Consider the following 57,671-nt stretch of genomic DNA (forward strand, 5'->3'; position numbering starts at 1 on the left):
CCCCATCAGCCATCGCATCAAGAAATGCGCCTGGAACGATGACTATCTCATCAATGCCATCACTCATATGCGATAGCCCTGCCCTTGCGGGGGAGATGTCCGGCAGGACAGAGGGGGGTGCGAAGGATCTCGGCCTTTCCGCCATTGATCCAATCAACACGACAGGCGCGTCATGACGATCGCCGCGCTCAACTCCAGTCCCGCCCCCGCCATACTGCCGGGCAGCGGCGGCCTGCGCGGCGCCCTCTCGGACCTCTTCTGGCGCCGACCGCAACTCCTGCTGCTCCTGATGCTGCTGCCGCCGGTGCTGTGGCTCGGCATCGTCTATATCGGCTCGCTGTTCGCGCTGCTGCTGCAGAGCTTCTTTTCGATCGACGAGTTCTCCGGTCTCATCAACCGGCAGTTTACGCTGAAGACCTATGGCGACCTGCTGCAGGCCGCCAATCTCGACATCATCCTGCGCACGGTGACGATGGCGGCGCTGGTCACGCTCGCCTCGGCGATCATCGCCTTTCCCATCGCCTATTACGCGGCGCGCTATGCGCGCGGCCGCTGGAAGGCGCTGTTCTACCTCGGCGTCATGCTGCCGCTGTGGTCGAGCTATCTGGTCAAGATCTATGCCTGGAAGCTGATCCTCGCCAAGGAAGGCATCCTGACCTGGCTGCTCGCCAAATTGCATCTTCTGTGGCTGCTCGACGCTTGGCTGTCGCTGCCGGTCGTCGGCGGCAATTCGCTGTCGGTGTCGTCCACCGGCACCTTCATCGTCTTCGTCTATGTCTGGCTGCCGTTCATGATCCTGCCGGTGCAGGCGGCGCTGGAGCGCGTGCCGGGCAATCTGGTCGAGGCTTCTTCCGATCTCGGCGCCTCGCCCGGCCAGACCTTCCGCAACGTGCTGTTCCCGCTGGCATTGCCGGGCATCGTCGCCGGCTCGATCTTCACCTTTTCGCTGACGCTCGGCGACTACATCATCCCGCAGATCATCGGCACGTCGCGGCTGTTCATCGGCCAGGCCGTCTATTCGCAGCAAGGCACCGCCGGCAATATTCCGCTCGCCGCCGCCTTCACGGTGGTGCCCATCGTCACCATGGGCTTCTACCTCTGGGGCGCCAAGCGCATGGGGGCCTTCGATGCGCTCTGACCGTGGTCAATCCGCGCCTCTCGGCCTGAAGCTGGCCGCGACCGCCGGTCTGCTTTTCCTGCATTTGCCGATCCTGCTGATCTTCGTCTATGCCTTCACCACCGAGGAAAAGAGCTTCGTCTGGCCGCCGCCGGGGCTGACCACGCAGTGGTTCGCCGTCACCTGGAACCGGCCCGACGTATGGCAGGCGCTGTCGCTGTCGGTGCGGGTCGCGGCGATCTCGACGACCATGGCGCTGGTCCTCGGCACGCTGTGCGCGGCGGCCGTGTCGCGGACACGCTTCTTCGGCCGCGAAACCATCTCGCTGCTGGTCATCCTGCCGATCGCGCTGCCCGGCATCATCACCGGCATTGCGCTGCGCTCGGCCTTCGCGCTGGCCGAGATCCCGTTCTCGTTCTGGACGATCGTGCTCGGCCACGCCACCTTCTGCGTGGTCGTCGTCTACAACAACGCGGTCGCCAGGTTTCGCCGTACCTCCGGCTCGATGATCGAAGCGTCGATGGATCTCGGCGCTGACGGTTTCCAGACATTTCGGCATGTCGTGCTGCCCAACATCGCCACCGCGCTGCTTGCCGGCGGGATGCTTGCCTTCGCTTTGTCCTTCGACGAGGTCATCGTCACCACCTTCACCGCCGGCCAGCAGCAGACCGTGCCGATCTGGATGCTGGAGGAGCTGATCCGCCCGCGTCAGCGTCCGGTCACCAATGTCGTGGCGATGGTCGTCGTGCTGGTGACGCTGCTGCCCATCCTCGCTGCCTATTACCTGACCCGCGACGGCGACCAGATCGCCGGTTCGGGCAAATGACCTCACACGTTCATAAGGGAGAGACTTCCATGGACACGCAGATGCTGATCGGCTCGAAATTCGAGAAGGGCACAGAGACCGAGGAGCCGATCCTCAATCCGAAGACCGGGGCGACCATTCTCAACCTGCCCGAAGCCAGTCAGGCGCAAATCGAGGCCGCGGTGGCGGCGGCCGAAAAGGCCTTCGTCACCTGGTCGCGCACCACGCCGGCGCAGCGCTCCGGCTACCTGCTGAAGATCGCCGACCGCATCGAGGCGGCGGCGCAGGATTTCGCCGCACTTGAGGCACTGAACTGCGGCAAACCGATCAATGCCGTGCTCAACGATGAGATCCCGGCCATCGTCGATTGCTACCGCTTCTTTGCCGGCGCGGTCCGCTCCATGCCCGGCCAGGTCGCCGGCGAATACATTCCCGGCCACACCTCGATGATTCGCCGCGACGCCATCGGCATCGTCGCGTCGATCGCGCCATGGAACTATCCGCTGATGATGATGGCGTGGAAGCTGGCGCCGGCGATTGCCGGCGGCAACACCGTCGTCTTCAAGCCGTCGGAGCAGACGCCGCTGACCGCGCTCAAGCTGGCGACCGTCCTTGCCGAGATCCTGCCGGAAGGCGTGGTCAATGTCGTGCTCGGCCGCGGCGACAGCGTCGGCAACACGCTGATCAATCATCCGAAGGTCAATATGATCTCGATCACCGGCGATGTCGCCACCGGCAAGAAGGTGCTGCAGGCTGCCGCCAAGTCGGTCAAGCGCACGCATCTCGAACTCGGCGGCAAGGCGCCGGTCATCGTCTTCGACGACGCCGATCTCGGTGCGGTGGTCAACGGCCTGCGTGCCTTCGGCTATTACAATGCCGGCCAGGACTGCACCGCCGCCTGCCGTATCTATGCCGGCAAGAAAATATACGACAAGCTCGTCGCCGACCTCTCCTCCGCCGTCTCGACCATCAAGTATGATCGCCCCGACGATACCGAGAACGAGATCGGGCCGCTGATCTCGCGTCGCCAGCGCGACCGCGTCTCGAGCTTCGTCGAGCGCGCCTCGGAGCTGAAGCACATCGAGATCACCACCGGCGGCAAGCCGGGTGAGGGCTCCGGCTTCTTCTACCAGCCGACCGTCGTCGCCGGCGCGCTGCAGGAAGACGAGATCGTGCGCCGCGAAGTGTTCGGGCCGGTCGTTTCGGTCACCCGCTTTTCCGAAGTCGACGAGGCGGTGAACTGGGCCAATGACAGCGACTACGGCCTGGCGTCATCGGTGTGGACCAAGGATGTATCGCGCGCCATGGCGACAGCCGCCCGGCTGCAATATGGCTGCACCTGGATCAACACCCATTTCATGCTGACCAACGAGATGCCGCATGGCGGATTGAAACAGTCCGGCTACGGCAAGGACATGTCGCTCTACGCGCTGGAGGACTATACCGCCGTCCGCCACGTCATGGTTGCGCACGGATAGCGCCCTCGGGGAGACGGTGGCCTCAGGCCGAAGGCGCCACGCGATTATTCTTCCGCCTCCTCCGCCCCGCTCGCGGCCGGCGCAACCAGCAGCACAGCGGCGCCGAGGATCGCTGCGATGAAAGAGCCGGCGAGAATGCCGACCTTGACCGCGTCCTGCAGAGCGACGTCGCTGGCGAAGGCGAGCAGGCCGATGAACAGGCTCATGGTGAAGCCTATGCCGCAGAGCAGCGAAATGCCGATCATGTGCAGCCAGCCGGTATTGACCGGCAGATCAGCGAAGCCACGCCGGATGGCAAGCGCGGAAGACCCGAACACGCCGACCAGTTTGCCGGCGACGAGACCCGCGGCGACGCCGAGCGTCAGCGGCTCGACCAGGGCGGCAGCGCTGAGACCGCCGAGCGAAACGCCGGCGTTGGCAAAACCGAAGATCGGGATGACGAAAAAGGGTACGATTTTGTGCAGGCCGTGTTCGAGCCGGTGCAGCGGCGAATGGTCGAGATCGTGGCCGCTGCCCGACGAGATCTTCAGCGGTATGGTGAGAGCCAGCGCGACCCCGGCGAGCGTCGCATGGACGCCCGATTTCAAAACCAAAACCCACAGCACGACACCAAGCACGATATAAGGCAGCAGCGTCAGCACCCGCATGCGGTTGAGCACCACCAGCAGCGCGATGACGGCGAAGGCGGCGCCGAGATAGGCGAGCGACAGACCGCTGGTATAGAACACCGCGATGATGAGCACGGCGCCGAGATCGTCGATGATGGCGAGCGCGGTAAGGAATATCTTCAACGAGCCCGGCACGCGGCTGCCGAGCAGCGACAGCACGCCGAGCGCAAAGGCGATATCGGTGGCGGTCGGGATCGCCCAGCCGGACAGAGCGGCTGGATTGTTGCGGTTGATGGCGACGTAGACCAGTGCTGGCACCGCCATGCCACCGGCGGCGGCGATGCCGGGCAGCACGCGGCGCGGCCAGGTCGAGAGTTGGCCGTCGAGCATCTCGCGCTTGATCTCGAGGCCAACCAGCAGGAAGAACACCGCCATCAGGCCGTCATTGATCCAGTGCGAGACGCTGAGCGGTCCGAGATAGGCATGGAGGGCGGAGAAATAAGCTTCGGCCAGCGGCGAATTGGCGACGATCAGGGCCAGGGCCGCCGCAGCCATCAGGATGAGGCCGCCGGCCGCCTCGCTGTCGAGGAATTCGCGCAGCATGGAGACCAGCCGCTTTTCGTCCTGCATGTCGCCTCCGTCGTATCAGCGGCAAGATCCGACGCACCGCCCAGCGATGATGCGCAAACGGCGCTGGCCGGGCAAGCCTGCAGTCAGAACCTTTTAGCGCGGCGCGCGCTTGGCGAGGATGCGTTGCAGCGTGCGGCGATGCATGTTCAGGCGGCGTGCGGTTTCCGAGACATTGCGGTCGCACATTTCGTAGACGCGCTGGATGTGTTCCCAGCGCACGCGATCAGCCGACATTGGATTTTCCGGCGGCGCGGCACGTTCGCCCGCCGTGCGGGTCAGGGCTGCAAAGATGTCGTCGGCATCGGCCGGCTTCGATAGATAGTCGATGGCGCCGAGCTTTACCGCCGTCACCGCAGTGGCGATGTTGCCATAGCCTGTAAGGATTATGGCGCGAGCATCGTCGCGCTTCTCGCGAATGGCAGCGACGACGTCCAGGCCGTTGCCGTCGGCCAGCCGCATGTCGACCACCGCATAGGCCGGCGGATTGGCGCGCGCCTTGGCAACCGCCTCCTCGACGCTCTCCGCCGTCTCGACCACGAAACCCCTGGTTTCCATGGCGCGGGCAAGCCGCGTCAGGAACGGCTTGTCGTCGTCCACGATCAGCAGCGAGGTGTCCTCGCCTTCGACCATTGCGCCAATCGTTTCGTCAGTACTCATCGTGCTGAAAATCCTGCTGCCTGATTTTTACGCAAATATAGTTTCGCAACGCTATTGTCCAATTTAGGCCGTGTCGAACATGGTGGCCGAAGCCTGCTCGGGATTAAGGAAGACGCTGCGCGGCCACGATATCTGCACGATAGCGCCCTCGCCGGGCTCGCTCGAATTGCGGAAATCGAGCGTCGCGCCGGAGCGTTCGAGCAAGGTCTTGGCGATGAATAGGCCGAGGCCGAGGCCGCCGCCGGCTTCGGTGCCCTGGCGGGTCGACATATAGGGTTCGCCGATACGGTCGATGATCTCCGGTGGAAAGCCCGGCCCGTCGTCGATGATCGAGAAGCTGACGGCGGCCTCGTTCCACCTCCAGCGTATGGTGACGTTCTTGCGGGCGAAGTCGACGGCGTTCTCGACCAAATTGCCGAGCCCGTAAATGACGCCGGGATTGCGCCGGCCCACCGGTTCCGGGCCGATGCGCTCCCCCGGCCGAAGCTTGATCGAAATGCCGAAATCGCGGTGCGGTGCCGTCACTTCCTCGACCAGCGAGGTCAGCGGCAGGCGCGAGAGGTGCACTTCGCTTTCGGAGGAAAGGCTGGTCAGGCGCTTCAGGATTTCGCGGCAGCGCTCGCTCTGCGAACGCAGCAGCTTCACGTCCTCGCCGTATTTCGGATCTTCGCCAAGCGCCTTCTCCATCTCCTTGGCGACAAGCGTGATGGTGGCGAGCGGCGTGCCGAGCTCGTGCGCGGCGGCCGCGGCGAGGCCGTCGAGGGCCGAGAGATGCTGTTCTCGCTGCAGCACCAATTCCGTGGCGGCAAGCGCGTTGGCAAGCAGCCGCGCCTCCTCTGCCACCCGGAAGGCATAGATCGCGGTAAAGGCGATGGAGCAGAACACCGCCATCCACATGCCGGCGACATAGATGAACGGCATCGCCAATGGCGCCCCCTCATGCCAGGGCAGCGGCAGGTGGTAGAAGACCAGCAGCGTCGCCGCCACGATCACCAGCGCACCGAGCAGAGCCGTCAATCGCAGCGGCAGCGACGTCGCCGAGACGACGACGGGCACGGTCATCAGCAGCGAAAACGGATTGGTAAGGCCGCCGGTCATGTAGAGCAGGCCGGCAAGCTGCAGGCTGTCGAAGGTCAGGATGGCAAAGGCCGAGAACGGGGTAAGCCGATGCGCCGCCGGATAGCGGAAGGTCAGCAACAGGTTCATCCAGGCCGAACAAGCGATCAGCGCAAAACACATGCTGACCGGCAGCGGAAATTTCAGCCCGTAGGCGACGACAAGCACGGTCAGGCTCTGGCCGACAATGGCAAGCCAGCGCAGCCTGATCAGCGTGTTGAGGCGCAGCCGCTGGCTTTGCTGGAAGTCGGGCGCGTGCAGAATGTTTATCATGGCGGGATTATAGAGGGGAAACCGCTGGAGGTCTTTCCGAAAACCGGGACCACTTTCCCCTGACGCGGACCTTCGGGTTGTGATCATGGTCCGGGAAGCATCAGGTACCGCGCGGCTTCGCGCGGCTGGTGGCGGCGGCGAGAAGCGGGTTCTCCGGCCAGACATGCCTGGGATAGCGGCCACGCATCTCTGCCCGCACATCGGCCCAGGAGCCGCGCCAAAAGCCGGGCAGGTCGCGCGTCGTCTGGATCGGCCGGTGCGCCGGCGACAGCAATTCGAGGGTCAGCGGCACAGTGCCGTTGGCGACCGCCGGATGCCGGTCGAGGCCGAACAGCTCCTGCACGCGCGCCGCCAGCACCGGCCATTCGCCGTCATAGCGGATCGGTAGCCGGCTGCCCGACGGCGCGTCGAAATGGGTCGGCGCCAATGTGTCGATCTTGCGCTGCAATTCGTGCGGCACCAGCGTCATCAGGCCTTGCGAAAGCACGCTAGGATCAATCGCCGTAAAGGCTGTGGCACCGGAAAGGAATGGCAGCAGCCAGTCGTCGAGGCACTCGACGAGCGCGGCATCGGAGACATCGGGCCATGGCGCGCCGAGGCCGCGATGCAGCCAGCCGAGCCGCTGCCGCAACGTCTCCGCCTCCCTGTTCCACGGCAACAGGGACAGGCCGTGTTCGCGCAAGGCGTCGAGGATGGCGCGATCCGCGTCGGCACCGGTCGGCGCCGGCAGCATGCGTTCGGACAACGTGATGGCCCCGAGGCGAACCGTTTCGCGCACCCGCACCGCGCGCCTGTCGCGGTCGAAGCTGACCTCGCGGCGCGTCTCGATCCTTTCCGCCAGCGCGGCACGGATATCGGTCTCATCGATGGCTGCCGCCGCGGTGATGCGGGCGTTCTGCGCCTTGCCCTGCAGGTCGGCGACGACGAGCCATGTCTCGCCGGCCAGCGGATCGGAGGCGTCGAGCATGGCGCCCGAGCCGTTGGCAAGCACGAAGCGGCCACGCTCGCCGCGCGCTTTGGCGACCCGATCCGGCCAGGCATGGATGAGGAGCGAGCCGGCAGTGCTGCCCTCCTCCTTTAGGGGAGGGTTGATCCGCGTAGCGGATCGGGGCGGGGTCGGTTCGGGCACGCCATCGGCGGCCCCGCCCCGTCTCCCTCGTCTCGCTGCGCTCGGCTCGTTCGCCGACCCTCCCCTCGAGGGGGAGGGTGAAGCCTGCTTTGCCAACCTCTCGGCCAGTTGCCGGGCAGCGGTGGCACGCTGCGATCTTTCGGCGTGAAAGCGCATTAGCCGCCGTTCCAGATCGGCACCCTCGCCGCCAAGGCCACGCTCGGTCAATAGCACGGCGAGCATCGCCGCCTCGAGCCCCTGTCCGGTCCTTGCCGCCTCGGCGACCATGTGGGCGAGCCGCACCGGTAGCGCCAGCCTGCGCATCGCGGCACCGGCATCCGTCAGGCGTCCTGCCGCATCGACCGCATCGAGCGCACGCAGCAGCGCCCTCGCCTCGGTGAGCGCCGCAGCCGGCGGGGGATCGAGGAAGGACAGGCTGGTCGGATCGGCGACGCCGAACGCGGCGCAATCGAGCAACAGGCCGGAAAGATCGGCCTCGAGGATTTCCGGCGGCGTGAAGGCCGGCAGTGCCGTCGTCTGCTCGGCCCGCCACAACCGAATGGCGACGCCGGGCTGCGTGCGCCCGGCACGGCCGGCGCGCTGGTCGGCGGAAGCGCGGGAAGCACGTACCGTCTCCAGCCGCGTCAGGCCGCTCGCCGGCTCATAGCGCGGCAGCCGCGACAGGCCGGAATCGATGACGACGCGCACGCCGTCGATGGTGATGGAGGTTTCGGCGATCGACGTCGCCAGCACGACCTTGCGGCGGCCGGGCGGCGCAGGCTTGATCGCCGCGTCCTGCGTCTTGTTGTCGAGCATGCCGAAGAGCGGCACGATGTCCGTGTCGGCGCCGACCTTGCCGGCCAGCCGCTCCGCGGTGCGCTCGATCTCGCGCTGGCCGGGCAGGAAAGCGAGCACGCTGCCCACCTCCCCGGCAAGCGCCGAGCGGATCGCCCTGGCCATCGCGTCCTCGATGGCGATGCCGGCCGGCCGCTCGTCATAGCGGATGTCGACCGGGAAGGCGCGGCCTGCGCTCTCGATCACCGGCGCGCCGGACAGCAATTTTGCGACACGCGCGCCATCGAGCGTCGCCGACATCACCAGCAATCTGAGGTCGGGCCTCAGCGCACTTTGCACGTCGAGCGCCAGCGCCAGCCCGAAATCGCCGTCGAGCGAGCGCTCGTGGAACTCGTCGAACAACACCGCCGCGACACCGGGCAGTTCGGGATCGTCGAGGATCATGCGGGACAGCACGCCTTCGGTGACGACGAGAATCCTGGTCTTCGCGGACGTGCGGTTTTCCATGCGCATGGCATAGCCGACGGTTTCGCCGGGCTCTTGGCCAAGCAATTCGGCCATGCGGCGGGCAGCAGCGCGGGCGGCGAGGCGGCGAGGCTCGAGCAGAACGATTTTTCCGGCGCCGAGCCATTCAGCGTCGAGCAGCGCCAGTGGAACCAAAGTCGTCTTGCCGGCGCCGGGCGGCGCCACCAGCACGGCGCTGTTACCATGGCTCAGCGCTTCATCGAGCGCCGGCAAGACAGCGGAGACCGGCAGGTCCGGCAAGGGTTTTGTGGTCATTGTGCTATGCTGTGCAGCCAGTTGGCGCCGATCGCATATCAGCGGTGGCGGTCGCGGCGCAACCTCGGCGCCGATTCAAAGCCTGGTCCGCGAAAACGGGTTCCAGCGCACCGTGCCGAGCCGCACCTCCTCGCGCACCATTGTCAGCAGGCCGGAACCGCCGACCACGGCGAGCCCGACCAGCGACAGAAAATCGGGATATTCCCTGAAGAACAGCGCGCCCAGAAGCACCGCCCAGACGATCTGCGAGTAATGCGTAGGAGCGATGCTGTTGGCCGGTGCGTATTTGACCGCCAGCAGATGCAGCAGCTGGCCGCCGGCGGTGAAGGCGCCGGCCAGCACAAGCCACGCCCATTGCCTGCCATCCGGCAGCGAGAACGAGGTGGCCGCCGCACCGACGCCGTTGAAGAGCAGGCCGTAGCCGATCAGCACGCCGAGCATCGTCGTGCGTTTTTCCTGAGCGGCGAGCGAACGCATCAGGATGACATTGGTGGCGGCCAGGAAAGCGATGATGAACGCCGCCAGATGACCAAGATGCAACTCGCGAAAACCAGGCCTGACGACCAGCATGACCCCGGCAAAGCCAGCGACGACCGCAAGCCACCGCCATGGGCCGACCTTCTCCTTGAGGACCAGCGTGGCCAGGATGGTGACGAACAGCGGCGCCAGGAAGATCAGCGCATAGACTTCCGCCAGCGGGATGGTGGTGAAGGCATAGACGCTGAGCACACCCGACGCGATGCCGGCCCAGGCGCGGGCCTGTACCGCCCGGGCCGGGTCGTGCGCCAGAAATCGCGCCAGCGCTCGCCTGGCGGCCTGGCGAAAAGCAGGAAACAGCCGGCAAACAATGTCGAGAAGAAGCCGATCTCGAAGACATTGAACTGCCCGCCCAGGCTTTTGACAACGGCGTCGCTGCACGAATAGCTTGCATAGGCGATGAGAGCGAGCAGAATTCCGTTGGGCACGTTTTTCCGTTTCTGGGAGAGATGAGAGTGAAGATATTGGCGCTTGGCGCGCATCCGGACGACATCGAGATCTTCATGTTCGGTACGATGGCGGCCTATGCCGCGCAAGGCGCAGAACTCTTTTTTGCCATAGCCACGGATGGCACCAGGGGCGGCTATGGCGATCCGGCCGCGCTTGCCCGCACGCGCCGCAAGGAGGCGACCGCGGCGGCCGGTCTGCTTGGCGTGACGCCGCGCTTCCTCGACTTTCCCGATGGCGCACTGGTGGCGGACGCCGCCCTGATCGGAGCGCTGAAAGCGCTGATCGGCGAGATAGGGCCGGATCTGGCGATCACCCATGCGCCGAACGACTATCATGGCGACCACCGCGCGCTGTCGGATGGCATGCGCATCGCCGCATCATTCTCGGTGCCCGTGCTGCATGCCGACACGTTCGGCGGCACCGGGTTTTCGCCAACGCACTTCGTCGATACCTCCGGGCATTTCGATCTCAAGGCGGAGGCGATCCGGGCGCACCAGTCGCAGGATCCCGAGCGTTTCGTCGACGCGGCGCGCACGCAGAACGCCTTTCGCGCCGGCCAGTGCAACGGCCCAGCCGGATCATTCGCCGAGGCCTTCCGCTTCGAGCCGGTCTTCCCCTTCGCCGATGTCCGCGCGCTGCTGCCGCCGGCCCCAGTGATCCGACCGGTGACGGTCAGCAACAAGACGGTGACCTAGGCAGGCCGCCGCAACTTCTCACGTTGGTTCCTATCCAGCATGCTGCGGTGCAGCAACGAATTCGCTTGCGTTGTTTAGTAAAAATTGCATCACTAAACAAATTACTAAACATCTGGGCGTTGCCGCCATTGTGTTTAGGCCCCGGAGGAGAGGGGTTTAGCGGGCTCTTGAAACCGTCATCCGGACGCGTTTCGCAAATGGGAGGAAGGCATGAAATCGACCTTTAAATTGGCGTTGGGACTGGCCTCGGCACTCCTTGCGTCGACAGCCGTTTCGAACGTCGCGCAGGCAGAAGATCTGACGCTTTGCTGGGCAGCCTGGGACCCGGCCAACGCGCTTGTGGAATTATCCAAGGACTTCACCAAGGAAACCGGCATCGGCATGAAATTCGAGTTCGTGCCGTGGACCAACTATGCCGACCGCTTTCTCAATGAGCTGAATTCGCACGGCAAGCTGTGCGACTTGATCATCGGCGACAGCCAGTGGATCGGCGGCGCCGCCGAGAACGGCCATTACGTCAAGCTGAACGACTTCTTCGACAAGGAGAAGATCAGCATGGATGATTTCGTGCCGGCGACCGTCGTTGGCTATTCGGAATGGCCGAAGAACTCGCCGAATTACTGGGCGCTGCCGGCCATGGGCGACGTCGTCGGCTGGACTTACCGCAAGGACTGGTTCTCCAAGCCGGAGCTGCAGAAGGAATTCAAGGAAAAGTACGGCTGGGATCTCGGCCCGCCGACGACCTTCGACCAGCTGAAGCAGATCGCCGAATTCTTCCAGAAGCGCGAGATCGACGGCAAGACCGTCTATGGCGCGTCGATCTACACCGAGCGCGGCTCGGAAGGCATCACCATGGGCGCCATGGACGTACTCTACAGCTTCGGCTTCCAGTACGAAAACCCGAAAAAGCCCTACGAGATGGAAGGCTTCGTCAACTCCGATAAATCGGTGAAGGGCCTGGAGTTCTACAAGGCGCTCTATGACTGCTGCACGCCTCCCGGCGCCTCGAACAGCTACATGGGCGAAGGCGTCGATGCCTTCAAATCCGGCCAGGTGGCGATGCACATGAACTTCGCATTCACATGGCCAGGCCTGCAGAAGGACGAGAATGTCGGCGGCGACAAGATAGGTTATTTCGTCAATCCCAAAGGTCCGGACGGCGACCAGTTCGCCCAGCTCGGCGGCCAGGGCATCTCGGTGGTCTCCTATTCCGACAAGCAGGAAGCCGCCCTCAAATACATCAAATGGTTCGCCAGCAAGGACGTGCAGTCCAAATGGTGGTCGCTCGGCGGCTATTCCTGCCTCAACGCGGTCGTCAAGGACCCGGCCTTCCCGGCCAGCCAGCCCTACGCGCAGACCTTCCTCGACTCGATGGCCATCGTGAAGGACTTCTGGGCCGAGCCGAGCTATGCCCCACTCTTGCAGGCATCGCAGAAGCGCTTCCACGACTATGTCGTTGCCGGGCAAGGCTCGGCCAAAGATGCCCTCGACGGCCTCGTCAAGGACTGGACCGAGGTCTTCCAGGACGATGGCAAGATGTAACCGGGGCAAGATGTAACCGGCTCCTCCCGAGCCCATACCGAACCGTCCCGTGCCGCCCTTGGCACGGGACACAGTTCAGATAAATTCCATTGTCGAGACGATCCAAGTGACCGAAGCAGGACTGACCATGCTCAATCGGACTGCGGACAGCGTTGCCCGGGCTACGCCCGAGCCGTTGGCCCGCAAGGTCCGGGGCATCAGCGACAAGGGCCTCGCCTGGCTGTTCATCTCGCCGACGATCCTGTTGCTTTTAGCCATCAACATCTTCCCGCTGTTCTGGGCGATCTATCTGTCCTTCACCAATTTTCGCGCCAATCGTCCCAATGAGGTGGTGAAGAACCTTGGGCTCGCGAACTACAAACGCATTCTCGCCGACCAGGACATCTGGATCGCCATGCAGACGACGGCGCATTTCGTGTTCTGGACCATCCTGCTGCAGACGCTGATCGGCTTTACGCTGGCCTGGCTGATCGACCGCAAGTTCCGCGGGCACGCCTTCTGGACGACCATCATCCTGGTGCCGATGATGCTGTCGCCGGCGGTGGTCGGCAATTTCTGGCGCTTTCTCTACGAGCCGCAGATCGGGCTGTTCGCCTACGCCGTCTCGTTCGTCACCGGCATTCCGGCAACGCAGATCAGCATGCTCTCCAACGTGTCGCTGGCGCCATGGTCGATCATCATCGTCGACACCTGGATGTGGACGCCTTACGTGATGCTGATCTGCCTCGCCGGCCTGCGCTCGATCCCCGAATACATCTACGAAGCGGCCGAGGTCGACCGCGCCTCCAACTGGCGGCAGTTCTGGTCGATCACGCTGCCGATGGCGCTGCCCTTCATCATGCTGGCGGTGCTGTTCCGCGGCATCGAGAACTTCAAGATGTTCGACATGGTCAATTTGCTCACTGGCGGCGGGCCAGGATCGACCACCGAAGTGGCCTCGATCACGCTGAAGCGGCAGGCCTTCGAAAGCTGGCGGACGGGCTATTCCTCGGCCTTCGCCATCATCCTGTTCGTCGCGGTGTTCGGCCTGGCCAACATCTACGTCAAGGCACTGAACAAGGTGAAGCAGAGATGAGCCTGACGTCAGCCCATTCCGTTGTCGCACCCTCGGCCACGTCGAAGCGCGTCGCCGGCACGATCATCGTTGCCTACGCGCTGATCTCGATCGTGCCGCTGCTGTGGATCTTCGCCACCAGCTTCAAGACGCCGCCGGATTCGATCGCCTATCCGCCGAAGATCCTGTTCCAGCCGAGCCTCGAGGGCTACTGCAACTTGTTCTCGACCCGGACTCGGCAAACCCCGGAATACATTAACTCCTTGGGACCGGCGACCGGGGTCTGCGACGAGACGGTGCGCAAGCGCAACATGGTGATCGCCGGCCCGTCGAACTTCATGCCGCGCTTCGTCAACTCGCTGATCATCGCCTTCGGCTCGACGTTTTGCGCGGTGTTCCTCGGCACGCTGTCGGCCTATGGTTTTTCGCGCTTCAAGGTGCCGCTCGCCGACGACCTTCTGTTCTTCATCCTGTCGACGCGGATGATGCCGCCGATCGCCGTCGCCATCCCGATCTACCTGATGTATCGGGAGCTCGGCCTGTCGGACACCGCGCTCGGCATGATCCTACTCTATACGGCGGTCAACGTGTCGCTGGCAGTCTGGCTGCTGAAAGGCTTCATCGACGAGATCCCGCGCGAATATGAAGAGGCGGCGATGATCGACGGCTACACGCGGCTGCAGGCTTTCTGGCGCACCGTGCTGCCGCAGGCGACCACGGGCATTGCTGCGACCGCCATCTTCTGTCTGATCTTTGCCTGGAACGAATACGCCTTCGCTGCGCTGCTGACCTCGGGCACGGCGCAGACCGCGCCGCCCTTCATCCCGACCATCATCGGCGAAGGCGGCCAGGACTGGCCGGCGGTCGCGGCCGGCACGACGATCTTCCTGGTGCCGATCCTGGTCTTCACCATCCTGCTTCGCAAGCAACTGCTGCGCGGCATCACCTTTGGCGCGGTGCGTAAATGAGCCTGACCATAAAACGCAAATCGCGCTGGCCCGTCTGGGCCAGGCGCGGGCTGATGGAAAACGTCGCCACGGCGATCATCGCCATCGGCTTCCTGATGCTGTTCCAGCCCTTCGCGCTGGCGCTCTACACCTATTCGTTCGTCACCATGCTGGCCGGCACGGCGATGTTCATCATCGTCTCGAAATTTCCGGAGTAGACGATGGCCGAGATCAGGGTCGAACATCTGAGAAAGGCATTCGGCGATTTCGTCGCCGTGCAGGATTCCAACTTCGTCGTCGAGGACGGCGAATTCTTCGTCATGCTGGGGCCGTCGGGTTGCGGCAAGACGACGACGCTTCGTATGATCGCCGGGCTCGAACTGCCGACCGGCGGCAAGATCCTGCTTGGCGGCGAGGACGTCACCATGCGGCGTGCCCGCGAGCGCGACATCGCCTTTGTGTTCCAGCTGTTCGCGCTCTATCCGCACATGAATGTGAGAAAGAACATCGGCTTTCCACTGCTGGCGCAAGGCATGCCAGGCGCTGAAATTCGGGCCAGGGTGGAAGAGACGGCGAAGCTGTTGCGGATCGACCATCTGCTCAACAAGTCGGTCTCCGGGCTAGCCGGCGGCGATCGCCAGCGCGTGGCGCTCGGCCGCGCCATCGTGCGGCGGCCAAAATGTTTCCTGATGGACGAGCCGCTCGGCACGCTCGACACCGAATTCCGCGACCTGATGGTCCATGAGCTGCGCGAATTGCACAACCGCATCCACGCCACCACCGTCTATGTCACGCATGACCAGATGGAAGCGATGTCGATGGCCGACAAGATCGCGGTGATGAACCACGGCGTGATCGAACAGTTCGGCACCCCGCGCGCGATCTATGATCGGCCGGCGACGATGTTCGTCGCCGACTTCATCGGCTCGCCGCCGATGAATTTCCTCGGCTTCGGCGGCGGCCTTTCAAAGGGCGCCAGGGAAGTTGTTGTGCAGGGCGCGAGGGTGGCCGTGCCGGAGGTGCGCGAGGATGTCGCGCCGGCCGAGATGGCGCTTGGCATCCGACCGGAGCACATCCGGTTCGACGACGCTTCGAAGCTGCGCGGAGCTATTTACGGCACGGAATATCTCGGCACCACCCAGATCGTGGCGGTGGAGACGGCAGACGGCATCATCAAGGCCAGGGTGCCGGCCGAAATCCGGCTCAATCCGGGCGATCATGTGGGCCTGGCGCTGAACAGCGCGCGGCTGTCGCTGTTCGCAAAGGGATCCGGCCGTGCGGTGCGCACCGAAATCCATGACTCGGCCTCCCAGGGGAGAGCGCATCATGGCTGACGTTCACATCAAAGGCGTGACAAAGGCTTTTGGCGAGCATGTCGCCGTCGACAATCTCGATTTGCATATCGCCGACGGGGAATTCGTCGTGCTGCTCGGGCCGACCGGCGCCGGCAAGACGACAACGCTCAGGCTGATCGCCGGGCTGGAGCGTCCGGAAGCGGGCTCGATCCATATTGCCGGCCACGACACGACGACGCTGTCGCCGGCCGAGCGCGACACCGCTTTCGTGTTCCAGCAATATTCGCTCTATCCGCATCTGTCGGTTTACGACAACCTCGCCTTTCCGCTGCGCTCGCCGGCGAGGAAAATGCCGGAGGATCAGATTCGCCGCCGCGTCGAGGACGTGGCCAAGATGGTGCGCATCCACCACAAGCTGAATAATCGCTCGACCAAACTCTCGGGCGGCGAGATGCAGCGCGTCGCTATCGGCCGCGCTTTGGTGCGCAAGCCGTCGATCTACCTGATGGACGAGCCGCTGTCGTCGCTCGACGCCAAGCTGCGCGCCGATCTCAGGCTCGAGCTGAAGCGCATACAGGCCGAACTCGGCGCCACCATGCTCTACGTCACCCATGACCAGATCGAGGCGATGACCATGGCCGACCGCATCGGCATCCTCGCCGACGGTGTGCTGGTGCAGATCGGTTCGCCGCGCACGATCTATTCTGAGCCGGCAAACCTTCACGTCGCGGCCAGGCTCGGCCAACCGGCAATCAATTTGTTGCCGGTCGGACTGCTGCCGGATGGCGGAGCGCCGGCGGGGACCAGGACAATCGGTGCGCGTACCGAACATCTTTCGATCGCGAAGGCGGCGAACGGCCATGCCGACGGCGTCGTCGATTGGGTCGAGCATCTCGGCGACCAGAACCATCTGCATGTGACGGTGGGGACCAGGAAGCTGGTGACGCTGACCGACCCCGACACCGACCTGGCGCAGGGCGACAGGATCATGATCCGCTATCGCTCGCCGCTGTATTTCGGCGCCGATGGGCGACGGCTGCTGTGAGCGCTGCGCGAGTGTTTTCCTGGCACCTTTCAACCGGCAATTTCGGGCACCGGAGTGGACCAATTCGATGAAGCATTTTTTCAATCGCAGGGATACGATCGTAACTGAGGCCCTGGACGGCTTTCTCGGCACGACCGGCACCGGCGATCTCGCCCGCCTCGACGGCTATCCCGAAATCAAGGTCGTCCTCCGTGCAGACTGGGACAAGAGCAAGGTCAGCATCATCTCCGGCGGCGGGGCCGGGCACGAACCCGCGCATGCCGGCTTCGTCGGCATGGGCATGCTCACGGCGGCGGTATCAGGCGAGATCTTTGCTTCGCCGAGCGTGGAAGCAGTATTGACGGCCATCCGCGCGGTGACCGGTCCCGCCGGGTGCCTGCTGATCGTCAAGAACTATACCGGCGATCGCCTCAACTTCGGCTTGGCCGCCGAGAAGGCGCGCGCCGAAGGCTTCCGCGTCGAGATGGTGATCGTCGCCGACGACATCGCCCTGCCTGATATTGCCCAGCCGCGCGGCGTTGCCGGCACCTTGTTCGTGCACAAGATCGCCGGCCACATGTCGGAAGCCGGCAACGATCTGTCGACGGTTGCCGCTGCTGCGCGGGCCGCGGCGGCGGATATCGTTTCCCTCGGCATATCGCTGTCATCCTGCTCGATCCCCGGTCAGAGCCATGACGAAAGATTTGGCGCCGACGACGCTGAACTCGGCCTCGGCATCCATGGCGAACCGGGCGTTGAGCGGATTGCGGTGCAAAGTGCCGAAAGGCTGGTTGCGATCATGTCGGAGCGCCTTGCCGCGCGGCTCGATCCCGCCAGCGACTACGCCCTGCTGATCAACAATCTCGGTTCGGTGCCACCGCTGGAAATGTTGCTTGTCGCCAATGCGGTGTTGACATCACCGCTGGCACGAAAGGTGACGCTGACGATCGGACCCGGGCAGCTTATGACCGCGCTCAACATGAACGGCTTTTCCTTGTCGCTGATCCGGCTCGATGCGCCGCGCGAAGCGGCGTTGAGGGCGCCGGTAGGCCCTCACGCCTGGCTGCCGGCAAGAGCCGTTCGCCAAGCCAGCGTCGTGCCGATGGCGAAAGCCGCCGGCCGGGGCAACGCGTCGAAAGCCAGCCCGGACGCACGCACCGAGCGGCTGGTGGTCGCCATCTGCGACCGGTTGATCTCGCTTGAAGGCGCGTTGAACGGACTGGACGCCAAGGCGGGAGACGGCGACACCGGATCGACTGTGGCGGCCGGTGCGCGCAGCGTGCTTAGCCGCCTTGCGGCGCTGCCGCTCGCCGACCCTGCCGCCACGCTGGCCGCCGTGGGCGACATCCTGAGTGCCAGCATGGGCGGCTCCAGCGGCGTGCTGCTGTCGATCTTCTTCACCGCCGCCGCGCAGGCGCTGGAGTCTGGCGAAACGCTTCCCAAGGCGCTTCTCGCCGGCCTCGATCGGATGTCCTTCTATGGTGGAGCGAGGATGGGCGATCGCACGATGATCGATGCCTTGGAACCCGCCTTGAAGGCGCTGGATAGCGGCAGTCTGGAGGACGCGGCGGTCGCGGCGCGACGCGGCGCCGAGGCCACCGCTGCCATGCGCAAGGCCAAGGCCGGGCGGTCCGCCTATATTGGCAGCCAGCTCGACGGCGTGGTCGACCCCGGCGCCTTTGCCGTCGCCGAGGTCTTCACGGCCCTCGCTGCGTTGCTCGAACCCGCTTGACTGGGGAAAAGAATGCTTCAATTGCCGGATATGCAATTTTCTCGTACTGCCGGCAGCGTAGGGGCCAGGAGCATGGGTGACATGGCGGCAGCGGATATTTCCAGGCTGATCGAGGCGGCGGCAAACACCATCGCCGCCCATGCCGAAGAGCTGACCAGGCTCGACCAGGCCATCGGCGACGGCGACCATGGGCTCAACATGAAACGCGGCTTCGAGGCCGTGCGGGCCGAGGCCGGCGTGTTTGCGGCAAAGCCGTTGCCCGAGGCGCTGAAGGCGATCGGCACCAAACTGGTGATGACCGTCGGCGGAGCCTCCGGTCCCTTGTTCGGCACGCTGTTCATGGTGCTCGGCAAGGAGATTCCCGCGGCGCCGGATCGCGCCGATCTGGCGGCGGCCTTCGGCAAGGCGATTGAAGCAGTGGCCGCCAGAGGCAAGTCGCAGGCCGGGCAAAAAACCATGCTCGACGTGCTGCAGCCGGTGCACGAGGCCCTGCTGCAGGGAAAGGCGGCAGCGGACATCGCCGAGATCGCCGACAACGCAGCCGACGCGACTGTGCCGATGAAGGCGCTGCGTGGGCGCGCCTCCTTCCTTGGCGACCGTTCGATCGGTCATATGGATGCCGGCGCACGCTCGACCGCGCTTCTGGTGCGGGCCGTAGCCGAAGCAATCGAGAGGCGCGCATGAGCAATGTCGGCATCGTCATCGTCTCGCATTCGCCGCTGGTCGCCGAAGGCACCGCCGACATGGTGCGGCAGATGGTCGGCAACGAAGTGCCGCTTGCATGGTGCGGCGGAAACGGCCATGGCGGGCTGGGAACCAATGTCGAGGCGATCATAGGTGCCATCGACAAGGCCTGGTCGGAGGCGGGTGTCGCGATCCTCGTTGATCTCGGAGGTGCCGAGACCAATAGCGAGATGGCGATCGAGATGATCGGCGAACCACGCGCCCAGAAGATCGTCGTCTGCAATGCGCCGATCGTCGAAGGCGCGGTGATGGCGGCGACCGAGGCTTCCGGCGGCGCCTCGCTCAGGGAAGTGGTGGCGACGGCGCACGAATTGTCGCCGTCGTGAACGAACGGGAATTTTGACAAGCATGTCCGCAGCAGCCGAAGCCAGCGTCCTGATCACCCATGAGGTGGGGCTGCATGCGCGTCCTTCGGTGAAGTTCACCAAGCTTGCCAAGACGTTTTCGGCCGACGTCGAGATTGCGCTCGCCGCCAACGGGCCATGGTTCGACGCCAAGAGCATCGTCAAGGTGATGGCTGCGAAAGCGCCGAAAGGCACTGTCGTGCACATCAGAGCCAAAGGGGACGGCGCCGGCGAGGCGGTCGGAGCACTGGTCGAGCTGGTGCGCCGCGATTTCGACGAAGGCAAGGACCATGCCCGAATCGCTTAGGCTGCAGGGCATTTCGGCATCGGCCGGCTATGCCGAGGGGCCGCTGTTCGATCTGGACCAGGCTGCTGTGCGTTATGTCCGCAAGGCGACTGCCGCGGGCGAGAAGGCGGCGCTTGAGGCCGCCATCTCCATTGCCGCGGGCCGGCTCGCGACATTGATCGAAAGCAGCGACAGCGAGGCGGCCGCCATCCTCGAATTCCAGCTCGCCATGCTGGAGGACGACGCGCTGACCGGCCCGGCCTTTGCGCGAATTGCCGAGGGCATGGCTGCTGATGTGGCTTGGCGAAAAGCGCTCGACGCCGAGATAGCCGGCTATGAAACATCCGAGCAGGACTATTTCCGGGCGCGCGCCGCCGACATGCGCGATATACGCGACCAGGTGCTGCGCGCGCTGACCGGGGGCGGCGACATTGCGCCGCCGGCGGGTGCGATCTTCTACGGCGAGGATATCGCACCGACGCGCTTCCTCGAAACCGACTGGAGTGCAGGCGGCGGCATAGCACTTACGGCAGGAAGTGCCGCAAGTCATGTCGCAATGCTGGCACGCTCACGCGGCGTGCCCATGGTGGTGGGGCTTGGGCTCATGGAGCGTGGGCTGGCCAGGCCAGGTGCTTCGCCGGCTCACCTTACCGGAATCGCACTGCTCGATGCCGAACATGGTGGCATCGTGTTGGCGCCTTCGAAAGCGGAGATCGCCATATTCCGGCGATCGTCGTCGTCTTTCGCGGCGCATCGCGGCAAAGCGGCAGCCTATCTGACAAGGCCGGCGGCAACGAAGACCGGCATAGCGGTCCGCGTGCAGGTGAATATCGCCGATCCGTCCGATGTCGACAGCATCGATGCTGCGGCGTGCGACGGTGTCGGGCTGATGCGGACCGAATTCCTGTTCGGCAAGACGCTGCCGGGCGAGGAGACGCAATATCGCGCCTACCGCAAAGTGCTGGAATGGGCAGGCGAGAGGCCGGTGACGATCCGTACTGTCGATGCGGGCGGCGATAAGCCTGTGCCGGGCCTCACCGTCGAAGAAGGTAATCCGTTCCTTGGCCTGCGCGGCATCAGGCTGTCGCTGATGCGTCCGGAGGTCTTTCGTGTGCAGATCCGCGCCTTGCTACGTGCCGCCATGCACGGCAATTTGAAGGTGATGTTCCCGATGATCGCCGTTCCGGAAGAGTATGAACACGCCACCGCGCTGTTCGCGGAGGAGCAGGCTGACCTTTTGGCGCGCGGCATCGCGCACAAAATGCCGCCGCTTGGCATCATGGTCGAGGTGCCGTCGGTGGCCATCGCACCGGAGGCATTCGCCAAGGCCGCCTTCTTCTCGATCGGTTCGAATGATTTGACCCAATACGTGATGGCGGCCGCGCGCGACAATGCGTCGGTCGCACATCTGAATTCCGTCAGGCACCCGGCCGTGCTCCGGCTGATCGCCTCCGTTGCGGCCTTCGGCCGCGGGCATAATATCCCGGTCAGCCTGTGTGGCGATGCCGGCGGCGACCCCGCCTCGATCCCGGCGCTGCTCGAAACCGGCCTGCGTGACCTCTCCGTCGCTCCCGCCCAACTCGCGATGGCCAAGGCGGCCATCGCGGACGTTTCGATCTAGGCCCCGGCATGGCTGACAAGGCGTCGCAATCCGGCCCCGAAGAGGCGATCCGCGCCTACAAGACGATCCTGTCGCAGGTGATCGACCAGCGCCCGTCCGGCATGCGCCAGCGCCTCGCCGACGCGCTTGGAAAACACCGCAGCTTCGTCACGCAGATTTCAAGCCCAGCCTACTCGACGCCGATCCCGTCGAAGCATTTGCCGGCTATCTTCTCCGTCTGCCATTTCAGCCCGGTCGAACGCGATCATTTCCTTGAGGCCTACCATCGGGCGCATCCGGGAAAGATGTCGCTGGCCGCAGGCATGCGCAAGACACGTCATGTCTCGCTGATCGTTCCCGATTTCGGCGACGACAAGCAGAACGCGGCGCTCGACCGGGCGGTCAACGATTTCATCCAGAAGATCACCAGCATCGCCGGCAAGGGCAGCTGACGCTGGGCTATTTCGGGAGGACAGCCATGAAGAAATTTCTGAATTCGGTCGATACGGTGCTGACCGAGAGCCTCGACGGCTTCGTTGCAGCGCATGCCGATATCCTGGCGCTTGGCGAGGAACACAAATTCATCCGCCGCAAGCTGCTCAAGCCGGGCAAGGTGGCGCTGATCTCCGGCGGCGGCTCGGGTCACGAGCCGCTGCATGGTGGGTTCGTCGGGCACGGCATGCTGGATGCCGCCTGCCCCGGCCAGGTATTCACCTCGCCGACGCCTGACCAGGTGATGGCGGCGGCCGAAGTCGTCAATACGGGCGCCGGCTGCCTGTTCATCGTCAAGAACTACGAGGGCGACGTGATGAATTTCGACATGGCCGCTGAAATGTCGGAAGGCGTGATGCAAATCGTGACCAATGACGACGTCGCGGTCGAAAACTCGTCCTACACAACCGGCCGGCGCGGCGTCGCCGGTACGCTGGTGGTCGAGAAAATCGTCGGCGCGGCGGCCGAAGAAGGCATGCCACTGGAGCCGTTGAAGGCGCTGGGCGAGCGCGTCAACGGCGCGACGCGCTCGATGGGCGTGGCGCTGACCAGTTGCACCGTGCCGGCGGCGGGCAGGCCGACCTTCGATATCGGCGACGGCGAGATGGAGTTCGGGGTCGGCATCCATGGCGAGGCCGGAAGGCGGCGTGACACATTGAAAAGCGCCGACGCCATCACCGACGAGATCTGTACCGCAATCCTGGGTGACCTGGGCGACGGTGCCAGAGGCCAGGCACTGCTCTTCGTCAACGGCTTTGGCGGCACACCGTTGATGGAGCTTTACCTGATGTACAACAGCGCCCGCAAACTCTTCGAGAAGCACGGCGTCACGGTAACCCGGTCGCTGGTCGGGTCCTATGTTACCTCCCTCGACATGGCCGGCTGTTCGATCACGCTGAGCATGCTCGACGACGAGGCGGCTGTTTGGTGGGATGCACCGGTACATACGGCCGCGCTGCGCTGGGGCATGTAGCGGCGGAGAATGCCCTAGAAATAGTCGGTGATAGGACCGACATCGGCAACGCCGCGTACCGTCAGACAGTTGCCCTCCTCACCCTGCGTAAGATAAAGAATCTGCGGGTTTGGGGAGTTCGATCATGCGTTACAATTGGGATCGGGCGCCGACGGGTTTCGAGCGCCATGGAAAGATGCTGGCAGCCGCCTTGCTGATCGTCGGCGGGGTCGGACTTATGCTCGCTGCCCTCCCGCTTTAGGGACAACAACTCGGGTAGCGGACTACTTCCGTGCGCGTTGCCTCAGTGCACCTGGCCTGTCACGGCGAGAAAACGGCGGTCACGCCCTTCAAATCCCTGGCTGAAGCGCTGCACGAGCACGACAACCACGCCCGCTTTGCCGTCTGGGGTGAAGGTGTAGGATTCCGACAGGCTATAGGAGGTCGGGCAATTCCTCGAACCGGGTACAGTCCTGTCCTCGTGCAACACCTTGATCGGATGGCCGTCCTGGCCTGCAGCGTCAGGCGAAAGCCGAGCGCCTTGCCGGTCATCTCGCCCTGCTGTGCCCCGTCGAAACTCGCTGAACAATCCGCCGTGCTATCGGCAAGAATCTGCTCGAGCTGAATGGTCGAGATGCCAAGCTCGTCATAGGTCGGCGAAAGCCATTGTTGCGAAACCTGCTCGAGGCGCGCAATGTCGTTGTAGGCGACCATGTCGTCGGGAAAGGTGAACCTGTCCAAGGCAGTCCGCTCGCCACGCGGCGCTATGTAATACTTGGCCAGCAAGGGCGCCGCCTGCTCCGCGGCCTGTGCCCTTGCCTGCGCAAGTGTCAGCGTCGAATCCTCCGTCTCGTCGACGATGAGGATCGGCTTGCCGCCGACGAACTGATCGGTGCGGGTGTCGATGATGTCGATCTCCGACCAGCCCGAATCCGAAGCACCGGCATCGAGCGTGCCGTACTGTTCGAAGGCGAAGTAGTCGCCGTCTGGCGAAAAGCCGATGACGCGCCGAGCCGCCGCGTCGCCTGCCTGAGCAGCTGAAGCGAGCACCACCGCCAGCGTCGCAACCGCGGCAAACCCAAGCTCATATCGCAATTTCATCGCGCCCTGCCCCTAATGCCGAAAATTCGAACGATACCGGCCCCCAGACCACCATGACCCGCACTTGCGGCCAAGTTAGAACGACAGCAAACGAAACGCACAAATACATGGTTACACAAACCAGCATACGCTATTTCAAGGACAGCAAACATTCCTGGGGAGGAAGCTGGATGGCGTCACGCTACCACGAGATCTATGACGGCTGGAAACGCGACCCGGAAAAGTTTTGGGCCGATGCCGCGGGCGCTATCGACTGGTTCTCGCCCTTCGAGACCGTGTTCGACGCCAATGCCGGCGTCTATGGCCGGTGGTTCAACGGCGCTTCCTGCAACACCTGCTTCAATGCCGTCGACCGCCACGTGGCGGGCGGCCGTGCCGACCAGATCGCGTTGATCCATGACAGCGCGATTTCGGGCACAATCAGAAAATTCACCTATGCCGAGTTGAGGCGCGAGGTGGTCGCGCTGACGTCGGTGCTCAAGAATCGCGGCATCCAAAAAGGCGATCGCGTCATCATCTATATGCCGATGGTGCCGGAAGCAGCCTTCGCCATGCTTGCCTGTGCGCGGATCGGCGCCGTACATTCGGTGGTCTTCGGCGGCTTTGCCTCGCATGAGCTCGCCACCCGCATCGACGATGCCAAGCCGAAGCTGATCATCTCGGCGTCCTGCGGCCTGGAGCCAGGGCGCGTCGTTGCGTATAAACCGCTGCTCGACAAAGCGATCGAGATGTCGCGGCACAAGCCCGAAGCCTGCCTCATCCTGCAGCGCGACCAGCTGCGCTGCGAGCTCAGGGAAAATTACGATATCGACTATGCCGACGCCGTGGCGCGAGAGCGGGCCGCCGGCGCCAATGTCGACTGTGTCCCGCTGCTTGCCACCGATCCGCTCTACCTCATCTACACGTCGGGCACGACCGGCCAGCCGAAAGGGATCGTGCGTGACAATGGCGGCCATATGGTCGCGCTGAAATGGTCGATGGAAAACGAGTTCGGCGTCAAGCCGGGCGAAGTGTTTTGGGCGGCTTCCGATGTCGGCTGGGTGGTCGGCCATTCCTACATCGTCTACGGCCCGCTGCTGCATGGCTGCACGACCGTGCTGTTCGAGGGCAAGCCGGTCGGCACGCCCGATGCCGGCACCTATTGGCGGGTGATTGCCGAGCACGGCGTCGTCGCGCTGTTCACCGCGCCAACCGCCTTTCGCGCCATCAAGGGACAGGACCCGAAGGGCGAATTCGTCCCGAAATACGACCTGTCCAAATTCCGCACGCTGTTCCTCGCCGGCGAGCGCGCCGATCCGGAAACCATCAAATGGGCGGAGCAGAAATTGAACGTGCCGGTGATCGACCATTGGTGGCAAACCGAGACCGGCTCGCCGATGACCATCAACCCCGCCGGGCTGGGCCTGCTGCCGGTCAAATACGGCTCGCCCGGCGTGCCGATGCCCGGCTATGACATCCGCGTGCTCGACGATGCCGGGCATGAGGTCAAGCGTGGTACGCTTGGCAATGTCGTGGTGAAATTGCCATTGCCCCCCGGCTGCCTGCCGACGCTGTGGGATGCCGACGAGCGGTTTCGCCAAGCCTATCTCGAGGAGTTCCCCGGCTTCTACAAAACCGCGGATGCCGGCATGATGGACGAGGACCGCTATCTCTATGTCATGGCCCGCACCGACGACATCATCAATGTCGCCGGCCACCGGCTCTCGACCGGCGCCATGGAGGAGGTGCTGGCCGCGCATCCCGACGTCGCCGAATGCGCCGTCGTCGGCATTGCCGATGCGATGAAAGGCCAGGTTCCGCTCGGCTTCGTCGTGCTGAATGCGGGCGTCGACCGCGATGCAGGGATCATCGAGAGCGAGGTGGTTACGCTGGTGCGCGAACGGATCGGCCCTGTCGCAGCTTTCAAGACGGTAGTGACGATCAAGCGCCTGCCGAAGACGCGCTCCGGCAAGATCCTGCGCGGCACCATGCAGAAGATCGCCGACAAGGAAGAATGGAGTATGCCCGCGACGATCGACGATCCCGCCATCCTCGACGAGATCACCGCCGCGCTGAAGGGCCGCGGGATCGGCCTGTAAGAACGCCGAAGCCGAGTTGCGTTCGAAGCTCCGGTATGGAACGACCGGTGCCAGACATGGTATCCACGCGCTGCGTCGCCATGTTGTTTCGAGATCGAGGCGCATTCACAGCCATACGGGACGCCATTCGTGACCTTGTTCCAGCGATCGAGAAACACCCGGACCGCGGCGCGCCAGCGGCTCGAGATCGATATCCGGGACTCAGTCGTCTACGCGATCGGCGACGTGCATGGCTGCTATAAGGAGCTTCGCTCCCTGGAGCAGAACATCCTGCTCGATTCTGCGTCTTTCGAGGGGCGCAAGCTCATCATCATGCTTGGCGACTACGTCGATCGTGGCCCGCAGTCGGCGCGCGTGCTCGATCATCTGCTGGCGCCGCCACTCCAAGGCTTCCAGCGTATCTGCCTTGCCGGTAACCACGAAGTCGTGATGCTGAACTATCTCGACGGGATCATTTCGAGAGAGTCGTGGCTGGCGATAGGCGGCCTGCAAACGCTGTTTTCCTACGGCGTCGACCCGGACCGCATGGCCGATCTCTACGGTTCAAACGAGGAGGTCGACGGGCGCATTCGGGAGATCATTCCCGCCGACCACGTCAGTTTCATGCGTGCGCTGCCGGTCATGGTCTGTTCGGCGAAATTCGTATTCGTTCATGCCGGCATCAGGCCGGGCATCGACCTCGCCGCACAAGACGAGGACGACCTGCTCAACATCCGCTCGGAGTTCTTCGAAGCCGCGCATCTTCTCGACCGCTATGTGGTGCACGGGCATACGCCGGTCGAGCTTCCGAAGCTCGAGGGACGCCGGCTTGGCATCGACACGGGCGCCTTCCAAAGCGGCCGGCTGACCGCAGTCAGGATCGCCGACAAACGCGCCAGGCTGATATTTTCCTGAGCGCGATATCCGTCGCTCAGGCGGCCGCCTTTGTGCGCGCTTCCGATTTTTCCAGATAGTAGCTCGAATATTTGTCGAAGAATCTTTCGGAGCCGCCGATCGAGCCATACTTGGCCAGTTTCTTCAATTCGACCTTGTTCAGAACCGCGCCGACGATCTTCTTGGCGATATAGGGTTCTGAGCTCAGCACGGACTGCACCATTGCCCGCGGCGTGCGTCCCCACTCGGCGACCAGCACGAAACCGTCGACAAGCGGGGCGAAGGCCTTGGCGTCGACGACTGGCCCGAGCGGCGGCAGATCGACGATGATGTATTCGAAAGTTTCCTTGGCATTGTCAATGAAGCGCCGCATGCCGGCCGAAGACAGAAGCTCGCTGGTGTGCGAAAAATGGCCACGCAGGACGGCCGGGATGATCGCCAGCTTGGTCTGCCGGTCGATCTTGCCGACCGACTGCCAGGTCCGCCCGCTCACCACTGCTTCCATCAGGCCTTGCTCGGCCTCCATGCCAAGGCTGCGGCTGAGGCCGGGGTTGCGCAGGTCACCGTCGATCAGCAGCGTTTTCGATCCGTTGGCGGCAAGCAGCCCGGCAAGATTGGCGGCAACCGTCGACTTGCCTTCGCCGGGCAGCACCGAGATCACACCAATGACCCGGCTGCCCTGGCCTTCCATCACGACATCGAAGGCGATCTTGGCGTTGCGCAGCGTCTCGGAGAACATTGACGCCGGTGCATCGACGGTTACCCGCATGCGCGCACGTTTTTCGGCTGCCGACAATGTTTTGGAGGACTGGGATTTGGAGGACTTGGCGGTCCTGGTTTCGGCGGCCTTGACGTCGGGCTGACCGTCGTCGCGCTGATCGTCCTTCCCAGCCTTGCCGATGACCGGCAGGTAGCCGAGGAATTTGAGGCCGACGCGGTCGCGCACATCCTCGCCGGTCCTGAAGAACCGTTCCCTGAATTCATTCAGGCCGCCAACCCCGGCCCCCATCATTATGCCAAGCGCCAGCGAAAGCCCCAGCACGATGGCCGTCCGCGGGGTTGCGGCCGACTGCGGCATCGTCGCATCAGAGATGACCCGGATCTTGCCGACCGGGAAGGATTGCTGCTGTGCAGCCTCCTCATAGCGGTTCAGGAATGTCTGATAGAGCGTCGAGAGCGCCGTCGCCTTCTGCTCCAGTTCACGCAGCTTGACCTGCGACTGGTTGTCGATGGAGCTCTTGCCTGCCGCCAAGGCGACATTTGCGCGGAGCGCGGTCTCGCGCGCCAGAGCGACCTCGTATTCGTTGCGGTAGCTTTCGGTGAGCTGCTTCAGCTCGCCGAAAATCTGCGCCGATATGTCAGCCTTCTCCTTGGCGAGCGCGACGGCCTGCGGATGTTGCGGGCCGAAATTGGCTTCGACATCCTGCTGCCGCTTGGCGACGGTGAGATAGCGGTTCTTGAGCGTCGTGATGACCGAGCTGCTCGGCTGGTCGTTCGATATCGCAGCGTCCTTGAACGCATTGTCCGAGCCGCTTTCGACGATCGACTTGTACTGCTGATAGCGGGCGCCGGCACGTGCGGTATCGGCCTGCGCGACGATCAGCTGGGTGTTGAGATCGGACAGTTGCTTGTCGCTGATCAGCTGGCCGTCATTGACGGCCAATCCATGTTCGGCCCTGAACTTTTCGACCGCCAGTGCGGCCGCCTGGGAGCTCTCACGAAGCTCGGTCAGCCGGCCTTGCAGCCAGACCGCCGCCCGCTCGGTCGCGTCGAAGCTGGCATCGAGCTGGTCGGCGAGATAGGCGTCGGCATAGGCCTTGGTGATGGCGGTCGCAAGCGCCGGATCCGTCGCCTGGAAGGAGATGCTGATGACAAAGCTTCGGCCGATCCGCTCGGCGTCGAGTTGGTTCTGCAGTTTGAAGATTGCGTAGTCGCGGGGCGACGACGATGCGGTGATCGCGTCACGCGTCGCAGCATCAAGCTGAGTGACGTCGGTCGTGCTAGCGGCGCGCTTGGGGCGGACAGACTGGATGATACCGCGTACAAAGCCTGCGACCTTCGACAGAGCCGACGTCGGAGGGTTCATGAAAGCGTCGTTCTGATCGAGCTTCAGCTTGTCGACGACCACCCCCGCCAGCCTGGCCGACTGCAGAATTTCGATCTGGCTCAGAACGGCGGAGTCGGTCTGCATGCTGACCGACGCCGCCGAAATGTCGTCGACGACCTTGTTCAATCCTTCGTCGATCAGCACGCTGCTCGTCGCCACATAGGTAGGAGGCGTCGTCTGCAAGTAGAGGACGCCGAGAAAGAGACCGATGACGGCACAGGCGGCAACCACTTTCGCCTGCCGCGCGGCCATGCCAAGCAGGCGCTCGATGTCGATGAAGTCTTCGGCGTTTGCCGCACTCGAAGCCGGCAATGGCGTCCTCTTCTCGACAGGAAAATTGGCATAGTTCATCTTCGGTCCAATTCTAGTTTGCAGGCGCTACCGCCTCGAAGGTCGGGACATAGGTGCAAACCTTGCGCCGGACAGTGCGCGTTACGCGCGGCGCAACGGCCTGTCCTGCGTCATCAGCCGCACCCACAATGCCTCAAAAAAATGGACATTATGCGGCTTCTTCCCGACGCTGGTGCGACCGGACGAATTCCTGCAGCATATCGAAGATCTGGCCCTTCATGTCCTCCCGCGCCAGCGCGAAAGCGATATTGGCCTGGATAAAGCCCTCCTTCGAACCGCAGTCGAACATGCGGCCGTCGAAAGGCTGGGCGAAGAAGGCTTGCGTCTGTGCGAGGCGCACCATCGCGTCGGTCAGCTGGATCTCGTTGCCGGCGCCGCGTTGCTGGCTGCCCAGCAGCGAGAATATCTCGGGCTGCAGGATGTAGCGCCCGTTGATGTAAAAGTTCGACGGGGCGTTGGCCGGAGCCGGCTTTTCGACCATGGCCGTCACCTCGAAGCCAGTGCCGACATCCGCGCCGCGGCCGACAATGCCGTATTTGCTGGTCTCGGTCGGGTCGCAACGCTCGACGGCGATGACGTTTGCGCCGGTCTGTGCATAAAGATCGGCGACTTCGGCGAGACAGCCGCGCCCGCCAAAGGACACCATGTCCGGCAAAAGCAATGCAAAGGGCTCGTCGCCGATGACTTCGCGCGCGCACCACACGGCATGGCCGAGGCCCTGCGGCGACTGCTGGCGGATGAAACTCGTCGCGCCGGCGACGGGAAGCAGGCTTTCGAGCGCTTCAAGCTGCGCCTTCTTGCCGCTCTGCTCCAGGGTTCCGATCAGTTCAGGATGCAGGTCGAAATAGTCCTCGATCACCGCCTTGTTGCGGCCGGTAACGAAGACGATGTGCTCGATGCCTGCCTCGAACGCCTCATCCACCGCATATTGCACGACAGGCCTGTCGACCACCGGCAGCATTTCCTTCGGCATGGATTTGGTCGCCGGCAGGAACCGCGTTCCAAGCCCTGCCACCGGTATGACTGCCTTCCTGACTTTTTTCATTGCATATTCCTTCTGATCGATTTCAACCCGTCGCAGGCGGCGAAAACTATCTTCATTCGCCCGCAGCCCTTCACCTCCCCGCCACTACGGCAAACTGTGCCGCTACCCTTCGCAGCCGGACGGCGATCGGCATGCTTATATGCCGAACCGCCGCCGGATCGCTGAGCGCCGTCCATATCGCCTTGAGCGGGGACCGCGCCTTGATGTGCTGAACCAGCGACAGGAATGACGCCGCCCGCCGCAGGCTGCGAGCGCGCCTGGCAAACGCCGCCGCGGCCGCAGCATCCATGGAATGGGTTCCGGCGAAGATGGCATCGGCCCTGCGCATCGCCTCGACGTGATGAAGCTCCAGCACCCGGGAAATGGAGCCGGTGCGGATGTGGTAGACATAGCCTGTCGTCGGTTCGACCACGCATTTGCCGCCTTTGGCCAGAGCATTGGCCAGGAGGATATAGTCTTCGCCGATGATCAAGCTTTCATCGTAGCGCAGCCCGTTTTCGTTCAGGAACCGGCGCTGGAAGATCGGCTTGAGATAGCCGAGATTGAATCTCGATTCGAAGACCACATTGCCGGCGATGTAATCCGCCAGCGAGATTTCACCGAGCCCTTCCAGATAGTCGGCCGGGAACATCGTCTCTTCGGCAACGCCATCCTCGCGAACGACCTGCAGATTATCGACCGCGATCTCGGCGCCCGCCTTCTCCGCGCGTTCGATCATGGTGCAAATTCGCCCGGGATAGACCGCGTCGTCGGAATCGAGGACCGCGACCCACCTGCCGCGGGCAAGTTCAAGGCCGGCGTTCCTGGCGCCGCCGGGGCCACGGTTTTGCTCAAGCGCGACCACGCGTACGATGCCTTCGGGGTAGGATCTCGCCAAATCGAGCGTCCGGTCGGCCGACCTGTCGTCGACGACGATAACCTCGACGCTGACATTGCGCTGGGCAATGGCGCTGGCGATCGCCCGATCGATGGTCGCCTCGGCATTGTAGGCGGCAATCACGAAGCTCACGTCAGGCTGCACGCTTGCCCCCTTGCTGCGGCGAAGACAGGCCGTATTGGCGGATTTCACGAACCCCGACGAGGCCGCTGACGACGCCGACATGCATAATGCCGCGAAGCAGGCTGCGGTTCCGGCGCACGGGGTCGATGGCGACCGGAATTGCCGACAGGAAACTGTAGGCGGCCTTTGCCGCGGCAATGCCGACCTGCTTGAGCCGGGCAAGGCCGTGTACATTGCGCCCCAGAAGATGACCGTGCGTCTGCCCGACGCGGAACCGGCGGCGGCCGAGCCAGTCGAATGCCGCCCTGGCAGGTGGCACCGCTTCGTCGACCCAAGCCTCCGGCGAAAAGGCGATGCGGCCGCCGGCCTTGACCATCTGGTCGAAGAATTCCGTATCTTCGCCACCGGTCTGGCCACGTGCCAGGCTGAAGCGCCGGCCGCGCAGGCTCTCAGCCCCAATCCTGAGCAGGACGTTGCAGGTATAGCCGGTGCGGATCTCGCCGCGGACCCAGACCGGTAGGGTCGAGTGGAAATCACCCTTGCGCATCCAGGCGGGCGCATCCGCCCGGTAACGGGCTTGCACCGGCCCGAGAACGGCCGCAGCACCAGTAGCTTCCGCCGTCGCCACCAGTTCGGCAAGCCAGCCGGCGGTGGCCGTCTCGTCGTCGTCGATAAAGGCGACGAAATCCCTCGCACTGGCATCGAGGCAAGCGTTGCGCGCGATCGAGATGTTGCGGGCCGGGGCGTGCCGGTAGGTCACCGGCAGCTTCAACTCGGCCGCCAGCCTGGCGACCAGCGTTTCGGCCGTCGGCGTATCGTCGTTGTCCGCAATGATGACACCGACGTCGAATCCCACGGGCATATCCATGGCCGCTATGGAGCGAAGCGTGTCGGCAAGCTCCGGCCGGCGAAATGTGCAGATGCAGATATCGATGCTTCGATTTTTCCGGACCGGGTCCATCACGCTACCTCGCGCTGCGGTCGCGGTGCGAGCAGTTGCAGCCAGAAACCGACCGACCAGCCGAAATGCATAACCATTGCCGAGACCCCGGCAAGCGCAATGTCGGGTTTGCGCTGGCTGACGGCGGTCCAAAAGCCGTAGCCGAGGCAGACCGACGCCCATAGCAAAAGCGGCACGGCCGCCAGCCAGTGGACGAAGGAAAAGGCGGCGAGAAGAACCACGGGGAACACCAGAAGCGGCACCATTTGCCGGACCTTCGGGATCATGCGGTGCTTGAGAACGTTCTTTGCCCGGCCACGGCCATATCCGAGATACTGAAAATAGAGGCCCTTCAGCGAGGAGCGCGGGTAGTAGACCATCTGCGTCTTGCCGGTCATCCAGATGCGGTAGCCGGCCTGACGGAGCCGATAGTCGAGTTCGGCATCCTCATTGTGGCTGAACGTCTCGTCATAGCCGCCGACCGCGGTGAAGGCCGATATCCGCATCAGCGCATGGTGGCCATGATCGACCCATTCCCCCGCCGAAAGGTGCCGGTGCTTGGAGCCGCCGGTGCCGAGCCTGGAATTCTGCGCCGCTGCCGCTGCTTTCTGAACCATGCCGCTGCCACTGGTCAGCATCGAGACGACGACCGAATCCGCGCCGGTGGCCTGCGCTTCTTCGATCAGCCGGTCGCAATAATCCACGGGATAGCCGCCGTGCGCATCGATGCGAATGAGATGGTCGACGCCTTCCCCGAATCTGGCGACGGCGAGATTGATCGCCGCGCTCTGCAAGCGCTTTTCATTGTGCAGCAGGGTAACCCGCTGATCTTTTGCGGCGATATCCGCGACGATCGTCCTGGTGCCGTCCGTACTGCCGCCATCGGCAACGATGATCACGGCGCCCAGCCTCTCGGCCGCGGGGCGAAGCTCTCGAAGCAATGCGCCGATATGGGCCGCTTCGTTCAGGCACGGAACCACGATCATGCAGGATGGAATGTCGGTTTGCGTCATCGGCAGTCCTTCTATGCCAATGCTTCGGCAGCATATGGACCGGGAGCCGCAGTCAGCCCGCGGAGCTTTTCGACAAACGCCCGGCAATCGGCGCGGTCGTGGCTCCAGGTGCGCGGATTGCGGGCAAGAACACGCGCCCTCAATGTCTCGAACCGATGCTGCTCCATCGTGCCGACGGCGGCTTCGAGCGCCTCGGGCGTGGCTTCTGACAATAGAACCCCGATGCCTTGCCGGTCGAGGAACCGGCCGGTTTCGGTGGTTCCCATCGAAATCGGCACGGCTCCGAAGCGGCAGCCTTCATAGAGCCGGTTCGGCAGCAACCATTCGGAGTTCAGGCCCTGCTCAAAAAAGTCGATGGCCCAGGAAAAGTGAACCTCGTGGTAGATCGCCGCCATGTCCTCGGGATTGCGGTAGGGCCCGCCAAACGACAGCCAGGGTTCCGATTGAACAAAACCATGGAAATCGGGAAATTCGGACAGCGCCGGCCGGCCTCTGAGGACGATTTCAAAGCGGCCGTCGAGGCGGCGCGAAAATTCGGCCAGAAGCTCCAGGGAGTGACGGCAGCGGAGCGCACCGAACCAGCCGATCCGCCACGGCGGCGCAACGGGATTCTCCGCCGTAATGCGGTCATCCAGCGAAGCTGCGGCCGGCTCGAAATGCTTGTTTTCGAGCAGTTCGACCGGAGCGGCAACCTGTCCGAACGGCTTGAAATAGTTAGCGATGAAGGCCGGAGAGCTGGTCACCAGAAGCTTCACATCCCTGGCTAGGAAGCGTTCCGCACCGCGCATCGCCCAGCCCAGCGAATCGTCGCGAAGCAGCAGGCGATGGATGTCCAGGCACTCGTAGACGATCGGCACTGTTGCCTGGAAAGCCGACCTGGCGCGGCGGGCAAGCGCCAGCATTTCCAGATTGCGCGCGATAATGAGATCGGGCCGTGGCATTGAGCCCAGCTTCGAGCCGGTCGAGACCACCGCCTTCATGATCGCGGCCAGACGTTGGGCGAATCGGCCATCACGAGTCGGGCCGAGATCGATCGGCTGCAAGCCCTCGACATCAGCAACTGCGCTTGCCGTACGACGAAAGCCCGCCAGCGTAACCTGGGCGCCGCCTGCCTTGAGCATTATGATCCGCCGGCGCACTGCCGGGTCGGAGACGTCGTGTACCAAGTACAAGACATGCAGCATGAAAACTCGACCGCTGTTGGCCCGCCCGCGACGATGCTAGTACACCTCTTGCTGCATCGCAACATTTTTGGTTGCAGCGTAGCAAAGATCCCCGTTTTTTGTTGCACTGCAAAATCGATGGGTTAATCTCGCTCTGCTTGGGCCGCATGGACCGCGCGCTGGCCTGCCATCGGACTGCGCGCCAATAATCACGACGCGAGGACCATCCTTGGCGTGCAGCATTTTCGGCCAACCCGCCTGCAATTCGCCCCTTCGCGCCCGTCGATGGAAGCACGGGACTACTCACGAAATGAGGTCATTCCATGAAGATCGCGGTTGAAAACACCGTCTGCCTGAATACCGGGGATGCAGCGATTCTCCTGGCGATTCGCCATGTTTTCAAGACGATCGTGCAGGACGATATCCAGTTCTACGTCTTCGACAGCCAGCCGGAGGTGGCGGCGAGGCTCTACACGAAGAAGGACTATCCGGACCTCGAATTCCACAAGCTGCTGTCGGAATCGCTGTTCCGCTACAAATACGGCAGCGGGCTGAAGAACCTGTTCAAGCCGATCTACAATCGGCTCGTCCTCAATGCCCTGCGGCGGTTCGGCATCCGCGGCGTTGTTGGGCGTTTGTTCAGCTCAAGCAATCGCCGTGGTCTCGAGATCTACAAAGACGCCGATCTCGTGGTCACGACAGGCGGAACCTATCTCGTCGAGACCTACAATCTGGAGCGGCGCCTCAATCAATTCAGGATCGACGCGATTCTGGGCAAGGACCCAGTCTTCTTCACACAATCGCTCGGCCCGTTCAACAAAAGTTACAATCGCCAGGAGTTGAGCCCGATCTTCGACCGGAGCCCGCTCATCCTGCTGCGCGACGAACGTTCGCGGGGCCACATTGTGGACATGGTGAAAAACCCCGGCAAATGCCACGTCGTGGCCGACGCCGTCTTTGCCCTGGCCGACACTGACAGGATCGGAAAAATTCTGGCCTCCGGCCAGTCGGCGACCGTCACCGGCCGCGTCGCCATTTCCGTCCGTCACTGGAACTATGTCAGCGACGGCGAGGGCGGCATGCGCCGCTACATCGACTCGATCCGCGAGATCGCGACTATCCTGGTCAGGGACCACGCCAAGGAGGTCACCTTCGTCTCCACCTGCCAGGGCGTGCCGGAATACGCCCATGACGATTCCAAGACGGCGAGGGCGATCGTTGCCGAACTCGATCCGGAGATCGCCAAGCATGTCAGCGTGGACGCTTCGTTCCACACGCCGGAGCAATTGATGGCCCTGGTGAAAGGCTTCGACTTTGTCGTCGCAACACGCATGCATATGATGATCATGTCGCTCTGCGTCGGCACGCCGGTGCTGCCGATCGCCTATGAATTCAAGACCAAGGAGCTTGCCAAGCGGATCGGCGTCGCCGACCTGCTGCTCGACATCGATACGGTGACGCCCGAGGAAGCGAGCGAGAAGCTCGGCAGACTTACCGCCAATCTCGACCTCTATCGCAGGACGAGCCTTCAGGCAGTGCTTGAGGAGCATGCGTCGGCGATGTCGGCAGGTGAGCTTTTGAGGCCGGTGATCGCTCGCCTAGCGGGCGTTGCGCATGGCGCTGGAAAGCGTGGTGAACAGGGCGCTGCGCGACTGGCGAAGGGCAAGCATGAGGATCAGGCCGATCGAATAGTTGAGGGCAACCGCCAGGACCACCGCGAGCAGGTCTGATTGGCCGGTCAGCGATGCCGGCAACTCGCGGTACACGGACCAGGCAAGCAGCGACGATACGATGAAAAGCCCCTGCATGATCAGGAAGTCGGCTGCGGTCACCGGGCCGACCCGGTGGACCAGGACGGCAAGCACCGGGACGCGCAGCACATAGCCGCTGATTGCATAGGCCGCCGCGACACCGACGGCCCCCCAGTGCAATCCGATGATGAAGGCGGCGACCGTCGTCAGCGACGAGTAGATGCCCCAGTGGAACATGGTCTTGGTCTTGCCCTGGCAGATGAAGATCCATCCCGTGGTGCTCGAGACGGACTGGATCAGGCTGGCGATGCCCAGCCAGGCGAAAATCGGCGCCACCGCCGCCCAGCGCTCGCCGAAGAGAAGCCCGACGACCTGGTCCGACGTTAGCGTCAGCGCCGCGATGCCGGGCATGGTGACGGCCGCCAGCATCCAGTTGGTTCGCACATAGATGTCGCGAAACCGCGCCTTGTCCTCATGGATGCGGCTCAGCAGCGGCACCATCACGCGTGTCAGCGGCTGGTTGATGTTCTGCAGCGGGAACAGCAGGAGCTTATAGGCGCGGTCATAATAGCCGAGCTCGATCGCGCCCGAATATTTTCCGATCAGGATGTTGTCGAGATTGCGCGAGAAGAAGTTGGCCAGATTGAAGCCGGTCAGATTGGCGCCGAAGGACAATATGTCGGTATCGACCTTCAGGTCCGGCCGCGACGGCGTCCAGCGCGCCACCTGCCATGCCGCGGCCAGCGCGACAACAGCCGATACCGCCGGGCCGATGACCAGCGACCAGTAGCCCAGCCCCGCATAGGCCGCGGCTGCTGTAGTCGCAAGTCCGGCAGCAGCGGTTATCATGTCGTTCAGCGCGAGCTGGCCAAAGCGCAAGTGACGGTTCATCAGCGCCAGCGGCACCGCGGCGAGGCTGCCAAGCAGCAGCGGCAAGGCAGAGCCGATGGTGATCCCGACCATGCGTTGATCGCCGTAGAAGGCGGCGATGGCGGGCGCCAGGCATGCCACCATCACGGCACTGCCCAGCCCGACCAACGCACTGATCCAGAATACCTGGTTGAGCTGCTCCGTGCTGATATCCTTGCGCTGGACCACAGCCTGCTGCAGGCCAAGGTTTTGAAGCAGTCCGACAAAGGCCACGATCGGCCCGACAGAAGCCACCAGGCCGAAATCCTCGGGCACGAGCAGACGCGCAAGCACGATGACGGAGAGAAACTGGATCGCCATCTTGAAGCCTTGCGCGCCGATCGTCACCACGCCGCCGCGCAGGGCGACACGACCGAACTGGGGGGGCGGGTTGGCGTTCATGCCGGGCGCCCGGCTTCGGCCAGCTGGGCAACGATCTGCGCAAAACGTTCGTTGAGCACGTCCGCGTTGAAATCCTGCTCGATCTTACGGCGCGCCGCACGTGCGATGCGCTCGCATTTGTCCGGGTTTTCGGCCACCCAGACAAGCTTGCGGGCCAACGCCGCAACGTCTCGCTCCGGTGCGAGGAAGCCCGTCTCCTGATCTTCGATCAGTTCGGGAATGCCCGAGTGATAGGTGCTGACGACGATCAGCCCGGCGGCCATAGCCTCCATCAACGCCACCGGAATACCCTCGAGATCGCCGTCTCGCGCGGTAACGCTCGGCAACAGGAATACGTGGGCATCGCGCAGGCGCTGCTTGACCTCGGCGTGCGGACGCGGCCCGAGGAAAGTCACCCGGTCGGCAATGCCGAGATTTGCGGCGAGGTTCTTCAACTCTTGCAGCAATTCGCCGCCGCCAATCACCGAATAGACCCAGTCGCGCCGCGGCAGGCTGGCGAGCGCCCGAAGGGCGAATTCGATGCCCTTCTTTTCGGTCAGCCGGCAGACCGAGATGAAGGACAGTGTGTCCCGTTCCCAGGAACGCCAATGGTAGCCGATCTCACCGGGCCGCACGCCCATATGGTGAACCATGACTTGCGCCGGGGGTGCGCCGACGCCGATCAGGGCGTCGCGGAAAAACGCGTTCACCGGGAGCTGGAGAACACCCTTGTCGAAGACAACCTTGTAGCGCGTGAGTGTGTTGTCATGCAGCGGTTCGCCGACATCGCGGCCGTGGAATATGGTCACCAAAGGAGCGGAAATCCGGCCTCGTTTCATGGCGCGGGCGACGCGCATGCCGTTATTGCCGAAATGCGCGACGATCACATCGGCGTTCTGCAATTTGCGCGCAAAAGCGATGTCGACGGCGGTCGAGAGCTTATCCCAGAACCTGCCCGACCATTTCCTGAGCGTCGGGCGAAAGCGCCCCAGCCCGCCCCACCAGCAGACGACCTTGCTAGGGAGAGCCTGCCAGCGGCGATCGTCGATGTTGCTGTCCTTGCCGAAGGACGTCTCGTTGCAGACGACGCCGACTTGCATGCCGCGCTCGAGGCACCCTTCTATCTGGTCAAGGACGAAGGTCTCCGACAAAGAGGGGAACTTATCAACTACGAAGCAAATCTTCATCGAATGGACGATCTTTCGAGGCCGGTCGGCGATCTGCTCGCGCGGATGAGGGCTGACGCCCGTCGCCGCCGTGCGAGGCGCTTCAAGCGTCTGGTGTTGTGCATGTTGTTGTCCCAAAGCCGCTCACACCCCGGTCAGGCGCAAAAGCGGGCCGTTGGGCGACATAAACGATTTTGGACGAAATGCATCAGGCGGCACGCTCCAGCGCGCCTTGCCTGGCGTTGTCGAGAACGCCGAGGAAGGTCGTGAACTGACTGTCGGGGTTCATTTGCGGCCGCTCCGAAAACAGCTGCGCCGCCGCCGACAGCCGATCGTACTCGGCCTTGTCGCTCCATAGTCGCCTGACCGCGGCGACCCAGTCGTCGAGCGGTGCGTCATAGTCGAGCACAACGCCGCCGGCGCCAATCGCTTCCGGCAGGCCGCCGCGGCGGGATCCGACGACTGGAATGCCGCTGCAATGGGCCTCGGATGCCACCCGCCCCCAAGCTTCTTCCCATTTGCTGGGCGCCAGCAGGATCTTGGTGCGGCCATAGACGGTCTTCATGTCGCTGGTGCGGCTTTCCAGCCTGACGTTGCGTAGCGGCGCGATGATCCGTTCGATCTGCGCCCGGTGGTCGTCGTCGAGCTTCCAGCTTTCGACGAACAGGAACGGGATTTCGGGGCATTGGCCGGCGATGCGCACGGCGAGTTCGAACCCTTTTTCATTGTAAGGATTGATCAGCGTGACGAATTCGCCGGTGGTCGGCGTGCTGTAGAGCCCGGGATTGATGGTCGGCGGGATTACGGTCGAGTCGATGCCGAACTTTTCCTTATAGGTGCGCGCCGTGAATTCGGAGTTGGCGATATAAAGCGCCGAATGCAATTCGCGCAGGTCGCCGGCCAATTCGTGGAATTCGACGTTCCGCAGATAGACCACCAGCGGCACGCCGAGCGCCTGCAGCGCCTTTCCGATCGGCACCGATTTGTGGCACTGCACGACGGCGACATCGGGATCGAGCCGTTCGACGGCGAAGCGGGCCGCCTCCCAGGGAAACCACGCCCGCACGACAGGATAGCCGGGATAGCTGTCGATGACCGCGCGCTGGCGAAGGAGCTTCATCTTGGCGCGCGCCTTGAAACCGAACATGCCGTCACCGAACAGCGCCGCCAGCACCGAGGCGTCATGACCGTGCTCGCGCAGCTGCTCGACCAGATGGTGCGTGCTCGACTGAACGCCACCGCTGAACTGCGGTGTGTAGCCGTTGCCGCCTGCAAACAGAACTTTCATGGACCTGGCTCCTTGCTGGACCGCCCTAGCGTCACGCCGCCATTCTGCCGATGCTGTGGTATTCGATGCCGTGGCGGGCGATGACCTTGGGGTCGTAGAGATTGCGTCCGTCGAAGATGACGGGCCTGGTCAGCGCGTTCTTCAATGCATCGAAGGACGGCGCGCTGAAACTCTTCCACTCGGTCACGATCAAGAGCGCGTCGGCGCCTCGCAGCGCGGCCTCCTTGGTGCCGCACAGTTGCAGGTCGTCGCGCAGCCCGTAGATCGCCTGGCATTCCTGCATCGCCTCCGGATCATAGGCCTGGACATTGGCACCGGCGGCCCAGAGCGCTTCCATCAGCGTGCGGGCCGGGGCCTCGCGCATGTCGTCGGTATTGGGTTTGAAGGCGAGGCCCCACAGCGCAAAGGTTTTGCCTTTGAGATTGCCCTTGAAATAGCGGTGCACCTTCTCGAACAGGACCGACTTCTGCTGGTTGTTGCGCTCCTCGACGGCACGCAGCAGCTTGGCGTCGAACTTGACAGCCTCGGCGGTCTTGATCAGGGCACGCACATCCTTCGGGAAGCACGAGCCGCCATAGCCGAGGCCCGGATAGATGAAGTGGTAGCCGATCCGCGGGTCGCTGCCGATGCCCTTGCGGACCTCCTCGATGTCGGCGCCCAGTTGCTCGGCCAGGTTGGCCATTTCATTCATGAAGCTGATCTTGGTCGCCAGCATGCAATTGGCCGCGTATTTGGTGAACTCGGCACTGCGCACGTCCATCACGATCATCTTTTCGTGGTTGCGGTTGAACGGCGCGTAGAGCTCGCGCATCACCGCCTCGGTGTCCTCGTTGCTGGTGCCGACGATGATGCGGTCGGGCTTCATGCAGTCGCTCACAGCGGACCCTTCCTTGAGGAATTCCGGATTGGAGGCGACGTCGAAAACCAGATCCTCGCGCCCGCGCGCCTTCAGCGTCTCGGCGATCCTGGCCTTTATTCTTTCGCAGGTGCCGACCGGCACGGTCGACTTGCCGACGACGATCTTGGGCGCGTCCATCTCACGACCGATAGCCTCGGCGACGGCCAGCACATATTTGAGGTCTGCCGAACCATCCTCGCCCGGCGGCGTGCCGACGGCGATCATCTGGATCTGTCCATGCTTGATCGCCGCGGCGGCGTCGGTGGTGAACTTGATGCGGCCGGCGGCATGGTTCTCCTTGACCATATTTTCGAGACCGGGCTCGAAGATCGGGACATGGCCCTGGTTGAGCCTTTCGACCTTTTTTGCATCGATGTCGACACAGACCACCTGGTGGCCGACTTCGGCAAGCACCGCCGCCTGTACAAGACCGACATAGCCGATTCCAAAGACAGTCAAATTCATTCGGTTTCATTCCTGTTCAAGGCTTCGGGCGTGTTCAAGCTTCGGTTTTCCGACCACCTTCGGCCCGGCCGGTTCAGATGCGCTTCTAGTTTGTGTTGCATGCCAGCGATTCCGGGAATTGGCAGGGCTGGCCGAGTGCGGTGAACGCAACGCGATCCACCTGCATGGTGAGCTTGCGGCCCGGATCCGAGAACGGCCCCATCCAGCCCTTCATCGTGTCGCTGCCCCACAGGCTGAAATAGATCCTTTGCGAATGGGTGGGCAGCTTCGCCGGATCGGTGATCTCGTGGACAAGCTTGCCGTTGACGTACCAGCGCAGCCGGTCTTTTTCCCAGACGAAGGCGTAGTCGTTGAAGGCCTTGTCGGTGCCGCCGGCGACGTCGACCAGTTTCTCGTTCTTGCCTTTGCCGGCTATGTAGGCGTTGACCTGAACCTTGGACGTGTCCTTGGTCAGCACCTCGAAGTCGATTTCATCATGCGGCTGCTTGTCGGCATCGCCGACGAAGCTGAAGAATGCCGCGTTGACGCCGGAGCCCGTGTCGGTCTTCATCCGCGCCTCGTAGGTGCCGTAGCCGAAGCGCTGCTTGGTCTGGATCTCGGCGCAGGCGAATTCGCGATCCTTCAGCTTGCGCTTCTCGAAACCGAGCGTCAGCATGCCGTCGGAAAGCCCGATCAGGTTTTTGGACCAGGTGCAGTTCTGATGCTTGCCGTTCGTCCAGCCGTCGGAAATGTACCAGCGCGCGCGACTGAGGCTGGTGAAATCATCGACAAAAGACGGCGCGGTTGGCAGATCCTGCGCACGGACGGGTACAAGGCCCGCAACCAGACTGACGAGAACGATCAGCAGAAACGCGCCGTCTGAACGGAGCGGCCGCAGCTTGCCTGAGATCGGGCGCGTGAACGGGGTGCCGCGGGGTGCCGGGGCGGACGTGCTTTTAAGATCTGCATTCATATCAAAACTCACCTTGTGCTGTGCGCCCCCAAAGCGATCGTTCGAACCGTGACGAAACAACCTGATCTTGACCTCTGTCGCTCCCAAGCTCCGTGTTGTGCCTAAACCATTGCGCCGACCCAGGGTGTTCGCTCAGCCCGTGCCGGAATCGGCGGGCTTCACAAAATCAGTCCTCATGTCGGGACCGTTCTGCCGCTTCGGCTCGAAGATTTCATCCAGCGAATGACGGAGATCCTTCATCATCTGCATCTGGCGCGACAGCGCTGTGATGCGCCGCTCGCAATTCAGAATCGACCTGGTCAGTTCGCCGACTTCGGAAGACCTGCGCGAGGAGACCGAACCGTTCTCCATCGCCTCGACCAGAAAGGCGGCATTGGTGGCCGTTGTCCTGTAGCGGTTCTCAAGTCCGCTCTTCTCCGCCTCGACTTCGGCCGCGATCTGGTCCAGCAGCTTTGCCAAGCGATCGAGGCGCGAGGTGTCGGTCTGCGTGTCGCGCGCCGGATCTCTCGATCGGAAGCGAAAGATCGAGGCCATGTAGTCAGCGCCCCGTCATCGTCGAGCTGGTGAACGGCCTTAGAGCCCGTCCACATTCAAAAGACATTTCTTGCATCGTCCAGCTCCTCCGACAGGGTATGTCTCGGGCCAGTTCGGTTGGCCGTCCAAAATTGCTGCACCGCAACATAGATTGCCATTCCCTGCGCGCATAGGCAACCACCTAGATCGTAAACTCATGAATCTCGTTGAAATGGTGCGAGCCGACCTAAGGGTAACGGAGTGGCTACCGCCATCGCACGTTGACGGGCCTAGCTATCGCTGGCCGTGCTGGTTCCGGCCATGAGGAAGCGCAGCGGCGGCACATGCTGACGCTTCGCGGCGAGGCCGGCGCGGCGAAACAGCGCATCCAGCTTGTCGGAGGCAACGCCGCGGACGACGGCTGTGAGGTTGGACGAGCCGGCCAAGGCGTAGGCCGCGGCCGGTGCCAACCCGCGCTCAGCCTTCACGTCTAAAAACTTCCGCAGCCGGTATTTGTCGCGGATGTGCCGCTCGTGCCTTCTCAGCGCAGCCTTCGATGCCTCCGGCAAACTGTCGATCGCAAGCAGTGCCAGGTCGGCATCGGCCAGATGCTTCAGGTCCTGGGTCTTGTGCCGTCCGCTCAGCGAATCGGCGCGCACGATCGCGCCGTAGCCACAGGATTTGATGACCTTGAAGCGCGCGCCATGGGCAACCGCGCGCGCATAGAGTTCATAGTCTTCACCCAGGCGCAGCTTCTCGTCGTAGCGCAGCCCATGCCGATCGAGGAAGGCGCGGCTGATCACTGGCTTGAGGAAGCCCAGTTCCCCTCGTTGCACACGGCGCCTGGAGATATTGCCATCGACGAAGCCCTCGAAATCGAGGAATTCCGGCTCGGGCGAGAACGGTGGAGCAACGATTTTCGAAACGTCGGTTGCCGCGTCATCCCTGACAAGCATGATGTTGTCTGCGGCGAAATCCCAATCGGTGCTGGCGAACAGTCTGTGAAACCTGCCTTCGAAAAAGAAATCATCAGCGTCCAGAATGCTGATGAACGGCGACCTGGAACCGGCTATCGCGGCGTTGCGTGCAAAGGAGGGGCCGCGATTGACGTCGAAGCGGATGACGGACAGGCGGCCCGTGCCGTCGCCGGCTGCGTGGGCGACTTTCGCCGTATCGTCGGTGGACGCGTCATCGACGACGACAACTTCCGCAACCTCAGGTTCGCGTAATGCCGATGCAATGGCAGCCGGGATTGTCCGCGCCGCATTGCGTGCGGCGATGATCACGCAGACCTGGAATGATGTCATGGACATGCCTCTCGATTGCAGAAGTCGTTGCGGATTTCCTCGCCCCGACCGCTCAATGACCCACCGCCCAACCTGAAATGCATCGGCCCAAACGCCTATGCTGCAAGTGCGAAGCAAGCATCGCCAAAATCATCGGCGCCGTCCAGTTTTTCATTCTGCTGGGTGTCATGGCCCGGCTGGGCAGGCGGCGAGCCTCAATCGGGATGGCTCCAGAAATGCGCCGCTTGGCAGAGCCGTTCCTACACGCTCCATCAGAGCGCTCGACTGGCGGAAAATCAGTTGCTGGTCCTGGCCGACCGGACTGCGGCGGGGCGGAGCGAGCGCGTCGAGGCCCGCAGTGTCAAGGAAACGAAAGAACAGGAATGCCGACTGCCGGTGTTGTCGAGGCGAGCAATTCGTCAGAGGACCGGCGAGCTTAACCATAGGTCACATGGACATCGCAGACCCGGCCAGGCCCGAAATCAGTGAAGGCCTCTCCTTGCGCTGAATTTCTCGCCTTCGGCCGCCTCGTTCGAACTCAGCTTTCGTTCAGCGTCGCGAATTTTGTCGGCCGGGGTCGGGGCATTTCTGGCGACCATGGCAAAGACCAGTAGAAAATAACCCATTTGGATGACTATGGCACAGCCGATGACGCGAAACAGCGTCGTACCGAGCGAGGCGCCGCCCAAATAGGACCAGACGATCACGATCGCCAGCGCAAAACACATTCCGATAATGAACTTTGGCAGTGACATACCCGATAGCCCATCCACCGGCTCGGGAAAAAATGTCGACAAGCCCACCCCGAGCACCTCCCTTAAACTCTGCGAGCTTATTTAGGTTGCCCGCTTCTGGCCGGTTGCTTCCGGCCTAGCCCAATCTGTCCATTAGTCCGACAGAAACAATTTGCAACTCTATTGAGCCGCGCAATAGCCGGCAAGGGCAGCTGCGGAATAAATTTTAAACGAATCCTCGGGATCGACTCTGCCATGGTGCAATGCACACGTCGGCATCACCACTGATTGCCGGATATCGACTCGCTCCAGCAAGATTTATGATATCGACTAGTATTTTATCACAACATCAGTCGTTATTTCGAAATTCTAAATGACGACAAAGCTCCACAACAGGGTATAATGAGCGATTCGCCTAAAATCAGCCTCAAAATTGGACTAGCTTTTCCAAAATTGCCCATAATCCGTCTCTTTTGCGACATAAAGGCGAAATTTTGTGCAGGACGAGTTTATTATTTAGTCAGTTCATGACGCGACTATTACAGCCGTCTGGGAAATTGTGTGTTGCGCTGCAGCATTTTTTTGGTATCGTGCGGTAAACCATCCGTTCAACGTATGGAGTTTACGCATGAGGGACGTAGCCAAGCCGGCCGATGCGGATTTTTCGCAGGCCGGTGTCGATTTTCCGCCACCGATCGGCGGCCTGCTCAAACGCAGCTTCGATATTGCCGGTTCGCTGATCGGCCTGGTCGCTCTCAGCCCGCTGTTCGTGATGATAGCGCTGCTTGTCAAGTTTTCCGATGGCGGGCCGATTTTCTATGGTCATAGCCGGATCGGCCGCGGAGGACGGATTTTTCCGTGCCTCAAGTTCCGCACCATGGTTCCAGACGGCGAGCGGGTGCTTGCTGCCTATCTCGCCGCGAATCCGGAGGCCAGCGCCGAATGGATCGCGACCCGCAAGCTGAAGAACGACCCGCGGATCACCCGCGTCGGAGCGGTGCTGAGGAAGCTCAGCCTCGATGAGTTGCCGCAGATCATCAACATCCTGCAGGGGGATATGAGCCTGGTCGGGCCTCGTCCCGTGGTGCGCGACGAGCTGGAGATTTATGGCAATTCGGCCGTCTATTACTTGAAATCGCGCCCCGGCCTGACCGGGCTATGGCAGGTCAGCGGACGCAACGACGTTTCCTACGACAGCCGCGTCGCGTTCGACAGGCACTATGTCGAGAACTGGTCGATGTTCGAAGACATTCGCATCATCATCAAGACCGTACCTGCGGTCTGGATGTCGCGAGGCTGCTACTGACGGCCGCTTGCTGGCCGTACATCGAGGAGCAGCTGTCCAGAATTCGGGCCCGAAACTCAGGCCCCTAACTCAGGCATCGGCAGTTCATCGGGCGGGGCAAACCAGATCGGAAACGCTCAGTTGAAAGCAGATATAATCGATATTTTTTGCACCGGCATTCTCTCCAGACGCATGCGGCGAGTACGACTTTTGACGACTTGCCTTACAGTGGCGACCGGCCTGACGCTGTCGCTAGCCCTGCCACAGTTTGCCTTCGCCGACGACTATCGGCTTGGAGCACAGGACAAGCTGACCATCCGCGTGGCGGAATGGCAGACCGTCGAAGGCACGTTCCGCGACTGGTCGGCCATCAATGGAGAATACACGGTCGGGCCCGCTGGAACCTTGTCGGTTCCCTTCGTCGGCGAGATGCCCGCATCCGGCAAGACGACTTCGGAGATCGCCGCATCGCTCGGCGAGGCGCTGCAGCGCAAGCTCGCTCTGGCCGACAGGCCGGAGGCTTCCGTCGAAATGGCGCAGTACCGGCCATTCTACATCTCCGGCGAGGTGCAAGCGCCTGGCCAGTATCCTTGTGTGCCTGGGTTGACCGTGCTGAAAGCGATGAGCATTGCCGGCGGAGCCCGGCGGACCCCGGAGAGCGGACAGCGCTACGATCGCGACCTGATCAATGCCAAGGGGAATTTCGACGTACTACAAGACCAATTGGTCAGGCTGACCGTCAAGCGCGCCCGCGTCGAAGCGGAACTGGCGGACAAGCCGACATTCGCGGTGCCGAAAGAGGTGGCCGACGATCCGAAACTGCCCAGCATCGTTGCCGATGAGACGGCGATCCTGGCGGCCGACCAGAAGAAACTCAAGCTGCGCTTGCAGGCGCTAGACGATTTGAAGGCGCTGCTGCAGAGCGAGATCGATTCGCTGCAGAAAAAGATCGTCAACCAGCAGAAGCAGGTCGATCTGGCGAAGGAGCAGCTCAACGGCATCGGCTCGCTGGCGCAAAAGGGCCTGGTCGTCAACACGCGGGTTTTGAACTCGCAGCAAACCATCGCCGACCTTGAAGGCCAGATCCTGGATTACGAAACGGCAATTCTCACGGCCAAGCAGTCGATCAGCAAGGCCACCCAGGACGCCATCGATCTCGAGAACACCCAGAACTCCAGCCTCGCGACCGACCGGCAACAGACGGAAGCCGATCTCAACGAGGTGACGCTGAAGCTGAATATGGAAAAGGCCTTGATGTCCGAGGCCTTGTCGGGCAGCCCCATGCCGCAATTCTACGGCAATAACGAACCAGCGGCCTTGTCATTTTCCCTGGTGCGGGTGGTCGACGGCAAGACCAGCGAAATCACCGCCGATGAAGACACACCGGTGCTGCCAGGGGACGTGATCAAGGTCAAACCAGCGCCCCTGGCCATCCAGTAGCTTCTTTCCACCGGAACGAAGCACCAACCCCGCAGGCAGCGGTCTGCGGGGTTTTTGCGTTTGGTATCTTATGGATCAGAAAACAAGGCCGCCTTCGGGCAGGAACCGCCTGGATCCGCCCGCTCTAGCCTCGCACGGCGTCCGGTTCCTCTAGGTGGTTCACGGCGCTCCACCGGGAAGGAGCGACGGCCGGCACCCTCACCAGCTTGAAGTAGCTGTAGTACAGCAGAAACGATCCCATGATGTAGGGATTGAGGGTCTCGACCTCGACGAAGGAGCGGATGAACAGAAGCACCATGACGCCGGCAAGAATCACGGAGTCGGCTTGCCATGTCCTGAATATCAGCGCCGAGACGTGGCCCCAGAGCGTGCGCAGGATGATCAGCGAAAGCAGTGTCGCGCCGACGAAGCCGAGTTCCACCAAGGTCTCGATGTAGGTGTTGTGGAAGTGGAAGCCGCTTCGCGCGGCGATGTAGAATTCGTTCCACAGCCGCTCGGCCTCGGAGAAGCCCTGCACCCAATAGGCCGCGTAGCCGACGCCGAGGATGGGCGATTGCTGCGCGGCATTCCAGCCCTGTTGCCAGAGGTAGGTTCGTCCGGTGAGCGTCGAATCCTTGCCGAAAAGGCCAAGGACAAAGTCCGTCAGCCCGAGATTCAGCGCAATCACGCTGCAGGCGACCAGCCCGCCCGCACCGATCATGAAAATCACCCGGCGATGGCGGAGCGAAAGCAGCTTGCCGATGGAAAGCAGGGCGACCAGAGCGAGAACCGCCGGGGTCGATGCCATCGAAGTGGCCGAATGCGACACGACCAGCAGATAGCCCGATAGAAGGACAATCGGTACGATCAACAAAAAGCTTATCCGGCCCCGCCTGAGAAAGGCGAGGTAGACAACGCAGAAATAGATGCCAAGCGATGCGACAAAACCGATCTGGTTCTTGGAGCTGAAAGCGCCGACGAAATTATAGGTGCCATCGAGAACGTCGTAGGAATAGCTCGCGACCTTGAGCGAGTAGAGCAGGACGACGAAAATCCCGATCAGGGCGCCTATGGTCAAGGTCCGGACGCTGACGGTGCGCGCGGCAATATAGGCGCAGGCGATATGGGAGCAATATTGGACGGCCGTCCTTGCCGTGGTGCCGGGAGCCGCCGACCAGAACACCGAGAAGCAGACATAGGTTGCAAGGGCCAGCGGAAGCCAGGCGCTGGAAGCGTGCCTTAATATCTTCCGATAGTCGACCAAGATGAGCGGCAGCCAGACTGCATAGTAGGCCAGGATCATCGCCTGGCCGAAAATGGTCGAGTAGGAGAACGCCCAGATCGAGACGGCAACGGCAAAGCTGCCATAGACCGTGTTCTTGTCCGGATCGATCAACAGAGATTTTGGAATCTTCATCTCGGTAGCGGTTTTCCGTCCTTGCAGCTCAATGCCGAGTTCATGGACCGCTCATGGTCCGATTCGTCGGATCGATGGGAGCCTCGCCTGCAGGCGCTCGCATTGTGCAGTGCAATATAGCCCATCCGGCGCAGCCTGTCACCCGGATGCCAACCGGCCAAGTCGTTCCAGCCGTTCTCCGCAATACCGGACGAGACGATTTGGCCAGGAGGCAGTGCCGTCCAATTGCCCGGTGCTGGCCCATCACAAGCTGTTCTGAGGCTGCAAGTCCGCGCTTGAACTTGTCCGCCGTTGACTTCACATTCGCCGCCGATTGGGAGGAATACGACATGCCGATGAGTTTCGCGGGACGATTTGCCGGACGATCTGTTGTTATCACCGGCGGCGCCTCAGGCATCGGCCTGGCCGTCGCGCAAAGGATCACTGACGAAGGTGGGCGTGTTTCGGTCTGGGATCGCGATGCGGCCCAGATCGAGCAGGCCAAGGCCATTGTTCCAGGCCTGCACAGCGTCACCCTAGACGTCGCCGACCCCATAGCGGTCGAAGCCGCCGCCGGAGAGACGGTCGAAGCGCTTGGCGCAGTCGATGTCCTTGTCACCAGCGCTGCCATCACCGGACCGAACATGACGACCTGGGAGTATTCCGTAGAGGATTGGCGCCGGGTCATCGACATCAACATCAACGGCGTCTTCTTCTGCAACAAAGCGCTGGTCCCGCATATGCTCGAACGCAATTACGGCAGGATCGTCAACATCGCCTCGATTGCCGGCAAGGAAGGTAACCCGAACGCCTCGGCCTACAGCACCTCCAAGGCGGCGGTGATCGGCATGACCAAATCGCTCGGCAAGGAACTGGCCAAGACCAGGGTGACGGTGAACTGCGTCACGCCGGCGGCCGTGCGCACCGCGATCTTCCAGCAGATGAGCCAGCAGCACATCGACTTCATGCTGTCCAAAATACCGATGGCGCGTTTTGGCGAGGTCGAGGAGGTGGCGGCGCTGATTTGCTGGATCGCGTCCGAGGAATGCTCGTTCACGACGGCTGCCGTCTTCGACGTCTCCGGCGGCAGGGCGACCTACTGAGGCCGGCCCGACGCAAACCGCCCGACCGCATCGCGGCGCCTCAGTCGTGAAGCTCCCGCGAGATCGGCGGGCTGATCGAAAAATCGCTGAATGTCACTTCGAAACCCTCGCGCTGCGGCGAACAGCACATCATGCCGACATCGACCGTTTTCGACGGCGGGAAATAGGCAAGTCGCGCCGGTTTCCAGTGCTTGTCGGACGCGTCCAGATACTGGACGCGGATCGTTTCGGCATGGCGGGTCAGGCGGATCCTGACCCCGTCGGGGTCGGCGGGAATGCTGGCCAGCGACCAGTCGGAGGCATCGTTGGTGACGACGACGGAAAAATACATCAGCCCGTCGGTGTATTCGATGCCGGCCTTGATCCAGTGCGTCTCGCTCAGGCGGACCATAAGCCCGGCCTGATCGTAAAGCACCTCATAGTGCCCCTTGACCGTGACTTCGGCGCTGAAATCGCCCTCGACCTCACGATAGAGGAAATGGCCATTGTCGCGCCAGAAGCCGTAGAACGTCTCGCGCCAGAAGTCGGTCTCCTTGCCGGTCCGTACATGCACCGTATTGTTGCCGAAGGCGTGGTGCGGCGGCGGATTGAGCCAGGTCAGGGCCGTATTCTCAGATGTCATCGATTTGCTCGCCTGCCTGGCTGGTCTGCCGTCTTTTCTTAGCCGGCAAACGTGTAAGCGGTCTTCACTGTTGTGTAGAACTCTGCGGCATAGCGGCCCTGCTCGCGCGGGCCGTAGCTCGATCCCTTGCGTCCGCCGAAAGGCACGTGGAAGTCGACGCCGGCCGTCGGCAGGTTGACCATGACCATGCCGGCTTCCGAATTGCGCTTGAAGTGCGTGGCATGCTTGAGGCTCGAGGTGCAGATACCGGAGGTCAGGCCGAACGGCGTGTCGTTGGCCACCGCCAGCGCCTCGTCATAATCCTTGACGCGGATGACGTTGGCGACCGGTCCGAAAATCTCCTCGCGCGAGATGCGCATGGCGTTGGTGGTTTCGGTGAACAGCGCCGGCTGCAAATAGAAGCCGCGGGTTTCACGATCGAGCCGCTCGCCACCGAAGGCAAGGTCCGCACCTTCCTGACGGCCGATGGCGATATAGTCTTCGTCCTGTTTGAGCTGGCTCTGGTCGACAACCGGCCCGATCTGGGTCTTGGCATCGAGAGCGTCGCCGACGACCAGCTTGGCCATGCGGTCCTTAAGCGCCTCGACGAAGCGGTCGTGGATGCCGTCCGTCACCACCAGGCGGGACGACGCCGTGCAGCGCTGGCCGGTCGAGAAGTAGGCACCGTTGATAGCGCAGTCGACGGCGACGGCAAGGTCGGCATCGTCGAGCACTACAAGCGGGTTCTTGCCGCCCATTTCGAGCTGGAACTTGCGCATGTGCTCGACGCTGGCGGCGGCGACGCGCTTGCCGGTGCCGACCGATCCGGTGAAGGTGATGGCGTCGAGGTCAGGACTATCGAGCATGGCCTGGCCGACCACCGAACCTTTGCCCATGACCAGATTGAGCACACCCTTGGGTAGCCCGGCGCGGTGCAGGATGTCGACGATGGTCCAGGCGCTCTCCGGAACGAGTTCCGCCGGCTTGAAGACGATGGTGTTGCCGTAGGCCAGCGCCGGAGCGATTTTCCAAGCCGGAATGGCGATCGGGAAATTCCACGGCGTGATGATGCCGACGACGCCGACCGCTTCGCGGGTGATCTCGACGCCGACGCCGGGCCGCACGCTCGGCACCAGCTCGCCCGACAGGCGCAACGCCTCTCCGGCGAAAAAATCGAATATCTGGGCGGCCCGCACGGTCTCGCCGATGCCCTCGACCAGCGTCTTGCCTTCCTCGCGCGCCAACGCCCGGCCGATTTCATCTTTCCGCGCGGTGATCTCGTCCGACGTCTTCCTCAGCACCGCATGGCGGGCCAGCAGGCCCGATCGAGACCATGCCGGAAATGCCGTTTTGGCCGCTGCGATGGCCTGCCGAGCGTGCTCCGCGCCCCCCGATGCATATTCGCCGACCACGTCGTCGAGATTGGACGGGTTGATGTTGCGGGAGCCGGCATCGCCTACCCACTCGCCATCGATGAGGTTCTTTCGAAACGGGATCATGTCGCTGTCTTCCTTGTCGTCTTTCGATCGCCGTCTATCTGGACCACCGACCGCCGCACCGCAAGGCCGAAGAAGGCAAACTTCTCCTTCTCGACAGGCATGTGATAGGTGTCGGGGGCGGGAAAAGACGATTCTAGTGTGGTGCGACGCGGATCGCACGGGAGGTGAAGTATCATGTCCGACAGCGCCTTGCCCCTGGTGATCAGCGCACCCGAACCGCGCACGCTCGACCTGATCTTCACGCCGGCCGCGCTGGCGAACTTTCGATCGAAATACCGCATCGTCGAAACATCGCCCGAAGCGGTGGCGGCGCTGCCGGCCGATATCCTTGGCGAGGCGCGCTACATCGTCGGCCAGCCACCTATCGCGCCGGAGACGCTGGAAAAAATGAAGGCGCTGCGCTGCATCTTCAATGTCGAGAGCAACCTCATCAACAACATGCCCTACGAGACGCTGTTTTCGCGCGGCATCCATGTCGTCACCACCGGGCTGGTGTTTGCAGAACCGGTGGCCGAACTCGGCCTTGCCATGGCGCTCAACCTCGCCCGTGACATCGTCGACGCCGACCTCGCCTTTCGACAGGGCAAGGAGCGTTGGGGCGGCGACGGCAACCGGACGGCGCGGCTTCTTTCCGGCGCGGACGTCGGCATCATCGGCTTCGGCGATCTTGGCCGTGCGCTCAACCGGCTGCTGTCAGGCTTTCGCACGCGGACAAAAGCCTTCGACCCGTGGCTGCCGCCGTCGATCCTGATCGAAAACGGCGTTGAGCCGGCCTCTCTCGACGACGTTCTGTCGAACAGCGATTTCGTCTTCGTCGTCGCTTCGGTGACCAGCGAAAACCAGGGCTTCCTCGGCGCCGAGGCGTTTGCCAGGATGCGCAAGGGAGCCGCTTTCATTTTGCTCAGCCGATCCGGCGTGGTCGATTTCCCGGCACTGATGGATGCTGTCCGCAGCGGCCATATTCTCGCCGCCAGCGATGTTTTTCCTGAGGAGCCGCTGGCCCAGGATCACCCGGTCCGCACATTGCCGGGGTTCCTGCGCTCCGCCCACCGGGCCGGTGCGCTCGACATCGCTTTCAAGCGGATGGGCGACATGGTGCTGGAAGACATGGACCTGGTCGACCGCGGCCTGCCGCCGATGCGTTCGAAGCGGGCCGAGCGTGAGACCGTTTCGCGAATGCGCTCAAAGCCGGTCGACAAGAATTAAGCCGCCTGCCGACGGTCGCACATGCTCAGACGGTGAAGGACCAAAACAGGCAGGCCAGTGTTGCTGTGGCGAAGACGACGAAGAACAGGCTTCGCAACAGGATGTTGCGGCGCAGCTCGTTGATGAAGAGATGGCATCCGACGACGGCTGCGACAAACAGGAACCGCCAATTCAGCAGTGCCGGGAGCACATCGCGCTGACCGAAGGCAAATCTGGCGGCGAGACATCCAACGATGACCGCAAACAACACGATGATCGTCCAGAAGATCGCATCGGCGGCATGTGTCAGTACGATGCCGGCGAGCCTGATCGGCAGAACCATCATCAGCAGTGCGCTGAGAAAGTAGACCGCCGCGAGCGGAATGAACGCCCCCGCATCGGCGACGTCGCTCAAGCGCTTGGCGCCGATCGCGCCATAGGGATAGCCATGCCTGGCCACCGCCAGGCTGAGCGCCATCAGCAAGGCCGTCAGCACGGCGGCAAGCGCGAATGAGGTCAGGGCTTTGCTCATGAGGCTCCCGTTCCGAGCGAATCGAAGTCAGAACGTTGGTAGCCCATGGTTTGTAAATTGCTAGTAAGCATCATGCAGCGGCGCGGCAGAGTTCCTCGGCGCATCACTCCGCAGCTTGCAGACGCCGCCCGTCGATAATGGTCTTGATCTCGGCGCGGCAAGAGCCGCAATTGGTGCCGGCGTGAAGGACGGCTCCGATTGCCGCGACGCTGGTACAGCCGCCGCGTACCGCTTCCGCGATCTGGTTGGCACCGACCCCGAAACAGGCGCAGACGATGGCACCGCGGTCGACGCTGTTGCCGCCCGGGCGCCCGGCGACAATCGCCAGTCGCGCCTGCCGATCGGCATGGTCAGCACCAAGTTGTTCGACCGCCCAGCCGCGCGACACCGCTACCGGCGTAGGCGCAAGATAGAGCGCGCCGACCAGCCGATTGCCTGCGAAACGGGCGAAGCGATGGTGCCCGCCGGCGATGTCGTGATAGGCGAGCGTCTCGCCTTCCATGCCTAACAGCGCGGCGGCCAACCCGGTCCAGTCGCGGCTGTCCTGCAGCGCAATTTCAAGCCGCCAGCCGGCGGGGCTGCGGGCGAGGCTCCAGTAATCGGCGTCGATCGATGCGGGCCGTTCGGCAAGCACGGCGAAGCCGAAGGCTGTGGCGGCGAACCGCTCGATGCGGGCGGCAACATTCTTCGAGGCCGGTTGGCCTGAAATCGCATCGGTCGTCGGCGCGACCAACGCATCGACGCGCGCGCGGGCGGAGAACTGATCGGTCCAGTGCATCGGTACGAATACAGAGCCCTGGCGTTGACGCGCCGTCACCAGGGCGCGGACCAGCACCTCGCCATGGGCAGTCGAGACGCGGACGATCTCGGCATCGCCGATGCCGAAGTGCTGCGCATCCGACGGGTGGATTTCGACGAACGGTTCGGCCATGTGCTGCGACAAGCGCGGGCTCTTGCCGGTCCGCGTCATGGTGTGCCAATGGTCGCGCACGCGCCCGGTGTTGAGCACTAGCGGGTAGTCCGGGCTGGTGCGGGTTTGTGCGGCTGGGCGGATAGCAATGAAGCGCGCCCTGCGGTCGGGCGTGTAGAAGCTGCCGTTGGCGAAGAAGCGGGTGGTAAGTGAGGCTCGTCTTGCCTGAACCCCCAAGTCTTTTTCACTTTCAGCCTGAGCACCCCCCTCTGGCCTGCCGGCCATCTCCCCCGCAAGGGGGGAGATTGGCAGCTTTGGCGCCGGCTCTCCCCTTGCGGCATTGGAGATTAGCGAAGGCCGTGATGATAGCCGATCTCCCCCCTTCCGGGGGAGATGGCCGGCAGGCCAGAGGGGGGTGGCTTGGCTCGGCGCTGGCCACTGGAATGGCGCCAACTCCTCATAGGTCTCTGCATCCACATCGGCATAAGCGCCGATGTCGAAATCGCGAGCACTATCATTCTCGAATGCCGACAACGCCGCGTGCTCGGCGAAGATGTCGGCCGGCGACACATGCGAAAACGCCTCGCCAAAACCCATCCGCTTGGCCACTTCGGCGATGATCCACCAGTCGGCTCTTGCCTCGCCGGGCGTAACCAAAAAGGCGCGCTGGCGCGAGATGCGGCGTTCCGAATTGGTGACGGTGCCGTCCTTCTCGCCCCATGCCGCCGCCGGCAGCCGGACATGGGCGTGGCGGACCGTGTCGGTCTCGCCCAGCACGTCCGACACCACGACAAACGGGCAGGCCTTGATCGCCGCTTCGACGGCATCGGCATCCGGCATCGAATCGACTGGGTTGGTCGCCATAATCCACAGCGCCTTGATGCGTCCGTCGGCCACCGCGTCGAACATCTCGACCGCTTTCAGGCCGGGTTTTTCGGCGACAGCCGGCGCGTGCCAGAAGCGCTGCACGCGGTTCCGGTGCTCGGGGTTTTCGATCTCCATGTGGGCGGCCAGCATGTTGGCCATGCCGCCGACCTCACGGCCGCCCATGGCGTTGGGCTGGCCGGTCACCGAGAATGGCCCGGCGCCGGGCTTGCCGATGCGGCCGGTGGCTAGATGGCAGTTGATGATGGCGTTGACCTTGTCGGTGCCCGAAGACGACTGGTTCACGCCCTGGCTGTAGACGGTCACCGTCTTCGCCGTCGCGGCAAACAGACTGTAGAAGCGGGCCAGTTCATCCTCGCCAAGGCCGGTGGCCGCGGCGATGCCGGCCAGGTCCAGCGCCGAGGCGGCGAAAAGCGCTTGCCCGAAGCCGGTCGTGTGTGCCGTGATATAGGTGCGGTCCAACGCGTTGTACTGGCCGAGGTAGGCAAGCAGGCCGGTGAACAAAGCGACGTCGCCATCGGGCGCGATCGCCAGATGCATGTCGGCGATGTCTGACGTCATGGTGCGGCGTGGGTCGATCAGCACCACCTTCATCTCGGGCCGCTTTTCCCGGGCGGCGGCAATGCGCTGGTAGAGCACCGGATGGCACCAGGCGAGATTGGAGCCGACCAGCACGATCAGGTCGGCAAGTTCCAGATCCTCGTAATTTCCCGGAACGGTGTCCGAGCCAAAGGCGCGGCGGTGGCCGGCAACGGACGATGCCATGCACAGGCGCGAATTGGTGTCGATATTGGCCGAGCCGATGAAACCTTTCATCAGCTTGTTGGCGACGTAATAGTCCTCGGTCAGCAACTGGCCGGAGACGTAGAGGGCGACCGCGTTGGGCCCGTGTTCGGCAATGGTTTGCGAGAAGGTCGAAGCGACAAGGTTGAGCGCTTCGTCCCAGCCGGTGCGGCGACCGTGTATTTCCGGATGAAGCAGCCTGCCTTCGAGATCGGTGGTCTCGGCCAGCGCCGAGCCTTTGGAGCAGAGCCGGCCGAAATTCGCCGGGTGGTCCGGGTCGCCACGAACGGTTATTTCACCGTCTGCGGCGACCTTCGCCAGCACGCCGCAACCCACCCCACAATAGGGGCAGGTGGTCCTCACCTCGCGCGCTTCATCAGTCTGCATGGTTCACGCCGCGCGGCTGGCCAGCGCTTCCAGCGCAATGAACAGCCGCTCGCCGTCGATCCGCACCGCGATGGTGCGCACCGCGCCCTCGTCGGCGCCAAGCGCGTTGCCTGTCTCCAGCGAGATCACCCAATTGTGCAAGGGACAGGTCACCGCCGTGCCATGGACGATGCCCTGGCTGAGCGGCCCACCTTTGTGCGGGCAATGGTCATCGATGGCAAAGACCTGATCGTCAGCCGTACGAAAGACGGCGATCTTGCCTTCGGGCGTTGCGACGCAGCGCGCACCGCGACGCGGAATGTCAGACAGGGAGCCGATCGATACCCAATTCATATGGCCATTCCTCTTTGCGCGTTGTTCTTGTCCGAAAACCGCGTTCCACTTTTCGGGAACACGCGCCTACTCCGCCGCCTGTGCAAAGCCGACCGAAGCCAGCGGCCGGAATTCATGCTTGTCCTTGCCGGAAACGCGTTCCGACCACGGGTCGACCTGGGCGAATTTCTGCGAAAAGACGAAGCGGTCGAAATAGGCCTTGCGCTTCTCGCCATCGTCCATGATCTGACGCTTGATCTCGGCGATGCCGATGCGCTTGGCCCATTTGTAGATGCGCT

49 protein-coding genes and 3 pseudogenes (1 of these 52 running past the window's edge) are annotated in these 57,671 nt (G+C 63.0%); 24 read left to right on the forward strand and 28 right to left on the reverse strand.

The genetic code is table 11. From position 1 onward, the window contains the following. The first annotated feature begins 172 nt into the window (after window positions 1–172). From NKH80_RS25765 to NKH80_RS25775, 3 genes are read left to right on the forward strand one after another with little or no spacing between them, the layout of a single operon-like run. Complete coding sequence (locus tag NKH80_RS25765; RefSeq protein ID WP_352994391.1) at window positions 173–1,138, forward strand: ABC transporter permease; 966 nt, start codon at window positions 173–175, stop codon at window positions 1,136–1,138. Then, window positions 1,128–1,943: an ABC transporter permease gene (locus NKH80_RS25770; RefSeq protein WP_352994394.1), complete on the forward strand. Its 816-nt coding sequence runs from the start codon at window positions 1,128–1,130 to the stop codon at window positions 1,941–1,943. Before NKH80_RS25765 ends, NKH80_RS25770 begins: the two co-directional genes overlap by 11 nt. A 29-nt stretch (window positions 1,944–1,972) precedes the next feature. Then, window positions 1,973–3,400, forward strand: coding sequence for a gamma-aminobutyraldehyde dehydrogenase (locus NKH80_RS25775; RefSeq protein WP_352994397.1), 1,428 nt, complete (start codon window positions 1,973–1,975; stop codon window positions 3,398–3,400). Window positions 3,401–3,444: 44 nt separating this feature from the next. Here NKH80_RS25775 and nhaA read toward each other — a convergent pair whose 3' ends face one another. The 5 genes and pseudogenes from nhaA to NKH80_RS25800 all read right to left on the reverse strand — a co-directional run bounded on the left by nhaA (window position 3,445) and on the right by NKH80_RS25800 (window position 10,332). Then, window positions 3,445–4,638: a Na+/H+ antiporter NhaA gene (gene nhaA / locus NKH80_RS25780; RefSeq protein ID WP_352994400.1), complete on the reverse strand. Its 1,194-nt coding sequence runs from the start codon at window positions 4,636–4,638 to the stop codon at window positions 3,445–3,447. A 93-nt stretch (window positions 4,639–4,731) separates the two neighbouring features. Then, a complete protein-coding gene (locus tag NKH80_RS25785; RefSeq protein WP_023676342.1) occupies window positions 4,732–5,295 on the reverse strand; it encodes an ActR/PrrA/RegA family redox response regulator transcription factor in 564 nt (187 codons plus the stop codon). 63 nt (window positions 5,296–5,358) lie between these two features. Further along, window positions 5,359–6,684 carry an ActS/PrrB/RegB family redox-sensitive histidine kinase gene (locus tag NKH80_RS25790; RefSeq protein WP_352506958.1) on the reverse strand — a complete coding sequence of 442 codons (1,326 nt, stop codon included), beginning with the start codon at window positions 6,682–6,684 and terminating at the stop codon, window positions 5,359–5,361. Between the two features lie 100 nt (window positions 6,685–6,784). Then, window positions 6,785–9,367: an ATP-dependent helicase HrpB gene (gene hrpB / locus NKH80_RS25795; RefSeq protein WP_352994403.1), complete on the reverse strand. Its 2,583-nt coding sequence runs from the start codon at window positions 9,365–9,367 to the stop codon at window positions 6,785–6,787. A gap of 75 nt (window positions 9,368–9,442) precedes the next feature. Next, a pseudogene (locus NKH80_RS25800) lies at window positions 9,443–10,332 on the reverse strand (DMT family transporter). 27 nt (window positions 10,333–10,359) lie between these two features. Between NKH80_RS25800 and NKH80_RS25805 the strand changes: the two are divergent. From NKH80_RS25805 to dhaK, 14 genes are all read left to right on the forward strand, one after another. Further along, the gene (locus NKH80_RS25805; RefSeq protein WP_352994405.1) at window positions 10,360–11,049 is read left to right on the forward strand and encodes a PIG-L deacetylase family protein; all 690 of its coding nucleotides are present in this window, start codon (window positions 10,360–10,362) and stop codon (window positions 11,047–11,049) included. 210 nt (window positions 11,050–11,259) lie between these two features. Then, the gene (locus tag NKH80_RS25810; protein ID WP_352994408.1) at window positions 11,260–12,591 is read left to right on the forward strand and encodes an ABC transporter substrate-binding protein; all 1,332 of its coding nucleotides are present in this window, start codon (window positions 11,260–11,262) and stop codon (window positions 12,589–12,591) included. A gap of 127 nt (window positions 12,592–12,718) precedes the next feature. Then, window positions 12,719–13,666 (forward strand): carbohydrate ABC transporter permease, encoded by a 948-nt coding sequence (locus NKH80_RS25815; RefSeq protein ID WP_302893612.1) that lies wholly within the window; start codon window positions 12,719–12,721, stop codon window positions 13,664–13,666. Further along, the gene (locus NKH80_RS25820) at window positions 13,663–14,613 is read left to right on the forward strand and encodes a carbohydrate ABC transporter permease (protein WP_254816115.1); all 951 of its coding nucleotides are present in this window, start codon (window positions 13,663–13,665) and stop codon (window positions 14,611–14,613) included. Before NKH80_RS25815 ends, NKH80_RS25820 begins: the two co-directional genes overlap by 4 nt. Further along, complete coding sequence (locus NKH80_RS25825) at window positions 14,610–14,810, forward strand: hypothetical protein (protein WP_352994411.1); 201 nt, start codon at window positions 14,610–14,612, stop codon at window positions 14,808–14,810. The genes NKH80_RS25820 and NKH80_RS25825 overlap by 4 nt, the downstream gene beginning before the upstream one ends. Window positions 14,811–14,813: 3 nt before the next feature. After that, window positions 14,814–15,926 (forward strand): ABC transporter ATP-binding protein, encoded by a 1,113-nt coding sequence (locus NKH80_RS25830; protein ID WP_352878196.1) that lies wholly within the window; start codon window positions 14,814–14,816, stop codon window positions 15,924–15,926. Further along, entirely contained in the window at window positions 15,919–16,932 is a 1,014-nt protein-coding gene (locus NKH80_RS25835; RefSeq protein WP_352506964.1) for an ABC transporter ATP-binding protein, read from the forward strand. Before NKH80_RS25830 ends, NKH80_RS25835 begins: the two co-directional genes overlap by 8 nt. Window positions 16,933–16,999: 67 nt before the next feature. Then, window positions 17,000–18,643, forward strand: a complete 1,644-nt coding sequence (locus tag NKH80_RS25840; RefSeq protein ID WP_352994414.1) for a dihydroxyacetone kinase subunit DhaK — start codon at window positions 17,000–17,002, stop codon at window positions 18,641–18,643. An 81-nt stretch (window positions 18,644–18,724) separates the two neighbouring features. Then, complete coding sequence (gene dhaL, locus NKH80_RS25845) at window positions 18,725–19,327, forward strand: dihydroxyacetone kinase subunit DhaL (RefSeq protein WP_352506967.1); 603 nt, start codon at window positions 18,725–18,727, stop codon at window positions 19,325–19,327. Beyond that, window positions 19,324–19,713, forward strand: coding sequence for a dihydroxyacetone kinase phosphoryl donor subunit DhaM (gene dhaM / locus NKH80_RS25850; protein WP_352506968.1), 390 nt, complete (start codon window positions 19,324–19,326; stop codon window positions 19,711–19,713). Before dhaL ends, dhaM begins: the two co-directional genes overlap by 4 nt. 22 nt (window positions 19,714–19,735) lie before the next feature. Beyond that, window positions 19,736–20,038: an HPr family phosphocarrier protein gene (locus NKH80_RS25855; RefSeq protein ID WP_352994417.1), complete on the forward strand. Its 303-nt coding sequence runs from the start codon at window positions 19,736–19,738 to the stop codon at window positions 20,036–20,038. After that, complete coding sequence (gene ptsP, locus NKH80_RS25860) at window positions 20,022–21,638, forward strand: phosphoenolpyruvate--protein phosphotransferase (RefSeq protein WP_352878188.1); 1,617 nt, start codon at window positions 20,022–20,024, stop codon at window positions 21,636–21,638. The genes NKH80_RS25855 and ptsP overlap by 17 nt, the downstream gene beginning before the upstream one ends. Before the next feature lie 8 nt (window positions 21,639–21,646). Then, window positions 21,647–22,069, forward strand: a complete 423-nt coding sequence (locus NKH80_RS25865; protein ID WP_352479842.1) for a hypothetical protein — start codon at window positions 21,647–21,649, stop codon at window positions 22,067–22,069. Between the two features lie 26 nt (window positions 22,070–22,095). Continuing rightward, the gene (dhaK, locus tag NKH80_RS25870; protein WP_352506970.1) at window positions 22,096–23,082 is read left to right on the forward strand and encodes a dihydroxyacetone kinase subunit DhaK; all 987 of its coding nucleotides are present in this window, start codon (window positions 22,096–22,098) and stop codon (window positions 23,080–23,082) included. Window positions 23,083–23,365: 283 nt separating this feature from the next. Here dhaK and NKH80_RS25875 read toward each other — a convergent pair whose 3' ends face one another. Further along, window positions 23,366–23,551, reverse strand: coding sequence for a DUF2259 domain-containing protein (locus NKH80_RS25875; protein ID WP_352506971.1), 186 nt, complete (start codon window positions 23,549–23,551; stop codon window positions 23,366–23,368). 86 nt (window positions 23,552–23,637) lie between these two features. Continuing rightward, window positions 23,638–24,162, reverse strand: a pseudogene (locus NKH80_RS25880) (DUF2259 domain-containing protein); the annotation flags it as partial. A gap of 170 nt (window positions 24,163–24,332) precedes the next feature. On the opposite strand from NKH80_RS25880, the gene NKH80_RS25885 reads away from it, so the two are divergent. After that, entirely contained in the window at window positions 24,333–26,240 is a 1,908-nt protein-coding gene (locus tag NKH80_RS25885; RefSeq protein WP_352506972.1) for a propionyl-CoA synthetase, read from the forward strand. 129 nt (window positions 26,241–26,369) lie between these two features. Beyond that, on the forward strand, window positions 26,370–27,134 hold the full coding sequence (locus NKH80_RS25890; RefSeq protein WP_352506973.1) for a metallophosphoesterase family protein: 765 nt from the start codon (window positions 26,370–26,372) through the stop codon (window positions 27,132–27,134). Window positions 27,135–27,150: 16 nt separating this feature from the next. On the opposite strand, the gene NKH80_RS25895 is transcribed toward NKH80_RS25890, so the two are convergent. The 6 genes from NKH80_RS25895 to NKH80_RS25920 form a co-directional block, all read right to left on the reverse strand. Then, window positions 27,151–29,571: a polysaccharide biosynthesis tyrosine autokinase gene (locus NKH80_RS25895; protein WP_352686986.1), complete on the reverse strand. Its 2,421-nt coding sequence runs from the start codon at window positions 29,569–29,571 to the stop codon at window positions 27,151–27,153. Between the two features lie 148 nt (window positions 29,572–29,719). Beyond that, window positions 29,720–30,616, reverse strand: a complete 897-nt coding sequence (locus tag NKH80_RS25900) for a UTP--glucose-1-phosphate uridylyltransferase (protein ID WP_352649782.1) — start codon at window positions 30,614–30,616, stop codon at window positions 29,720–29,722. Window positions 30,617–30,686: 70 nt separating this feature from the next. After that, entirely contained in the window at window positions 30,687–31,637 is a 951-nt protein-coding gene (locus NKH80_RS25905) for a glycosyltransferase family 2 protein (RefSeq protein WP_352702483.1), read from the reverse strand. Beyond that, window positions 31,627–32,577, reverse strand: coding sequence for a glycosyltransferase family 2 protein (locus NKH80_RS25910; RefSeq protein ID WP_352994422.1), 951 nt, complete (start codon window positions 32,575–32,577; stop codon window positions 31,627–31,629). Before NKH80_RS25910 ends, NKH80_RS25905 begins: the two co-directional genes overlap by 11 nt. Beyond that, window positions 32,577–33,569 (reverse strand): glycosyltransferase family 2 protein, encoded by a 993-nt coding sequence (locus NKH80_RS25915; protein WP_352994425.1) that lies wholly within the window; start codon window positions 33,567–33,569, stop codon window positions 32,577–32,579. Before NKH80_RS25915 ends, NKH80_RS25910 begins: the two co-directional genes overlap by 1 nt. Window positions 33,570–33,580: 11 nt before the next feature. Then, window positions 33,581–34,753, reverse strand: a complete 1,173-nt coding sequence (locus NKH80_RS25920; RefSeq protein WP_352994429.1) for a glycosyltransferase family protein — start codon at window positions 34,751–34,753, stop codon at window positions 33,581–33,583. Window positions 34,754–35,055: 302 nt separating this feature from the next. Between NKH80_RS25920 and NKH80_RS25925 the strand changes: the two are divergent. Next, window positions 35,056–36,108, forward strand: a pseudogene (locus NKH80_RS25925) (polysaccharide pyruvyl transferase family protein); the annotation flags it as partial. A 222-nt stretch (window positions 36,109–36,330) separates the two neighbouring features. On the opposite strand, the gene NKH80_RS25930 reads toward NKH80_RS25925, so the two are convergent. From NKH80_RS25930 to NKH80_RS25965, 8 genes are all read right to left on the reverse strand, one after another. Then, window positions 36,331–37,794: a lipopolysaccharide biosynthesis protein gene (locus tag NKH80_RS25930; protein ID WP_352506977.1), complete on the reverse strand. Its 1,464-nt coding sequence runs from the start codon at window positions 37,792–37,794 to the stop codon at window positions 36,331–36,333. Further along, window positions 37,791–38,960 carry a glycosyltransferase gene (locus NKH80_RS25935; RefSeq protein ID WP_352994433.1) on the reverse strand — a complete coding sequence of 390 codons (1,170 nt, stop codon included), beginning with the start codon at window positions 38,958–38,960 and terminating at the stop codon, window positions 37,791–37,793. The genes NKH80_RS25930 and NKH80_RS25935 overlap by 4 nt, the downstream gene beginning before the upstream one ends. Before the next feature lie 187 nt (window positions 38,961–39,147). After that, window positions 39,148–40,227, reverse strand: coding sequence for a glycosyltransferase (locus tag NKH80_RS25940; RefSeq protein WP_352479830.1), 1,080 nt, complete (start codon window positions 40,225–40,227; stop codon window positions 39,148–39,150). Between the two features lie 31 nt (window positions 40,228–40,258). Further along, window positions 40,259–41,590 (reverse strand): UDP-glucose dehydrogenase family protein, encoded by a 1,332-nt coding sequence (locus NKH80_RS25945; protein WP_254816094.1) that lies wholly within the window; start codon window positions 41,588–41,590, stop codon window positions 40,259–40,261. A gap of 85 nt (window positions 41,591–41,675) precedes the next feature. Beyond that, window positions 41,676–42,542: an endo-1,3-1,4-beta-glycanase ExoK gene (gene exoK / locus NKH80_RS25950; protein WP_352479829.1), complete on the reverse strand. Its 867-nt coding sequence runs from the start codon at window positions 42,540–42,542 to the stop codon at window positions 41,676–41,678. Between the two features lie 132 nt (window positions 42,543–42,674). Then, on the reverse strand, window positions 42,675–43,076 hold the full coding sequence (locus NKH80_RS25955) for a hypothetical protein (RefSeq protein WP_352506980.1): 402 nt from the start codon (window positions 43,074–43,076) through the stop codon (window positions 42,675–42,677). 269 nt (window positions 43,077–43,345) lie between these two features. Further along, complete coding sequence (locus tag NKH80_RS25960; RefSeq protein WP_352506981.1) at window positions 43,346–44,368, reverse strand: glycosyltransferase family 2 protein; 1,023 nt, start codon at window positions 44,366–44,368, stop codon at window positions 43,346–43,348. A 455-nt stretch (window positions 44,369–44,823) separates the two neighbouring features. Continuing rightward, complete coding sequence (locus NKH80_RS25965; protein WP_352506982.1) at window positions 44,824–45,144, reverse strand: exopolysaccharide production repressor protein; 321 nt, start codon at window positions 45,142–45,144, stop codon at window positions 44,824–44,826. Between the two features lie 559 nt (window positions 45,145–45,703). Here NKH80_RS25965 and NKH80_RS25970 point away from each other — a divergent pair. Beyond that, complete coding sequence (locus NKH80_RS25970; protein WP_352479827.1) at window positions 45,704–46,381, forward strand: sugar transferase; 678 nt, start codon at window positions 45,704–45,706, stop codon at window positions 46,379–46,381. Between the two features lie 171 nt (window positions 46,382–46,552). After that, window positions 46,553–47,800, forward strand: coding sequence for a polysaccharide biosynthesis/export family protein (locus tag NKH80_RS25975; RefSeq protein WP_352687051.1), 1,248 nt, complete (start codon window positions 46,553–46,555; stop codon window positions 47,798–47,800). 124 nt (window positions 47,801–47,924) lie between these two features. On the opposite strand, the gene NKH80_RS25980 is transcribed toward NKH80_RS25975, so the two are convergent. Continuing rightward, entirely contained in the window at window positions 47,925–49,196 is a 1,272-nt protein-coding gene (locus NKH80_RS25980; protein WP_352751966.1) for an O-antigen ligase family protein, read from the reverse strand. A 329-nt stretch (window positions 49,197–49,525) separates the two neighbouring features. Here NKH80_RS25980 and NKH80_RS25985 point away from each other — a divergent pair, with 329 nt between their 5' ends. Continuing rightward, a complete protein-coding gene (locus NKH80_RS25985) occupies window positions 49,526–50,278 on the forward strand; it encodes an SDR family NAD(P)-dependent oxidoreductase (RefSeq protein WP_352994435.1) in 753 nt (250 codons plus the stop codon). 40 nt (window positions 50,279–50,318) lie between these two features. Here the strand turns inward: NKH80_RS25985 and NKH80_RS25990 are convergent, their stop codons facing one another. Both NKH80_RS25990 and NKH80_RS25995 read right to left on the reverse strand, forming a co-directional pair. Then, a complete protein-coding gene (locus NKH80_RS25990; RefSeq protein ID WP_352994437.1) occupies window positions 50,319–50,900 on the reverse strand; it encodes a DUF1349 domain-containing protein in 582 nt (193 codons plus the stop codon). Window positions 50,901–50,938: 38 nt separating this feature from the next. Beyond that, on the reverse strand, window positions 50,939–52,375 hold the full coding sequence (locus tag NKH80_RS25995; protein WP_352994492.1) for an aldehyde dehydrogenase family protein: 1,437 nt from the start codon (window positions 52,373–52,375) through the stop codon (window positions 50,939–50,941). A gap of 177 nt (window positions 52,376–52,552) precedes the next feature. Between NKH80_RS25995 and NKH80_RS26000 the strand changes: the two genes are divergently transcribed. Beyond that, entirely contained in the window at window positions 52,553–53,584 is a 1,032-nt protein-coding gene (locus tag NKH80_RS26000; RefSeq protein WP_352687022.1) for a hydroxyacid dehydrogenase, read from the forward strand. 25 nt (window positions 53,585–53,609) lie between these two features. On the opposite strand, the gene NKH80_RS26005 is transcribed toward NKH80_RS26000, so the two are convergent. The 4 genes from NKH80_RS26005 to nirB form a co-directional block, all read right to left on the reverse strand. Further along, window positions 53,610–54,095: a hypothetical protein gene (locus NKH80_RS26005; protein ID WP_352687025.1), complete on the reverse strand. Its 486-nt coding sequence runs from the start codon at window positions 54,093–54,095 to the stop codon at window positions 53,610–53,612. A gap of 103 nt (window positions 54,096–54,198) precedes the next feature. Next, complete coding sequence (locus tag NKH80_RS26010) at window positions 54,199–57,060, reverse strand: nitrate reductase (RefSeq protein ID WP_352994440.1); 2,862 nt, start codon at window positions 57,058–57,060, stop codon at window positions 54,199–54,201. 3 nt (window positions 57,061–57,063) lie between these two features. Beyond that, the gene (gene nirD, locus NKH80_RS26015) at window positions 57,064–57,393 is read right to left on the reverse strand and encodes a nitrite reductase small subunit NirD (protein ID WP_352994443.1); all 330 of its coding nucleotides are present in this window, start codon (window positions 57,391–57,393) and stop codon (window positions 57,064–57,066) included. 66 nt (window positions 57,394–57,459) lie between these two features. After that, window positions 57,460–57,671, reverse strand: the end of a protein-coding gene (gene nirB / locus NKH80_RS26020; protein WP_352994446.1) for a nitrite reductase large subunit NirB. The gene runs 2,239 nt beyond the window's last position; the window shows 212 of its 2,451 coding nt (coding positions 2,240–2,451); its start codon lies off the right edge, out of view — the gene reads right to left on this strand; it ends in the stop codon at window positions 57,460–57,462.

The sequence above is a fragment of the Mesorhizobium sp. M0904 genome (genome assembly GCF_040319475.1).
In the GTDB taxonomy this organism is placed as follows: Bacteria; Pseudomonadota; Alphaproteobacteria; order Rhizobiales; family Rhizobiaceae; genus Mesorhizobium.

Bases quoted from the DNA above. Each gene is read 5' to 3' on its own strand.
- NKH80_RS25935 (WP_352994433.1), bottom strand. From the start codon at position 38,960: ATGAAGATTTGCTTCGTAGTTGATAAGTTCCCCTCTTTGTCGGAGACC.
- NKH80_RS25975 (WP_352687051.1), top strand. From the start codon at position 46,553: ATGCGGCGAGTACGACTTTTGACGACTTGCCTTACAGTGGCGACCGGC.
- NKH80_RS25920 (WP_352994429.1), bottom strand. From the start codon at position 34,753: ATGCTGCATGTCTTGTACTTGGTACACGACGTCTCCGACCCGGCAGTG.
- NKH80_RS26000 (WP_352687022.1), top strand. From the start codon at position 52,553: ATGTCCGACAGCGCCTTGCCCCTGGTGATCAGCGCACCCGAACCGCGC.
- NKH80_RS25885 (WP_352506972.1), top strand. From the start codon at position 24,333: ATGGCGTCACGCTACCACGAGATCTATGACGGCTGGAAACGCGACCCG.
- NKH80_RS25970 (WP_352479827.1), top strand. From the start codon at position 45,704: ATGAGGGACGTAGCCAAGCCGGCCGATGCGGATTTTTCGCAGGCCGGT.
- NKH80_RS25980 (WP_352751966.1), bottom strand. From the start codon at position 49,196: ATGAAGATTCCAAAATCTCTGTTGATCGATCCGGACAAGAACACGGTC.
- NKH80_RS25930 (WP_352506977.1), bottom strand. From the start codon at position 37,794: ATGAACGCCAACCCGCCCCCCCAGTTCGGTCGTGTCGCCCTGCGCGGC.
- NKH80_RS25960 (WP_352506981.1), bottom strand. From the start codon at position 44,368: ATGTCCATGACATCATTCCAGGTCTGCGTGATCATCGCCGCACGCAAT.
- NKH80_RS25770 (WP_352994394.1), top strand. From the start codon at position 1,128: ATGCGCTCTGACCGTGGTCAATCCGCGCCTCTCGGCCTGAAGCTGGCC.
- NKH80_RS25810 (WP_352994408.1), top strand. From the start codon at position 11,260: ATGAAATCGACCTTTAAATTGGCGTTGGGACTGGCCTCGGCACTCCTT.
- NKH80_RS25815 (WP_302893612.1), top strand. From the start codon at position 12,719: ATGCTCAATCGGACTGCGGACAGCGTTGCCCGGGCTACGCCCGAGCCG.
- NKH80_RS25940 (WP_352479830.1), bottom strand. From the start codon at position 40,227: ATGAAAGTTCTGTTTGCAGGCGGCAACGGCTACACACCGCAGTTCAGC.
- NKH80_RS25790 (WP_352506958.1), bottom strand. From the start codon at position 6,684: ATGATAAACATTCTGCACGCGCCCGACTTCCAGCAAAGCCAGCGGCTG.
- dhaK (WP_352506970.1), top strand. From the start codon at position 22,096: ATGAAGAAATTTCTGAATTCGGTCGATACGGTGCTGACCGAGAGCCTC.
- ptsP (WP_352878188.1), top strand. From the start codon at position 20,022: ATGCCCGAATCGCTTAGGCTGCAGGGCATTTCGGCATCGGCCGGCTAT.
- NKH80_RS26005 (WP_352687025.1), bottom strand. From the start codon at position 54,095: ATGAGCAAAGCCCTGACCTCATTCGCGCTTGCCGCCGTGCTGACGGCC.
- nirD (WP_352994443.1), bottom strand. From the start codon at position 57,393: ATGAATTGGGTATCGATCGGCTCCCTGTCTGACATTCCGCGTCGCGGT.
- nhaA (WP_352994400.1), bottom strand. From the start codon at position 4,638: ATGCAGGACGAAAAGCGGCTGGTCTCCATGCTGCGCGAATTCCTCGAC.
- NKH80_RS25990 (WP_352994437.1), bottom strand. From the start codon at position 50,900: ATGACATCTGAGAATACGGCCCTGACCTGGCTCAATCCGCCGCCGCAC.
- NKH80_RS25835 (WP_352506964.1), top strand. From the start codon at position 15,919: ATGGCTGACGTTCACATCAAAGGCGTGACAAAGGCTTTTGGCGAGCAT.
- hrpB (WP_352994403.1), bottom strand. From the start codon at position 9,367: ATGACCACAAAACCCTTGCCGGACCTGCCGGTCTCCGCTGTCTTGCCG.
- NKH80_RS25955 (WP_352506980.1), bottom strand. From the start codon at position 43,076: ATGGCCTCGATCTTTCGCTTCCGATCGAGAGATCCGGCGCGCGACACG.
- dhaL (WP_352506967.1), top strand. From the start codon at position 18,725: ATGGCGGCAGCGGATATTTCCAGGCTGATCGAGGCGGCGGCAAACACC.
- NKH80_RS25785 (WP_023676342.1), bottom strand. From the start codon at position 5,295: ATGAGTACTGACGAAACGATTGGCGCAATGGTCGAAGGCGAGGACACC.
- NKH80_RS25840 (WP_352994414.1), top strand. From the start codon at position 17,000: ATGAAGCATTTTTTCAATCGCAGGGATACGATCGTAACTGAGGCCCTG.
- NKH80_RS26010 (WP_352994440.1), bottom strand. From the start codon at position 57,060: ATGCAGACTGATGAAGCGCGCGAGGTGAGGACCACCTGCCCCTATTGT.
- dhaM (WP_352506968.1), top strand. From the start codon at position 19,324: ATGAGCAATGTCGGCATCGTCATCGTCTCGCATTCGCCGCTGGTCGCC.
- NKH80_RS25765 (WP_352994391.1), top strand. From the start codon at position 173: ATGACGATCGCCGCGCTCAACTCCAGTCCCGCCCCCGCCATACTGCCG.
- NKH80_RS25820 (WP_254816115.1), top strand. From the start codon at position 13,663: ATGAGCCTGACGTCAGCCCATTCCGTTGTCGCACCCTCGGCCACGTCG.
- NKH80_RS25775 (WP_352994397.1), top strand. From the start codon at position 1,973: ATGGACACGCAGATGCTGATCGGCTCGAAATTCGAGAAGGGCACAGAG.
- NKH80_RS25825 (WP_352994411.1), top strand. From the start codon at position 14,610: ATGAGCCTGACCATAAAACGCAAATCGCGCTGGCCCGTCTGGGCCAGG.
- exoK (WP_352479829.1), bottom strand. From the start codon at position 42,542: ATGAATGCAGATCTTAAAAGCACGTCCGCCCCGGCACCCCGCGGCACC.
- NKH80_RS25945 (WP_254816094.1), bottom strand. From the start codon at position 41,590: ATGAATTTGACTGTCTTTGGAATCGGCTATGTCGGTCTTGTACAGGCG.
- NKH80_RS25855 (WP_352994417.1), top strand. From the start codon at position 19,736: ATGTCCGCAGCAGCCGAAGCCAGCGTCCTGATCACCCATGAGGTGGGG.
- NKH80_RS25900 (WP_352649782.1), bottom strand. From the start codon at position 30,616: ATGAAAAAAGTCAGGAAGGCAGTCATACCGGTGGCAGGGCTTGGAACG.
- NKH80_RS25915 (WP_352994425.1), bottom strand. From the start codon at position 33,569: ATGACGCAAACCGACATTCCATCCTGCATGATCGTGGTTCCGTGCCTG.
- NKH80_RS25830 (WP_352878196.1), top strand. From the start codon at position 14,814: ATGGCCGAGATCAGGGTCGAACATCTGAGAAAGGCATTCGGCGATTTC.
- NKH80_RS25910 (WP_352994422.1), bottom strand. From the start codon at position 32,577: ATGGACCCGGTCCGGAAAAATCGAAGCATCGATATCTGCATCTGCACA.
- NKH80_RS25895 (WP_352686986.1), bottom strand. From the start codon at position 29,571: ATGAACTATGCCAATTTTCCTGTCGAGAAGAGGACGCCATTGCCGGCT.
- NKH80_RS25985 (WP_352994435.1), top strand. From the start codon at position 49,526: ATGCCGATGAGTTTCGCGGGACGATTTGCCGGACGATCTGTTGTTATC.
- NKH80_RS25865 (WP_352479842.1), top strand. From the start codon at position 21,647: ATGGCTGACAAGGCGTCGCAATCCGGCCCCGAAGAGGCGATCCGCGCC.